Source organism: Kribbella sp. NPDC050820, from assembly GCF_040653975.1.
In the GTDB taxonomy this organism is placed as follows: domain Bacteria; phylum Actinomycetota; class Actinomycetes; order Propionibacteriales; family Kribbellaceae; genus Kribbella.
In genome coordinates this window covers 1-51,424 of sequence record NZ_JBFAHB010000065.1, presented here as the reverse complement: position 1 = coordinate 51,424, position 51,424 = coordinate 1, and the positions used below count along the sequence as shown (strand labels likewise).

Sequence of the window (51,424 nt, the reverse complement as noted above, 5' to 3'; positions counted from 1 at the left end):
ACGGCCATCTGCCGTCCGACGACCCACTGCTAGAGCTGCTGCTTGACCCACGGGCGCCATCACCGATTACAGCTGGATCCGCACGAGGTTGCGGGCCTGGACTGTGAACAGCGCGGAGCCGCGTGGATCCACCGCGAGCTTCGGCTCCCCGCCGAACCACTCGGCGGCCAGACCGCTCGCGAACGGCGTCACCGTGAACGTCTCGAGGTCGATGGCGTGGACGGCGTTCCCGTCGGTCGAGTACCCGGTGCCGTCGACGATATGCAGGTCGGACCCCTTCGTGCCTGCTCTGACTGTCCGCGTGACCTTGCGACGGCGTACGTCGTACTCGAAGACCCAGCCGCTGCTGGTGATGCCGTAGAGGTGGTCGCAGGAGTAGGCGAGGCCGGGGATGACCGCGGCGCCGGCGACGGGCTCGAGCTGCCAGAGCAGTTTGCGGCGGCGAAGGTCGAACGCGGCCAGCCGAGCGGTCGTGGTCTCCGGCGGCAGGCCGAGTCCTTCCTGGATGTTCGTCCCGAGGTAGGCCACGCCGGCGTGGCAGGCGACGGCGTACGGACTCTGCCGGGGGACGACACCGCGGTACGTCGTCCATTCGCCGGTGTGTGGTGAGTGCAGTGTGAGCGCGCCGTTGAGTTGGCCGGGCTCGGGCTGGGTCGTCATCGCGATCAGCCCGGTCGCGTGGTCGTAGGCGAGGTCGCGCGGGCGGTCCTGTTGGTTGCCCGTCTTGCCGATCAGCTGCGCCGACTCCTCGCCCGGCCTGTGCGCGTACAGCAGGCCCTGCGTGTAGACCCCGAGGTACGTCGTGTCCTTGATCGTCAGCGCTGTCTTCGGCTCACCCGGGATGCCGAGCCGGGTCCTGGTGCCGGCCGCCAGGTCGTGGACGTCGGCCCCGCCCTTGCCCCCGACGTACACGCGTTTCCCGTCGGAGTGCACGGACATCGGCTGCTCGGGCGCGGCCTTGAAGCCGCGCTGCACCAGGTTGACGAAGCCGAGCTCGTGCGTCGCCGGGTCGAAGACGAACACGGCTCCGTCCTGCACGCCGTACACCTTGCCCTCGTGGGACAGCAGGCGGTGGGTGGCTGCCTCCGGCTGGGCGATGCCGAGTTGCTCGATCTCACCGCCGGCGATCGGGGTGCGGTAGAGCATGCCGGTAGGCCGACCGGCGAAGTACAGGTGCTCGTCGTGCAGGAGCACTGAGGTTATGTACTTCTCGCCGGCTGCCGCGATCACTCGGTAGTCGGTCGGCGTGTCTTTGGACAGCAGCAGCGCCTCGCCGTTCGACGAGATGCCCGCCGCGAGGTGGGTGTCCGAGATGTGCATGCTGGCGACGAAGTCGCGGTCGGCCAGCTCGGCCGGCAGGATCGCGGTCTTCGCGCCGGTCACCCGGTCGATCGCCACCAGGTGCGCGTGCGGGCCGATCCCGACGTACACGGTCGTCTCGTCGGCGGCGACGCTGCGGGCGTAGGCCTCGCCCGGCACGATCTCGCCGAGGTCGCGGCTGACCCCGGTGGCCGGGTCGTACTCGACCACGCGGCCCGGGTCGGAGATCGCCAGGTAGACCTTGCCGTCGGGGGAGGAGGCGATGTTCCAGATGTACGGCCAGGCGTAGCTGCCGACCTTCGTCACCTGGCCCGTGATCGTGTCCAGCCGGTAGAGGTCGGACTGGCCGTGGGTGGCGACGTACATGTCAGTCCCGACCGCGCACATCGCCCAGATCCCGATCCCGGTCGGGATGTCGAAGTGTGCCGTGACCCGGTCCTGCCCGAGGTCGTACGAGCCCACCACGTTGGGCGCCAGCCCGCGGGTCCCGGCGTACAGGACGGAACCGGCGAAGTCGGCGTTGCCCAGCGGCGTGGTGACGCTGGCCGGGCCGAGGTCGGTGACGGTCCCACGGGGTGGCGCGGCGTACGCGGTCTCGCCCTGCCACAGCGCCGCGCCACCGGCCGCCGCCGCGAGCTGGAGGACTCTTCGCCGAGGAATCACGTCAACCACCCGTTTCGGTCAGGCCCGTAATTGCCTCGACCAGGCTAGCTCACAAATGGGTTTCGGTCATGGCCCAAAGTCGAACTTGTTCAGTCGGCGGATGATGTGGGCATGGGTGATTACGTCGATGCCGGGGGACTGCGGACGTACTACGAGGTCGCGGGCGACGGCGAGCCGCTCGTCCTGATCCATGGCGGCGCGACCACGGGGGAGAGCTGGGCGGCGCAGGTGCCGGCGCTCGCCGAGCGGTACCGGGTCTTCGTGCCGGACCGCCGCGGGCACGGCCGGACCCCGGACACCGAGGGCCCAGCGACGATGGACGGCTACGCCACAGACCTGATCGCGTTCATGACAGCGCTCAACCTCGGTACGGCGCACGTCGTCGGCTGGAGCGATGGCGGCAAGGTCGCGGTGCGGATGGCGCTGAGCCGACCGGACCTGGTCCGCAAGCTGGTGATGATCGGCACCGAGCTCACCCGGGCCGGCGGCACGCCCGCGAACGACCGCCTGATGACGACACCCGAAGGCCTCGCGCGGCTGGAGGGGATCGCCAAGGACGACTACGAGCGGTTGTCGCCGGACGGTCCCGACCACTTCGGCACGGTCTTCGCCAAGTGGACCCGGATGTGGACCTCGATCCCCGACATCGAGCCGGCCGAACTGGAGCACCTGCCGATGCCCGTGCTGCTCATGCAGGGCGACGACGACTGCGTGCGCATCGAGCACAACGTGGACCTGGCCAGGGCGATCCCGGACGCGCAGCTCGCCGTGATCCCCGGCGGCTCGCACGCCGTACCGCTGGAGAAGCCCGACCTGGTGAATCGCCTCCTTCTCGACTTCCTCGCGGACACCCAGACACCCAAGTTCATGCCCCTCGGCGACCTCTGAGACACCACTGTCCAAATCGGTACCTCGCTGACAATTGAGAAAGTAACACGCTTGGTTTAACTTACTCGGGACCTGGCCGGTGTGTGGCTCAGAGCACACCGGCGGCCTCCGGAAACCTGAGGAGTTCCGATGACGAGAGTGAGCAGGTGGGGCGCCGGGCTGGGGCTGGCCGGACTGGTGCTCGCCGTGGCCGGCTGTGCGGACGGGACCACGCCCGGCGCCGACGCCGGCGGCGCGATCGACGAGAACGCGCCGGTGACGATCACGATCGGGGACCGCCCGACCCCGGACAAGCCGAACGACATCGCCGCGTTCGAGCGCAACATCAAGAAGTTCATGGACGCGCACCCGAACATCACGGTGAAGTCGACCGAGACCAAGTGGGACGCGCAGACCTTCCAGGCGCAGGTGGCGGGTGGCTCGCTGCCGACGGTGATGAACATCAGCTTCACCGAGCCGGCCAACATGATCCCGAACAAGCAACTCCCGGACATCACCGACGAGCTGAAGCTGGTCGACCTGACCAAGGACCTGAACCCCGAGGTCCTGAAGATCGTCCAGGACGACGCCGGCCGGATCTACGGCGTCCCGATCGACGTGTTCTCGGTCGGGCTGGCCTACAACCGGGCCCTGTTCAAGCAGGCCGGACTGGACCCGGACAAGCCGCCGGCGTCCTGGGACGAGGTCCGCCAGTTCGCGAAGCAGATCACCGAGAAGACCGGCAAGGCCGGGTACGCGCAGCTGACCAAGGACAACACCGGCGGCTGGATGCTGACCACGATGACCTACAGCATGGGCGGCTCGGTCCAGAGCGAGGACGGGAAGAAGAGCACCTTCAACGACGCGCCGACCAAGAAGGCGCTGCAGCTGCTGAAGGACATGCGCTGGACCGACAACACGATGGGCAGCAACTTCCTCTACAACCAGGAGGAGGTCCGGCAGGACTTCGCGGCCGGCAAGATCGGCATGGTCCTGCAGGCGCCGGACGCCTACGACATGTGCGTGAAGAACTTCGGGATGAAGCCGGCCGACTACGGCCACGCCGCGCTGCCGCAGGACGGCGGCCCGCACGGCACGCTCACCGGCGGCTCGATCAAGATGATCAACCCGAAGGCGAGCAAGAACGAGATCGTCGCCGCGCTGAAGTGGATCAAGTCGCAGGAGTTCGACAAGTACACCGACGAACAGCTCGCGGTGCAGAACGCCAAGGACACCATCGCGGACAAGGGCTTCGTCGGCCGGCCCGGGATCACGCCGCTGAGCCAGGAGACCTACGACCGCTACAACGGCTGGCGGCAGCCGTACAACAACGTCCCGGTCGAGCAGTTCAAGGGCTACGTCGAGTCCACCAAGACGCTCAAGCTGATTCCCGAGCCGTCGAACAAGGCGCAGGAGGTCTACGCGCTGCTCGACCCGGTGGTCCAGCAGGTGCTGACCAAGAAGGACGCGGACATCGACAAGCTGCTCACCGACGCCGCATCGAAGATCGACGCCCGCCTGGCCCGGTAACCCGATGTCGCTGCTACGTACGCCGAAGCCCAGCCGGAGCGGTGTCCATTTCTTGGCCACTTGGTACCGCTCCGGCGGGCTGAGCGCGATCATCTTCGCCCTGCCCCTGGTGCTGACGTTCCTGTACTTCTCGTGGGGCCCGATCGTCCGCGGCCTGGTGCTCAGCTTCCAGAAGAACAACCTGGTGACCACGCCGGAGTGGGTCGGGATGGCCAACTTCAGCTACGTGCTGACCGACCCGCAGCTGCCGCAGGCGGCGGTGAACACGCTGTACTTCGCGCTGCTCGCGCTGATCTTCGGCTTCCCGGTCCCGCTGTTCCTGGCCGTGTTCATCAGTGAGCTGCGCAGCACCGGCTGGCTCTACAACGTGCTGTCCTACCTGCCGGCGGTGGTTCCTCCGGTGGCGGCGATCCTGCTGTGGAAGTTCTTCTACGACCCCAGTGGCGCCGGCGTGTTCAACGCCGTACTGGGCTGGTTCGGGATCGGGCCGTTCGCCTGGCTGAACTCGCCGGACCTGGCGATGCCGGCCATCGTGCTGGAGGCGACGTGGGCCGGGGCCGGCGCCACGTCGATCATCTACCTGGCCGCGCTGACCGGGGTCCGGACCGAGCTGTACGAGGCGGCCGAGCTGGACGGCGCCGGGATCTGGAAGCGGGTCTGGCACGTCACGCTGCCGCAGATCCGCGGAATCATCCTGATCATGATGCTGCTGCAGCTGATCGGCACGTTCCAGGTGTTCACCGAGCCGTTCCTGTTCACCGGCGGCGGCCCGGACAACGCGACCACCACGATCCTGCTGCTGATCTACCGGTACGCGTTCATCAACGGCGACTTCGGCGCCGCGACCGCGCTCAGCGTGCTGCTGGCCGGGGTGCTGTGCGTGCTGTCGGTCGTCTACCACTTCCTGACCCGGCGCTGGAGCATCACATGAGTCACGAACGCGGGATCATCTCCGTTGCGGACCGGAAGCGGGGCCTGATCCGCTACGGCCTGCCGGCGATCCAGGTGCTGTTGTTCATCGGGGTCCTGATCGCCGGTGTCGGCCCGCTGCTCTGGCTGCTCAAGTCGGGCCTGTCGACCAGCCAGGACATCCTGCGCGGCCCGATGCAGCTGTGGCCGTCCGGGATCCAGTGGCAGAACATCCCCGACGCCTGGACCCGGGTCCAGATCGGCTCGTACCTGGGCAACACCGCGATCATCGCGATCGGCTCGCTGCTGTCCACGCTGTTCGTGTGTACGACGGGCGCGTTCGTGCTGAGTGTGTTGCGGCCGAAGTGGGGACCGGTGGTCACAGGCGCCGTACTCGCGACGCTGTTCCTGCCTGGAGTGATCTCGCTCGTGCCGCTCTACCTGACGATCCTGAAGATGCCGGTGCTCGGGTTCAACCTGCAGAACACCTTCTGGGCGGTCTGGCTGCCGCAGGCGGCCGGCGCGTTCAACATCCTGGTGATGAAGCGGTACTTCGACTCGATCCCGCGCGAGCTGATCGAGGCGGCCCGGATCGACGGCGCGAGCAACCTGCGGTTGTTCACGTCGCTGGTGCTGCCGCTGTCGAAACCGATCGTCGGGGTGGTCGCCCTGCTGACCGTGATCGGCTCCTGGAAGGATTACCTCTGGCCGCTGCTGGTGCTGCCGGACCCCCGGCTGCAGCCGATCTCGGTGGCCCTGCCGCGGGTGGCCGAGACCACCGAGATCTCGCTGCAGATGAGCGCGCTGTTCCTGGCGGTGCTGATCCCGGTGATCTTGTTCTTGGTGTTCCAGAAGCAGTTCCTGAGAGGTGTCGGGATGTCGGGAGGGATCAAGGAGTGACAACGCTGAACGGCCGGCGGGTGCTGGTGACGGGGGCGGCGGGCCGGATCGGATCGGTGACCGTCGGTCATCTGGCCGATCTCGGTGCGGTGGTGACCGCGCTGACCATCGTCGAGGACCCGTCGCTCAAGGCCGACCGGGTGATCATCGGCGACACCCGGTCCGAGGACGACGTGGCCGGCGCGCTCGAGGGCGTCGACCTGGTCGTCCACTTGGCCGCGCTCGCGCATCGCGACGCCGGCTCGCCGTACGACGTGTACTCGGGCAACGTCGTGTCCACGTTCAACGTGCTCGCCCAGGCCGGCGCGCTCGGCGTGAAGCGGGCGGTCATCGCCAGCAGCATCAACGCGTACGGCGTCGCGATGAACCCGCACCAACCGCTGCCGGCGTACTTCCCGCTGGACACGACGATGCCCTCCGACGTCGGCGACTGGTACTCGCTGTCGAAGCAGAACGACGAGAACACCGCCCGGATGGCGTGGCGGCACTGGGGGATCGACGTGGTCGCGTTCCGGTTCCCGCACGTCAACTCCGCCGATGTCCTGCGGCGGCAGGCCGACGGCCACCGGGACAACCCGGCGGGTGCCGTCCGCGAGGGCTGGAGCTACCTGGACACCCGGGACGCGGCGTACGCGATCGAGCTGGGGCTGACGGCGCCGTTGTCCGGGGCGCACAGCTTTCTGGTCGCCGCGAACACCACGAACGCGCCGTACGAGACGGATGCCCTGCTGGACGCCTTCGCGCCGGACGTGCCGCGGCTGCGGCGGTTCGGCGGGCGTGAGGTGCCGATCGACCTGACCCCGGCCCGGAGCGTGCTCGGCTTCCAGGCCCGCCACGAGCTCGACCTGCCGACCCTTCCCTTGGAGATCTGAATGCCCTCGAACTTCGACCAGCCCTGGCCGGTCCGGGACGACGTCCGCATCCGGGAGGTGAAGGCGATCGTCACCGCGCCGCAGGGCATCCCGCTGGTCGTGGTGAAGGTCGACACCACCGAGCCGGGACTGTACGGCCTGGGCTGCGCCACGTTCACCCAGCGGTGGAAGGCGGTGCAGACGTTCGTCGACGAGCACCTGGCCCGGCTGCTGGTCGGGCGCTACCCGGGGGACATCGGCGACCTGATCCGGCTGGCCGGGTTCTCCGGCTACTGGCGCGGCGGGCCGGTGACGAACAACGCGATCTCCGGGATCGACCAGGCGCTGTGGGACATCGCGGGCAAGCGGGCCGGCATGCCGGTGTACGAGCTGCTCGGCGGCAAGGTCCGGGCCGCGGCCGACACCTACATCCACGCCAGCGGCCGGACGATCGAGGAGACCCTCGACCAGGCGCAGAAGTTCGTCGCGCAGGGCTGGCGGCACATCCGGCTGCAGATGTCGACCCCGGGCGGCGGCGGGTACGGCGCTCCGCGGATGGACACGCTGTACCCGAACTCGCCGTACCACAACGGCTGGTCGGCTCGGGACTATCTACGCACGACGCCCGAGCTGTTCGAGGAGGGCCGCTCGGCGCTGCCCGCGAACATCGAGCTGCTGCACGACGTGCACTCGCGGCTGACGCCGAAGGAAGCGGTGCTGCTGGCACGGTCGCTCGAGCCGTACGGGCTGTTCTTCCTCGAGGACGTGCTGCCGCCGGAGCACTGGGACCGCCTGCCGGAGGTGCGCGCCGCGTCGCCGGTGCCGCTGGCGGTCGGCGAGCTGACCACCTCGATGGGCGACGCGGTCCGCCTGGTCCGTGACGGCGGTGTCGACTTCATCCGGTCACACGTGTCCGACATCGGCGGGCTCACCCCGGCGCGCAAGCTCGCCGACCTGGCCGAGCTGTGCGGCGTCCGTACGGCGTGGCACGGCCCGGGCGACACGTCGCCGATCGGCGCTGCGGCCAACGTCGCGCTCGACGTCAGTTCCGTTGCCTTCGGCATCCAGGAGGGCCACCTCTACAACGAGGCGACGCACGAGGTGTTCCCCGGCACGCTGCGGATCGTGGAGGGCTGGCTGACGCCGAACGACGCGCCCGGCTGGGGCATCGACATCGACCTCGAGGCGGCGGCCCGTTATCCCGCGCAACTGTCCGGACACGACGAGTGGGCAGCCGGCGTACGACGCATCGACGGGGCCCTGGAAGCGCCGTGACAGCTGCTCTCCCGCAGTACGATCTCGGCTAGTCACGGACAGGAACGGGGAGGTGGGCAGTGGTGCCGGACGAACAGGACCTGCGGCGCGCGGGCGCGAACCAGTACGACCTGGGCTCGTTCAACGAGGCCGTGATCATCGAGACGATCCGGCTGGCCGGCACCATCAGCCGGACCGAGATCTCCCGCCGGACCGGGCTGACCCAGCAGTCGGTGTCGCGGATCCTGCGCATCCTGCTGCAGCAGGGACTGCTGGTCGAGGAGGCGCAGGAGCGGGCCGAGCGACTGGGCAAGCCGCGGACGCCGGTCCGGCTGCGGTCGAACGCCGCGCACGCGGTCGGCATCCACATCGATCCTGAGCTGCTCACCGTCGCGGTGGTGGACCTGGACGGCACGATCGTCCGCCGGGAGACCGTCGAGCTGGCGGACGATCTGAGCGCCGACAAGCTCGTCGACCTGACCGCCGCGACCGTGACCGCGGCGCTCAGCATCAGCCAGGTCGACCTCGACTCGATGCTCGGTGTCGGCGTCGCCGTACCGGGTCCGATCAACGCCGACGGCACGCTGCTTGCCCTGCCTTTGCAGCCGGCGTGGCGCGGCCTGAAGATCCGGCACCTGCTCCAGCAGAAGCTCAACCACCCGGTCCTGGTGGAGAAGGACGGTACGGCGGCCGCCATCGGCGAGCGCTGGATCGGCCGCTCGGCCCGGGACCGCGACTTCGCCTACCTCTACCTCGGCACCGGCGTCGGCAGCGGCCTGATCCTGAACGGCTCGATCTACCGCGGCGGTACGGCGAACGCCGGCGAGTTCGGCCAGGTCGCGGCGCTGCGGATGGGGGAGTGGGACGCCGAGGACGGGCCGCGGATGCTGCCCGAGTGCAACCCGACCGCCTCACTGCCGGTGATCGCGGCGGAGTACGGGTACGTCGAGACCGACGCGAGCGCCACCGACGAGGCCAAGCGGTACCGGGCGGTGTGCAAGGCTGCCGCCGACGGTGACGAGGCGGCGGTGAAGGCGGTCACGCGGATCGCCCGGGTGGTCGGTCAGGGCGCGGTCGGACTGGTCGACCTGCTCGATATCGATCTGGTGGTGCTCGGTGGGCCGGCGTTCGGCAAGGAGATCTCGGAGGTCTTCCTGGCGGAGATCGGCCGCGCGGTCAACGCGCATCCGGTGGCCCGCGAGACCCGGCCGGTCGCGGTGGAGGAGTCGATGCTGCAGACCGACGCGGCCGCTGTCGGCGCCGCGTCGACGATCTTCCACGACGCGTTCACACCGCGGGTCAGTGGGTCCAGTCAGGCGCGTAGGCTGCCGAAGTGATTTCACCCCGCTCACTCACCGCCGACGTACAGCTCCGTATCGCAAGTCTGGACGACGCCGAAGGCCTCGTTGACGCCTACACCCGCAGCTGGGACTACCTGAAGGCGTGGGAGCCCGACCGTCCGGACAGCTGGTTCACCGTGACCGGGCAGCGGGAGAAGCTGACCGGCCAGCTGGAGCGGTACAAGGACAGCCGGACCGTGCCGTGGGTGCTCGCCGAAGGCGACCGCATCATCGGTGCGATCACGCTCAACGACCTGGTGCCCGGACCGTTCCGCAGCGCGGCGCTCGGCTACTGGCTCGCGGCTGACGCGGTCGGGCGCGGCCTGATGACCCGCGGCGTCGAGACGGCCCTGGAGATCGCCGACACCGAGCTGAAGCTGCACCGGGTCGAAGCCAGCACGCTGACGAACAACGTTGCCTCGCAACGCGTTCTCCAGCGCACCGGCTTCGTCCAGATCGGCATGGCGCCCACCTACCTGCACATCGCGGGCGCCTGGCGGGACTGCAACCTCTACCAGCGCATCCTCAACGACCGGGAGCCTGGCGCCTAGCTGGGCGGCAGACCGATGCCGCGGGAGACCTCCACGTCGTCGTAGCGGCCTTCGAGCACGTCGATGAACTTCACCGGGCGCTGGAGCGTCGAGGCGATGTAGACGGCCCGGACCGTGGCCAGCGCGTCGATCGCGTCCTGGACGGTGATACCCGGCCGGCCGCCGTCCGCGATCGCTCGCAGGATGTCGTCGTACTGCGCCTTGTGCTTGCCGGGCGGGCCGACGTCGACCGGGGTCTCGTCGGTCGAGCCGTCGGCGTTGAACCGCCGCAGCAGGTCGTCCTCCACCTCGGCGCCGCCTTGCGTCCCGTGCACCGACACCCGCGTCCGGCCACCAGGAAAGGCCGCGGTCGTCGCGTGCAGGGTCGCCACGGCGCCGGACTCGAACGTCAGCGTCGCGACGACGGTGTCCTCGACCTCGATCTCGTGGTGCGCCGCCCGGAGCGCCTGGGCCTGGATGTTGACCGGCCGGCCCATGAACCACAGCAGCAGGTCGACGGTGTGCACGCCCTGGTTCATCAGCGCGCCACCGCCGTCCTGCGCCCAGGTCCCGCGCCAGCCGGCCGACGCGTAGTACTCGTCGCTGCGCCACCAGGCGACCGTCGCGACCGCCGAGGTCAGCCGGCCGAACCGGCCGGCCTGGATCGCGTCGTGGACCACTGCGCTGCCCGCGTCGAACCGGTGCTGGCTGATCACCGACGACACCAGGCCGTGGCTCGCCGCCCGGGCGGCGGCCGCGCCGAGGCGCCGCGCCCGGGTCAGGTCGACGTCGAGCGGCTTCTCGATGACGACGTGCTTCTTCTCGTTCAGCGCCTCCTCGGCCAGCGCTGCGTGGGTCCCGCTGGGGGTGCAGATCGCGACGAGCGTGATGTCGGACCCGCTCAGCGCCGCGGACAGGTCGTCGTACACCTTGGGCTCCGGGTGCCCGGCCTCCTTCAGCCGGGCCGCCAGCGCCGCCGCGGCGGCGGCGTCGCCGTCGACGAGGGCCGTCACGGTGGCGTCCGGCCGCTCGGCGACGGTGTCCGCGTGGGTGCGGCCGATGATGCCGCAGCCCACGATCGCGACCTGGTGGTTCGTAGCGTCAGCCATCTCGCTCCTACGTGAAGTTCGCGGTCAGTACCTGGTCCGTGCTCACGGTGAAGGTGTACGACGTCTCGGCCGAAACCACCACACCGTCGACGGTCCAGTTCTGGAAAACGCTATCCGATGTTGGTCTCGCAGTCACGGTGACCTGCGCGCCGACCTCGTACGTCCCGGGTTCGGACTCGTTGCCGGCGATCTTCACCGAGCCGGGGCCGTTGGCGGCGACCGAGACGCGCCGCTGGACGACGTTGATCACCATCACGTTCCGCAACGTGACCGGGCCGGTGCTGGTAATGCCGTTGTAACGGGCGAGGTTGGTCGCCTCGACGTCGCCGCCGACGACCTTCACCGTGTAGCCGTCGGCGCCGAGGTTGTCGGTGCCGAGGTTGAAGGCGTCCACCTGGCCGCTGTTCACCACGAGCCCGTCGTGGAAGCCGTACGCGAACACGTTCAGCAGCGTCAGCCCGGTCGCGCCGTCGACGGTGACGATCTTGGCGGTCTTGCGCATGTACTTGTCGATGACGAGCTCGAAGATGTTGCCCTCGTTCATCCAGTACGGCTGCTGGTAGCCGACCCGGGTGACCGCGTTGCCGTTGGACAGCACGCCCTCGATCCGGCCGTCGCGGCCCGGGCCGAGCTTGATCGCGTGGTCGAAGAACGCGCCCGCGACTTTGCGGACCACGATGTCGTCACCGCGCAGGTCGATCCCGTTCCAGGTGTTCGGGAAGCCGGCGTTGATGACGTAGTTGCCGCCGGCGTGCCCGCGGACCGCGAACGGGTAGGCGACGACGCCTTCGGCGCGGCCCGGGTTGTTGTCCGGGTAGAACACGCGCAGACCGCGCACACCCGCCTGCTGCTTCAGCGTGATCAAAGCCGTCTCGGTGTTCCGCTCGAAGGCGTGCAGGACGGTCCCGCCACTCGCCCCGGACTGGTCCCGGTTCGGTACGGCGGACGCACCCCGCAGCTCCACCTTCGACGGGACGGTGAGGTGCGTGCTGATCCGGTACCACCCGGCAGGCAGGTAGACGATGCCGCCGCCCGCTCGCCCGGCCTTGTCGACAGCCTTCTGCACTGCGCTCGTCGCGTCGGCTGCCGGGAGGTATCCGACGCCGTGCGGCGCGTCGACGACGTTCAGGGCCTGCTTCGGTTTCGGAAGCGGCTCGGTCTGGTACGTCGGCGCCGTGCCCGACATCCGGTGGACGATTCCGTCGACCGCGCCGGTGAGCGCCGTACCGGTGATCTTCACGTAGCCGCGGGAGTTGTTCAGGACCGCGTGCTCGCTGCCCTCGACCCGGCCGGCGGCCAGCGTCATGCCCCAGCGGTCGTCCATCACGTCCACGAGGATGCCGATGTCGGTACGGCGTACGTCGGGCTGCAGGAAGCTGCCGGTGAACTGGGCCCGCTGGCCGGCCACGACGTGGATGCCGACGCGGTAGTCGGACAGCGTGATTCGGTGGAACTGGTCCCACTCGAGGTCGCCGAGGACGAGGCCGGTGCCGTGCGCCCGGGTCCAGGCGTCGAGGGCCTGCCGCGACGGCGCGTTGTACTTCGCCGGCGCCGACGCCCAGACGGAGTTGCTGAACGCAACGTTCTCCCAGGTGCCGACGTCGGCGCCGTTGTACGCGCGGGCGCCTTCGAGCAGGGCGGTCCCGCGGACGTTGCGGATCGTCGACGACTCGTGCACCTGGCCGGAGCTGGGCGCGTTGCCGCGGTCGTTGGGCATCGTGCTGATCCCGATACCGCGGTAGGAGTTCAGCATGGTGACGTCCGCGACCGTGGCCATCATGTAGTTCTCGTTGCCGATCCAGGCTCCGCCGGGGATCTCGAACGTGTAGTTGTACGGGACCGGGTCGGTCGCGTTCTGGTTCGGGTAGAAGGTGGTGACGCCGAGGACGCCGGCGCTGCCACCGATCCGGAACAGGCTCGGGCCGTCGTCGCCGCTCTGCAGGTTCGCGACGACGACCGTGTGGTCGATGTCGCCGCGCAGGGTGCAGAAGGCGTGCACCTCGACGGTGTCGCTGACCAGGTAGTGACCGGCAGGCAGCCAGACCGTGCCGCCGCCTGCGTCCTGGCAGGCGTAGATCGCTTGCTGGATCGCCTTGGTCGAGTCACGGCGGCCGCTGCGGTCGGCGCCGTACTCGGTGGCGTCGAGGTCCGCGATCACGCCGTCCTCGGTCGGCTTGACCGTCTGGACAAGGCGGGGCTCCGGGGTGACGACCGGGGACTCGCGGAGCTGGAGCTCCTTGACGACGAAGGAATCGGCGCCGGTCATCGCGACCCGGACGTAGCGCGCGGCGGTCGTGGCGAAGCGGGTCTTGCTGAACTGGTTGGCGCCTGGCGATCCGGTCCGGCCGACGGCGGTGAAGGCCGTGCCGTCGTTCGAGACCTGGACGGTGTATTCGGGGGAGTAGGCCTGCGCCCATTCCACGCGGACGTCGTTGACGCGACGCGGCTTGCCGAGGTCGAGCTGCAGCCAGGAGTCTCCCGGCCCGCTGGTCCAGGCCGAGTTGTGGTCGCGGTCGTTGACGTTGGTCGCGCCGGTGCCGCTGCTCGCGGTCGCCGTACCGTCCGGGGCGAAGTTCGTGTCGATCGGCTGGAAGGCATCCAGCTTCGCCTGCAGGTTCCGCAGTGCTTCCTTGACCTGCACGTCGGTCACGCCCGGCGTGGCCGCGATCGCTCGGGCCTCGTCGATCGCCGCACGCAAGGTGGCTCGGCTGCCGGCCGGGTACTGGCCGTCGCGGGTGCCTTCCCGGGCGGCCTTCTCGGTCCGGGCGGCTTCGTCGATCAGGTCGAGCAGGCCTTCGGTGACGTCGAGCGTGGTCGCGACCTTGGCGACCCGGACCGCGGCGACCTTGAGGTCGACCGCGCCGTCGCCGTTGTGGATCCGGAAGTCGGAGCCGTTCGAGCGGTTGGTCATCACGGCGTCCGGGAGCGCGAAGGTGTGCGTCTTCCAGGTCCTGGTGTCGCCGTAGCGGACGACCTCGGAGTTCTTGAACTTCTCCGGGATCGTCTCGCCCGGGGAGTCGTAGTGCAGGCCGAACTGGCCGTTGCCCTCGTCGAAGTAGTCGACGCTGACCAGGACGAGGCTGCGGTTGTCGTAGAGGTAGGTGTCGGCGACGTTCATGTAGAAGAAGTTCGTGCCCGGCGACGGTGCGGTCCGGTCGGTCTGCCAGTACGGGCGGCCGTCCTGCACGCCGGTGACGAGGTTCTCGGGCCGGTCGCCGACTCGCGGGGTGATGCCCTGCTGGATCGGCGACTGGCCGAGCTGTACGGCGGCGCCCGCCGTACTGATCCGGAGGCTCGAGATGGTGATGTCCGCGCTGCCGAAGAGGCGGAGGTCGGCGTCGCCGAGGCGGTTGGTGAAGCCGATGCCGGTGAGCGCGAAGGTGCCGGTCTGCCACTGGCCGGTGTCCGCCAGTTGGAGGTCTTCGGCGTCTGCCTGCGGGTTGTCGGCGGCGTCGTACTGGAGCTCGAGGGTGCCGGTGCCGCGGTCGAGATAGGTCACCGTCACCAGGACGTCCTCGGTGCCGATCTCGTCGACGTAGTCCCGGTCGACGTCGAACTCGAAGTAGCTCGTGTTGGCCGCCTGGTTGGTGCGCCAGAAGCTGCGGCCCAGCTCGGTGCCGGTCTGCAGCCCGGCGGGATCGTCACCCGCGGCGGGCTGCACGCCGAGCGTGGTCGGGGTCGGTCCGAGGTCGGCGCCGACGCCGCTCGGGTACATCGTGGCGGCCTGGGCGGCAGGCGCGACGAGCACGCCGGCCAGTACTAGGGCAGGGAGGAACCCCGCGAGCAGGCGTCTGGTCATGCTGAAACCTCCAGGTGGCGGTCCGGAAGTACACGCTTCGGCAGCTGCGCGATTAAGTTAAACCAAGCGTGTTACTAATTCAAGACCCTGCTCGACGAGGTCTTCCTGCCGCTCGTCCGGCTATCTGAACGCAGGCGCGTTGCGGGTCGCCCAGTTCGCGAATGACCGGGCCGGGCGAGCCAGCACCCGCTCGACGTCCGGGCTGACGCGCTGCTCTTCGGCGGTCGGTTCGCCGAGGATGTCGAGGGTCGACTCGACGACCGGCTCCGGCATGAAGGTCAGCATCCGGCTCCGTGCGTCCGCGCGGCTGAGCTCGACGAACTGCACCGGCTCACCGACGGCCTCGCCGATCGCGGCCGCCTGCTGTCGTGGTGAGACCGGCTCCGGACCGGTCAGCGTGTAGGTCGCGCCGGCGTGGCCGGGCTCGCGCAGTACGACGGCAGCGACCTCGGCGATGTCCGACGGATCGACGGCGGGCAGCGCGATGTCGCCGTACGGCGCCTCGATCAGGCGGCGGGTGCGGACCGACTCGGCCCACTGGAAGGCGTTCGAGGCGAAGTTGCCCGGTCGCAGCATCGTCCACTCGAGGCCGGACGTCTTCACGACGTCCTCCAGGCCGGAGGGGTGGCGTTGCGTGCCGACGCCTTGGGAGGACAGCAGTACGACCCGCTCGACGCCGGCGCCGCGAACGACGTCCATGACGTCACCGAGGTTGCCGCGCGCCAGGAAGTCGGGGGAGGTCAGCAGGAAGACTGCGTCGGCTCCCTCAAGTGCGGGCTTGAGGGTTTCGGGTTCGGTCAGGTCGGCCGGGAAGCCGGTCGCCTTGCGCGATACCGCGCGTACCTGCTCGCCGGCGGCGGTGAGTGCCTCCACCAGCGGGCGTCCGACGTTTCCGGTTGCACCAGTGACCACGATCATGTGTTCGCTCCTCGTTCGGTGGGATCTGACGAGGACGCTACTTGCCTGGGCATACTAGGTACCTAGAGGAAAGTATTGGGATAGGAGGTTGATTGTGGTCGACGCCACACCGGTGGACCCGGTGCAGGCCTGTCCGATCGCGCCGGTGGTCGACGTGGTGTTCAGCCGGTGGACGACGCCGATCCTGTGGACGCTGAACGAGTTCGGCCGGCAGCGGTTCGTCGAGCTCGAGCGCCGGATCGGCGTGATCACGCCGAAGGTGCTGACCCAGCGGCTGCGGCAGCTCGAGCGCGACGGCCTGGTACTGCGCACGTACTACCCGGAGGTCCCGCCGCGGGTCGAGTACGAGATCAGCGACCTCGGCCGCAGCCTCGCGCCGCTGTTCCACTCGCTCGCCGAGTGGTCACCCAACCTCGCCAAGGTCGAAGCCGCCCGCCGCCACTACGACACCCGCCACCCCTGACCTTGAGAAGCCACCGACCACTTTTCGGCGGCTGAGATGGTCGGTGGGTTCTCAAGGTCGCTGTCAGGCGACGCCGACCAGGACGCGCTCGGGGGTTGGGGCGTCGGCGAGGAGGGTGAAGAAGTGGGTGGCGGCGTCGGGGAGGCGGAGCAGGCCGGCCTCGTGGGACTGCCAGCCGAAGAGCAGCTCGCCGTCGATCGTGCGCTCGTCGAACGGTACGGCGTACCGGCTGAGCGTCACGCGGGTCGGGCCGGTCTGCGGGTGGTGGTCGCCGCAGCCGCACTCGGCGGCGATGGTGATCGCGGTCAGCGCGTCAGGGGAGTAGCGGCTGAGCCGGAGCGTGGTGCCGCGCGCGGTGAACCGGGCGATCGATGCGTCAGGCAACTGTACGAGCAGCTCGACCGGGACGGCGTGCGAACCGGGCAGCAGCCGGAGGCCGCGGGACGCGAGCAGGTCGGCGAAGGCCGGGAGATTCATGTGCGGAAGATCCTGTGAGTGCTGGTGTCGGCGGGCGGGCCACGGAAAGGACAGGGCCTCGTGCGCCGGAGACGGCGCGCGTCAGCGACAACAGCAACAACACAGCATCTGCATGCCGAAGATCATGGCAGAGCCCCGGTCCGATGCCAAACACCGTCCGCCATCTGGGACAACTGTCCGTGATGTGTCAACCAGCCTGCGGGCCGGGTCAGTCGGCCTTCTTGCCGAACATGATCTCGTCCCAGCTGGGGACGCTGGCGCGCTTGTTGTTACGGCGGGCCGGCTTCTTCTTGGGCTCGGCCTGGGTCTCTTCCGCAGTCGCGGTGACCGGCTCAGGCGCAGCCTCGGGCTCAGGCTCCGGCTCTGCCGGTGGCGGAGTGGGCTCTTCGACAACCGGCGCGGCCTCGCGGTCCTCGACCGGGGGCGGCGTACGACGCTCCTCCGGCGGCGCCAGCGAGGCGGCCTCGACGGGGAGCTCGGTCGGGCGCTCGACGGCGCGCACCGCAGGGCGCAGCGTCGGCGGCTGCTCGATCGGTACGTCGATCAGCGTCGGCTCGGTGTCCGGATCCGGAACCGAGTGCACCCGGCGCGGACCACTCTCGCGGGCCGTGGTCTCGCGCCTGGTCTCACGCACGGTCTCGCGCACCGGCTCACGGGAAACCGGCTGGTTTCTGCGCGGCAGGCTGACCGTGTCCTCGAAGCCCGCCTCGTAGCTGTCGGCGCCGTGGTCGGGCGCGATGGACATGTCGATGTCGGCGACCGCCGAGAGCCGGCGCTCACCGGGCTGCGGCTGCACGGGCGGCGGCACTACCTGCGCCTGCTCGCCGACCAGCCACCGGGCCTCGTCGTCGTCCGGGACCGCGTACCGCCCGGGGGCGTCGTACGCGAACATTGCGGTCTTCTCGTCCTTCTGCTCGGCCTCGTCGGCGCTCTCGACGAAGTACGAGACGCGGACCGCCCAGCGGCCGTCGTCGCGCCGCCACGCGTCCCACTCGGCCGACGCCGGGTCGACCTGGCGGGTGCGCAGCCGCTCGGTCACCCACGCGCCCAGGTTGCGGGTCGGGGCGTCGCCGCCACCGCGGCGCCGGACGGACGCGCGCTGCGCGAGGCTCGCGATGTGGTCCCGCTCGGCCAGGACCGGACCGGCGAACGCCATCACACGTTCCATCGGCATCTGGGCGACCGCAGCGACCGCCTCGGGACTTTCGCCGGCGCGGATACGAGCCTGGATGTCTCGTGGGCGCAGCGCGCTCTCCATTTGAATCTCCAGCTGGCCGAGTCGGGCACGGTCGCCGCGCAGGGCCGCACGCAACCGGTCGTCGACCGGGACGGCGAACTCCTCACCCGTCTCTGCCATCGCCAGGATGAGCTGCTTGCCATCCTGACTCAGACCGACGAGCCTCGCCTCGCGCATTGCCTTTGTTCTCCTGTGCGGTTCTCGACAGTCTCTCCCGGGACGTGCTGCCTGACCAAGACCGGCGCGCCGTGCCGCGCGGTCATTGTGGAGGTTACGTCACGAAATCACATCTTGCCTGCTCACAAGGGTCCTTGTGATCACACCAGTCACATTAGTCACAACACGGTGTGACCGCGACTCGCTTCAGCCGCCGAAGGCCGAACGGACCGCCAGCGCGCGGGTCAGATCGTCGACGCCGTCGCCGACGGATCGCCGGATTCCGGCCGCCACGGAGTCGTCCGCGACCAGGTCCGACGCGCGCGCCACGACCTGCTGCTCGACGGCGTAGCGAGGGAACGCGAGCTTCGCGCTCTGGGCGACCACCCAGCCCGACCGCAGCTTCTCGGTGCCGCCGATCTCGGCGAAGAACCGGTCCACGTACGGCGCGGTCAGCTCGACCTGACCCGGATGCCAGAAGCCCTCGCACGCGGCGTACAGCTCGTAGTTCGCGACGTCGGCGTCGGTCGTGATCAGCGCCCAGGCCTGTTCCTTGGCTTCCGCCGTCGGCAGCGCGGCCCGGCACCGGGTCGCATGCACGATGCCCTCCGACGACGTGTCGCGCTCGAGCTCGGCGTCGATGTCGGCCGGCCCGGCGGCGCCGAGTCGGGCGAGCTGGAGCAGGACGGTCCACCGGAGGTCGGCGTCCATCGCGAGCCCCTCCGGCACACCCGCGCCGATGAGCCAGCCCTTGAGTACGTCGACCTCCTCGGTGAATCGCACGTACCCGCGGGCCACCGACAGCTGCAGGCTGCTGCCGGCCGGCGCCGTGCGCAGCCGTGCCGCGAGAGTCTCGGCCAACCGGCCGCGGTACGGCTCGTAGGGCAGGTAGATGCCGAGCAGGTGGGTGTTGGCCCAGCCGACCATCGTGGAGACCGCGATGTCGCTGGTCTCGTCCGGCAGCATCCCGACGAGGACGTCGAACCCGAGCTTCGGGTCGAGCTCCGCGTCGGCGACCGCGTCCCGGATGCTGTTCAGTACGACGGCCCGGGTCACGCCGTCGTCGATCTTCGGCAGCACGGCAGGCAGGTTCGCCAGGCTGTCCGCGTCGAGCCGGATCTTGGCCCACGTGTCGTCCGCGGCGTCCGGGATCACGACCGCGACCGACGGGTCGAGCGCGACCGCCACCTCGTCCGCATCCAGCAGTACGGCGACCGCCGTACTGCGGCCGTCGGCGTCGTACCCACCGACCGTCAGCTTGTGCGGGCGCTCGGCCGGGAACTCGGCCGGGGCGACCCGGCGCAGCACGATGCCGGACTCGGTCCGCGCGGCGCTGATCGTGTCCAGGCCGGGGGTGCGCAGCCAGTTCCGGGCCCAGGTGTCCAGGTCGGTCGCGCCGGCCTCGGTCCACTTGGCGACCAGGTCGGCGAAGGTCGCGTTGGCGAACTCGTTCGACCGGATGTGCGCGCCGACGCCGGCCAGGAAGACGTCGTCACCCAGGTAGGCGGCCAGCTGCTTGAGGACCGCGGCGCCCTTGGCGTAGGAGATGCCGTCGAAGTCGTCGAGCGAGGCGAGGGCGTCCTTGACCGGGTCGGCCGCGACCGGGTGCGTCGACGAGCGCTGGTCGGCCTGCAGTCCCCACCACTTCCGGATGAAGGCGAAGTCGATCCAGTTGTCGGTGTACCGGGTCGCGTCGGTCGACACCCGGTGCGCCATGTACTCGGCGAACGACTCGTTCAGCCAGAGGTCGTTCCACCACTCCATCGTGACGATGTCGCCGAACCACTGGTGCGCCATCTCGTGCACGACGGTCCGGGCCCGGTTGCTGCGCTCGCCGTCGGTCACGGCCGAGCGGAACACCATCTGGTCGCGGAAGGTCACGCAGCCCGGGTTCTCCATCGCGCCGGCGTTGAACTCCGGCACGAAGGCCTGGTGGTACTCGTCGAACGGGTACCGGTAGCCGAACATCCGGTGGTACTCGTCGAAGGACTGCTTGGTGACGGTGAAGATGTCCTCGGCCTCCCGCTCCAGCGCCTCCTTGAGCGACTGCCGGGCGACCACGCTGAGCGGGATCCCGTCGTGGGAGTCGGTGAGCTGGTGGTACGGCCCGGCCACCACGGTGACGAAGTACGTCGACAGCGGCGGCGTCTCGGCCAGCTCCCACCGACCGGGGGAGACCTGGGTGGCCGCGCCGTTCCCGAGCACGAGCCACTCGGCCGGCGCGGTGACCTTCATCCGGTACGGCGCCTTGAGATCGGGCTGGTCGAAGCACGCGAAGATCCGGGGCGCGGCGTCGAGGAACGACATCGCGTAGGTGTAGGCGAGTCCGTCGGCGGCGTCGACCGCGCGGTGCAGCCCCTCACCGTCGTGGGAGTAGAGCATCGAGGCCACCACGACGACCTCGTTCTCCGGCTGCAGCCCGGTCAGCTCGAGCCGGCCGTCGGTCAGTCCGGCGACGTCGACCGCCGTGCCGTTCAGGATCACCGAGACGAGCTCGTCCGGTTTCACGTCCACCCACGTCGTCGTGCTGGTGGCGGCGAAGCTGATCGTGGTGGTCGATCCGAACGTCCGCTCGCCCTGGGTCAGGTCGAGGTCGACGTCGTACGAGTGGACGGAGAGTGCGGCGGCCCGGGTTCGGGCGCCGGCGACGGTGAGACTCGGCATGCCGGCAACTCTATGCGGTTACTACGCTGAACCCATGACCGATATGGAGTACCGGCAGCTGGGTGACTCGGGTCTCACGGTGAGTGTGGTGGGACTGGGTTGCAACAACTTCGGGCGGCGGCTGGACGCGACCGGGACGGACGCGGTGGTGAACGCCGCGGTGGACGCCGGGATCACGCTGTTCGACACCGCGGACATCTACCACGGTGAGCACGGCTACAGCGAGGAGCTGCTCGGCAAGGCGCTCGGCAGCCGCCGCGACGAGGTCGTGATCGCGACCAAGTTCGGCGGTGACATGCAGGGCGTGAACGGCCCGGACTGGGGTGTCCGCGGCTCCCGCCGGTACATCCGTAGGGCGGTCGAGTCGAGCCTGCGGCGGCTCGGCACCGACTGGATCGACCTCTACCAGCTGCACTTCCCGGACCCGGTCACCCCGATCGAGGAGACCCTCGCGGCACTCTCCGAACTCGTTGCCGAGGGCAAGGTCCGGTACCTCGGCAGCTCCCAGTTCGCGGCCTGGCAGGTGGTCGACGCCGACTGGGTCGCCAAGTCCGCCGGCCTGGAGCACTTCATCAGCGCGCAGAACCAGTACTCCCTGCTCGAGCGCGACCTCGAGGACGAGCTGGCCCCGGCCTGCGAGCACCTCGGGATCGGCATCCTGCCGTTCTTCCCGCTCGCAGCCGGCCTCCTCACCGGCAAGTACAAGCGTGGCGAGGAACCACCGGAGGGCAGCCGGCTGGCGACCCAGCCGGAGCGCCTGGCCCGCGCCGACTTCGACAAGATCGAGGCGCTCGAGACCTTCGCGGCCGAGCGCGACCTGACCATGATCGACGTCGCCATCGGCGGGCTCGCGGCGCAGCCCGGGGTCGCCTCGGTGATCGCCGGAGCGACCACGCCGGAACAGATCCAGCAGAACGTCGCGGCCGGCCTGTGGGACCCCACGGCCGCCGACCTGGCCGCCCTGGACGACCTGACGTGACAGTGTTGAATGCCGCGCCTCCGGCGCGGGTGTCACGGGGCTCTGACTCCCGTCCTTCCCTCGTCACTCCAGTCGCTTCGCTCCCTCCGCTCCTCAGTCCAGGACGGGAGGCCCCATGACACTCATCCTGCTGCCGCCGTCCGAGGGCAAGACCGGACGGACTCGCGGCCGTGCCGTCGACCACGCGTCGCTGTCCTTCCCGGAACTCAATCCCGTCCGCGAGCAGGTCCTCGAGACGCTGGCGAAGGTCTCCGCCTCGTCCGACGCGTACGACGTACTCGGTGTCGGCGCATCGCTCCAGCACGAGGTCGACCGGAACACCCGGTGGCGGACGGAACCGGCCGTGCCGGTCTCGGAGCTGTACTCCGGGGTCCTGTACGACGCACTCGGCTACGCGACGTTGTCCCCCGGCAGCAAGCGCCGGGCCGGCAACCGGCTGCTCGTCGTGTCGGCCGCGTGGGGCGCACTGCGGATGGCTGACCGCGTACCGCCGTACCGGCTGTCCATGGGTACGACGCTGCCCGGCCTCGGACCGCTGGCGTCGGTGTGGCGCGAGCCGCTGGCCACGGCACTCGCGGACGCTGACGGCGTGATCGTGGACTGCCGCTCGTCCACGTATGTGGCTGCCTGGCGACCCACTGGCGATCAGGCCGCGAAGTGGGTCGCGGTGAACGTGGTCCGGGAGCGCAACGGCGTCCGCTCGGTCGTCTCGCACAACGCCAAGCACACCCGTGGCCTGGTCGCCCGTCACCTGCTCGAGTCCGGCAAGGACCCCGGCACACCGAAGGCCCTGCACAAACTGGTGAGCGAGCACTGGAACGCAGAGCTCGACCGGAGCGGCGCCGGCTGGACTCTGACCGTGGTGGAATGAGACCAGCCAGGCGCTGGGCCCTAGTCGAAGTCGGACTTTCTGATGATGGCGTGGACGCCGGTGGTGCGGTCGACGACTTGGGAGATCTCGAAGTCGGCGGCGGCTGAGAGGTAGGCGTAGCCCGTCGCCCGGTCCATGCCCTGGTCGGTTTCGAGGAAGTCGAGAGCGTTGACGACCGCGCGGCGCATGGCGACGTTCAGGTCGCTGCCCTGTCCGTTCTGGCTGCCGTCCGGGTCCGACAGGCCGATCGGGACCCAGGCGTCCGGCGTTTCCGCGAACGGGTACCGGAACGCCACCGACGGTGCGTCGCCGGACCCTGGCTTGCACACGGTCAGCCGGAAGGTCGCCCGCAGCGAGCCCTCCAAGGCCGTGAGCGCGACCTCGCCGTTGCCCATCGCGAAATGTGGGTCGCCGACGTGGAACAGCGCGCCGTCGGCGAACACCGGCAGATAGAACGCGGACCGGACGGCCAGCAGGTTGATGTCGATGTTGCCGCCGCCGAGAGTCGGCGGAATCGAGTTCAGCTCCGGGGCTGTCGGCGACGCCGAACCGGCGAACGCGACACCCATCAATCCCATGAACGGCTGCAGCGGGAAGGTCACCGCACGTCGCGTGCCGCGTGACATCACCCCGCGCCCACCACGGATCGGCGTGAACACCGAGACATTCCCGTAGCGGGTCGGGTCGCCGGTCGCCCGGCCGTCGGCCGCCACCGGCGGCATGATCTCGTCGAGCGTGATGCCGGCCGGAACACCGCCGCCGGCCGGCCGGGGGAGGGCGCCTTTCCCGTGCCGGCTGGACACCACGCCGTACGGGACGCGCGGGAGCATCGTCAGCATCTCGACCTTGAGGACGTCGCCAGGTTTCGCGTCCTTGACGAAGATCGGACCGGTGACGACATGCGGCCCGTCGACGTCGAAGTTCCGCGTGGTCCGGTCGTAGTGGCGGGCGATCGCGACGGCGTCGTCCAGGACCGACGACCTGGTGACGCCGTGCTGGGCGAAGTACTCGACCGGGTTCCGGCCCTGGTCCTCGAGGATGCCCTCGTGGGAGACGGTGTCGACGGTGACGGTCTCACCTGACCGCACGCGCAGTACCGGGTCGCTGTCGAGCGACGGAACGTACCCCCACCGGACCTGGTCGGGCATCGACCGCAGGTAGTGACGGCCGTGGATCGGTCCCTTGCCCGGCTGTAACACCTCCCGCGGTACGGCAGCTTGCGCGGGACCCGCCGTACTCGCCGAGGCGGCGACACCGGCGGCACTGACGGCCGCGCTCGCGCGCAGGAAGTCCCGGCGGCCGAGGCCGGAGCGGAGCAGAGCGGCGGCCTGTTCACCAATGGTTGCCATCGACAGTCTCCTCACTTGGATGGTGTCGTCTGTATACCGGTACGGCATTTCGGCACCGTGAAGCCTTGTAACCAGGGGATGTCGACGGGCGCTGGAGACGATGCCGGCCGGCTTCGAACCTGCCTGAGCGCGAGCGTTCACCGTCGTTTCATCAGTGAGTGGTTTCTTACAGCGCGTGATCGGGGAAGGCTGAGGGCAGCACGTCAGGGGGGATCCGCCCGACCCTTCGGAGGCCTGACTGATGCGACGTTTCACCACCTTCGTCATGACTGCCGTCGCCGCGGTGACGGCATGGACTCTGGGTACCGGCCCCGCGCAGGCCTACCCACCAACGCCGCCGTCAGCCAGTACGGCGGCGACGCAGCTCGCCGGTCTCACGGTCAAGGCCGAGGGTTCGACGACCGGCTACAGCCGGGACCTCTTCCCGCACTGGATCACCCAGTCGGGGACCTGCGACACCCGCGACCAGGTGCTCAAGCGCGACGGCTCCGGCGTCACGGTCGACAGCCAGTGCGAGCCGACCGCCGGTCAGTGGTACAGCGTGTACGACGCAGTCTGGGTGACCGACGACTCGTCGGTCGACATCGACCACATCGTGCCGCTGGCCGAGGCGTGGAAGTCCGGCGCCAACACGTGGAGCACCTCGCGCCGGCAGCAGTTCGCCAACGACCTGACCATTGCGCAGCTGATCGCGGTGTCGGCGTCGAGCAACCGCTCGAAGGGCGACCGGGACCCGTCGGTCTGGAAGCCGCCGAACACCTCGGTGCACTGCATCTACGCCCGCGAGTGGATCTGGGTGAAGCACACCTACGGGCTGTCGCTGCAGTCCGCGGAGAAGACCGCGCTCCAGCAGATGCTCGGGACCTGCTGATTCAGTCCTCGAGCAGATGGCGGCGCTGGGCATGGATCCCGGCCTGGAACCTGGTCCGCGCACCCAGCGTCTCCATCAGCTCCGCGACCCGACGGCCGACCGTGCGGCTGCTCAGCCCGAGCTGACGGGCGATCGCGTCGTCCTTGAACCCAGCGGCGAGCAGCGTCATCAGCCGCGCGTCGAGCGGGTCCGTCGTAGCCGGGGGCACCACGGGAACCGCCTGGTCCCACAACAGCGTGAACATCTCGATCAGCGCGTCCAGCAGCGCACACGGGTGTACGACGAGCGCGGTGTCGACCAACTGGTCGACCGACAGCGGCAGCAGCGCGATCTTGCGGTCGAACACGGCCAGCTTCATCGGGACCTGCGGATGCACGCGTGACGTCTCGCCGGCATCTGCCGCGCTGTACGCCTCGTCCACGCCGCCCGGCACGTCGAGGGAGTCGGGGTCGTAGATGCCCCGGACAACCACCCCGTCGCTGAGCAGCCCGCGAACCCGCGGATCGGACTCACCCGGCCGGGACGCGTACGGCGGCCGGTCGAGCACGAGCAACTGCTCCCGCGTCCCGTTCAGCAACTGCGCGAACCGGGCAGCGATCGCCTCCTGGCCGACGATCACCTCGACCAGGTTCTCCGGCCGGTGCTGCTCCTGCGCCCGCAGCTCCGACAGCAAGACCCGGGCCTCGGCGCGCACCCGGTCCAGCTCCGCACGCCGTACGGCGACCAGCGCGTCGACGGCCACGTCCGGGCGGGTCGGCAGCAGTCGGGGCGGATCGTCGGCAGTGGTGGTCAGCAGCCCGGCCGCCTCGAGCCGCTCGACCGTCGCGACGACGTCCTTCTCGTCCCGGTCGAGACGTTTGACGAACTCGGTCAGCTCGCATCCCGGTGCAGCCAGCAGGGCCCGATAGGCCTCTTCGTCCGCCGGCTCCACCCCCAGCGACTCCAGCATCATCCCTCCCGCGCGACCGGACCCCGGACAGGCTATCTCGTCGGCCGGATGCTGTGGATTCGTTTTCACGTGATTGGCGACTTCGCGCCATGTCCGACATACGTCAGCAATGTCAGTGGTGCGAGCGACCCCCGAATGGGGTACGACTAGCTGAGCAGGGCGCGCGCGGACCGGACAGGGGACGCCCGGTCAAGCCTCAACGCGCGCGCCCGCGCCTTTCCTGCTCTTCATCCGCAGGTAGGCCCGCCAGATCCGCCGCTGCAGCAGCAGCGTGATCACCCCGGCCACCGTCATCCCGACGAGGTTGATCCCGAGCTGCGCTGCCGCGCCGCCGATGTGGTGCGGAGCCCACAACGCGATCGACAACGCGAGGTCGCCCGCCGCCGGCACCGTGGTCACCGAGATGAACACTCCGACCAGCGCGTTCGACCGCCCGGCCGTCTGCGAGAGCACCCCGGCAGACCCGGCCAGTACGGCGACCACCGCCGACCACTTGTCCGGACGCCAGATGAACCCGGTCAACGGCCGCTCGGCGGTCACGTCCCCGACGTCGATCCAACCGACCGCCCGGGCCAGCAACGCCGCGACGGTGGTGAGCGCGATCGCCAGCAGGAATCCCCAGGCCAGCACCAACGACGCGCGCCGGGCAAGGTGCAGGTCGCGCAGGGCCAGGCCGACGGCGACTGCCGCGACCACGCCGAACTCAGGCCCGACCACCATCGCGCCGACGACCAGGATCGACGAGTCGGTAACCACGGCCACGGCCGCGATCATCGTGGCCAGGGTCAGGAACACGTAGTACACCCAGGAGCCCTTGGCCTCGTTGTAGGCCTGGTCGACGACTGCATCCCAGATCACCGCGTCGTCCGGGGCGCCCGGCGCGGCCTTCTCGGTCAGCCGCGCGTTCCGCGACGGAGCCGCGTCGACCACGGCGACCGCGACCGACCCTTCGTCGTACAGGCCCTGCTGCTTGAGCCAGCTGAGGATGCTCGACGTCGCCTCGCGGGTGACGTCGCACTCGATCACGTCACCGGCCGGCCGCTGGGCGGCGCCCGGCAGCCGGACGATGCTGGTCACGCGCGGATCGTCGACGAGCGTGTCCAGGACGCGCTCGCTGCGATCCGGTGGGACGATGAGACGAAGGTGCATCACGGGCCAATGCTCCCAGGCCGCCGGTCACCTTCCGGTCACGGCCTGAGCGCCGCTCTGCGCATGCACCCCCGGATGTGGTCCACTGACGCACCGAATCCAGGGAGGCACGATGAGTGAGAGTGCTGGCGCCGCTGCTGCACCCAAGGCCGGTGAACGCCCCGAGCTGAAACGGGTCATGGGCCCGGGCCTGTTGCTGTTGTTCGTGGTCGGGGACATCCTCGGCACCGGCGTGTACGCGCTGACCGGCAAGGTGGCCGGTGAGGTCGGCGGAGCGGTCTGGCTGCCGTTCCTGTGCGCGTTCATCGTGGCCCTCTTGACCGCGACCAGCTACCTGGAGCTCGTCACCAAGTACCCGCGGGCCGGTGGCGCCGCGGTGTACACGCACAAGGCGTTCGGGATCCACTTCCTCACCTTCCTGCTCACCTTCGCAGTGATGTGCTCCGGCCTCACCTCGGCGTCCAGCGCGTCGAAGGCGTTCGCGGCGAACTTCTTCTCGGCCGCCGACATCGACCCCGAGCGCGGCTCGCTGCTGATGATCACCGCGCTGAGCTTCATGGCGCTGATCGCGCTGGTGAACCTGCGCGGCGTCGGCGAGAGCGTGAAGGCGAACGTCGTGCTGACCTGCGTAGAGCTGTCCGGTCTGCTGATCGTGATCGCGATCGGTGTCTGGGCGATCGGCAGCGGCGACGGCGACACGTCCCGGCTGACCGACTTCAACACCCCGTCGGGTGAGACCGCCTTCGGGTCGGTCACTGCGGCGACCGCGCTGGCGTTCTTCGCGATGGTCGGCTTCGAGGACTCGGTGAACATGGCCGAGGAGACCAAGGACCCGGTCCGGATCTTCCCGAAGATCATGCTGACCGGTCTGTGCATCACCGGTGTCATCTACGTCCTGGTCGCGATCTCGGCGGTCACCCTGGTGTCGCCGGAGGAGCTGAACCAGGGCTCGACGCCGCTGCTGAAGGTCGTCTCGGCCGGCGCCCCGGGCTTCCCGCTCGAGGTGTTCGCCTGGATCACCATGTTCGCGGTCGCCAACTCGGCGCTGATCAACATGCTGATGGCGAGCCGGCTGCTCTACGGCATGGCGCACGAGCAGGTCCTGCCGGGCCCGCTCGGCCGGGTGCTGAACCGGCGCCGCACGCCGTACATCGCCATCCTGTTCACCACGCTGCTGGCGTTCTTCCTGATCGGATACGCCGACCTGGCCGCGCTCGGTGGTACGACGGCGCTCCTGCTGCTGTGCGTGTTCGCGATCGTGAACGTCGCGGTGCTGGTGCTGCGCCGGGACCAGGTGGAGCACAAGCACTTCCACGCGCCGACCGCGTTGCCGGTGCTGGGCGTCGTGCTGTGCGTGTACCTGGCCAGCCCGCTGTCCGGGCGGGCCTCGGCGGACTACAAGATCGCCGGCTGGCTGATGCTGATCGGCGTCGGGCTGTGGGCGCTCACCTGGCTGCTGAACAAGTACGTGTTCAAGCGGCACGCCGAGTTCGACCCGAGCCATATCGACCCGAGTGGTCCGGTGAACTGACCGGCAGCAGCGCTGCCACCACGACAGTGCCCAGGGCCGTGAGCCCGGTGGCCACGGCGATCCAGCCCAGTGCGGCGTAGCCCGTGCCGGCGTCGATCGCCAAGCCGCCGAGCCACGGCCCTGCGGTGATCCCGACGTTGAACGCGGAGAAGTTCGTCGCGGTCGCCAGCGTGGGGGCGTCACCGGCCAGGCTGAAGACCCGGGCGTTGAGGGCCGGGTTGGTCGCGAAGCCGAAGCCACCGAGCAGCACGATGACCGCGATCGCGACCACGGGACTGGTCGCGGTGAGCGTGAGGACCGCGGACAGGATGCTGAGACCGGCGATGCCGGTGAACAGAGTGTGGAAGGGCAGTGCGTCCGCGGTCCGGCCGCCGAGCGTGATGCCGACGAACGAGCCCAGGCCGTAGAGGGCGAGGACGGCGGGCACGGCTTCCGGGGGCAGCCCGGTGGTCTGGATCAGCAAGGGAGCGAGGTAGCTGAACACCACCAGGATGCTCGACGTCACGAGTGCGGTGGTGCAGAACGCCAGCCACAGGCGGGAGTTGGCGAGTGCCCGGAGCTCGTTGCGGAGTCGCGGGATCTGCTCGGGCGTGGGGCGTCCGGCCGGGATCGTGGCGAGTACGCCGGCCATCGCCAGGACGCACAGTCCGGCCACGGTCCAGAACGCCGTACGCCAGCCGAGATGCTGGCCCATGACCGTGCCTGCCGGGAGTCCGACGATCGTGGCGACGGTGAGGCCGCCAGTGACGACGCTCATCGCCCGGGCGCGCGTGTTCGCCGGGACGAGCGCGACCACGGTGACGGCCGCGACCGACCAGAAGCCGGCGTAGACGAAGGCGCCGACGATCCGGGTCGCGAGCAGTACGGCGTAGTTCGGGGTGAGCGCACCCGCCACGTGGGTCAGCGCGAACACGGCCAGGAAGAGCAGGAGCGCCGTACGGCGGGACCAGGTGAGCGTGACGACGGCGAGGACCGGGGCGCCGACCAGCATGCCGACGGCGAACGCGGAGATGAGCAGACCTGCTTGCGGGATGGAGATGTCGAGGTCTGCTGACAGCTCAGGCAACAGTCCGGCGAGCATGAGCTCGGACGTGCCCTGAGCGAAGATGCTCAGGCCAAGGACGTAGACGGCTACCGGCATCACGTTCCCCCACCCTCGACTGCAACCCGGAGTATCGCAAAGATCACCGTCCGCTGTCGCCGCGCCTGCCACAGACTGAGACTTGGGTGGATACGGCATCGTTGAGACATGAGCTTCCAGACGCCAGCTCGACGGACCGGACGGAGTGTCGACACGGCCCGGATCGGCGGCGGCCTGAGGCTGCTCGTGCTGCTGGTCGGGCTGATGTGGCTGTGCGAGATCGTCGACACCGCGCTGAACGGCTCGCTCGATCAGTACGGGATCATCTCGCGCGATCCGGAAGGCCTGCTCGGGGTCGTGACCGCGCCGTTCCTGCACCTCGGCTTCGGCCACCTGATCTCGAACACGCTGCCGCTGGTGACACTGGGCGCGCTGATCGCGCTCAGCGGTGCGACCCGGCTGTTCGCGGTCACTGCGATCGTCACCGTGATCGGCGGATTCGGCACCTGGCTGGTGTCACCGCCGAACACGATCACCATCGGCGCAAGCGGGCTGGTCTTCGGGTTCGCGGCGTACCTGATCGCGCGCGGGATCTTCAACCGCCGGCTGAGTCAGGTGCTCGTCGGCGTACTGGTGGTGCTGGTCTGGGGGAGTGCGCTGCTCGGCGGCCTGCTGCCGCAGGACGGCATCTCCTGGCAGGGTCACCTGTTCGGCGCGATCGCCGGCGTTCTGGCCGCCTGGATCCTCGCGGACGACCGGCCCAAACGCGTCACCTAGCCGAGGGTTGCGGGGTCGGTGTTGGCTCCGCAGACGATCACCACGACCCGCTCGCCGGCCGCGGGTCGGTAGATCCCTGACGCGAGGGCGGCGTACGCGACGGCCGCGCCGTGCTCGACCACGAGGCGATGCTCGCGCCAGAGCTCATTGCGAGCGGCAACGATCGCGTCATCGTCGACGAGCAGTGAGGCGACCCCGTACTGCGTCGCCGCTGCGAAGGCCAGGTCGCCCAGACGGCGGCCGCCCAGTGAGTCGACCGCGACCCCGCCGACCGGAACATCGACCGGCTCGCCGGCTGCCAGTGCGCGGTGAAAGGTCGGTGCGAGCTCGGGCTCGACGCCGATGACACGGGCCTGGTCTCCCAGGGCGGTCGCGATCCCGGCGATCAGCCCGCCGCCGCCGACCGCGACCAGCACGGTGTCGAACCCGCCGACCTGGTCGAGCAGCTCCAGCCCGATCGTGCCCTGCCCGGCGACGACCTCCGGCTGGTCGTAGGCGTGCAGCAGCAGCGCGCCCGACTCGTCTCGCGCCTCCAGGGCCGCCTGGTAGGCCTCGGCGTACTCGTTTCCGACCTGGATGACCTCGGCCTGCAGGGTGTGCAGCCTGGCGACCTTCGCCGCCGGCGTGGTGACCGGGACGAAGATCCGCGCCGGGATCCCGAGCTCACGCGCTGCATAGGCGGCCGCGAGACCGGCATTGCCACCGGAAGCCGCGACCAGACCTGTCCCGGTGAGGTGGCCGTCCTCCTTGGCGGTGAGCAGCCGGTTGAACGCGCCGCGTGGCTTGAACGACCCGGTGTGCTGCAGCAACTCCAGCTTGAAGGTGAGGCCCGGCGCGACCTCGATCACCGGCGTACGGCGGACCCGCCCGGCGATCCGCTCCCCCGCCGCGCGGATGTCCTCGACACTTACCGTCATGCGCCAACCCTGCCACGATGAGGGACATGGGCGCGTATGAGGAAAGCCACCGGCGCAGTCTCGACGATCCAGAAGCGTTCTGGCTGGAGGAGGCCGGCGCGGTCAACTGGACCCGGCCACCGGCGCAGGCCCTCGACGCCACCGGCGCACCGCTCTACCGCTGGTTCCCCGACGGTGAGCTCAACACGTCGTACAACGCGCTCGACCGGCACGTCGAAGCCGGCCACGGCGACCGGACCGCGCTGATCTACGACTCACCGGTCACTGCGACCAAGCGGACCCTGACGTACCAGCAGCTGCGTGACGAGGTTGCAGTCTTCGCCGGGGCGCTCAGGTCTGTGGGCGTCGGGAGGGGCGATCGGGTGATCGTCTACATGCCGATGGTCCCCGAGGCCGCAGTCGCGATGCTCGCGTGTGCGCGGCTCGGCGCGATCCACTCGGTGGTCTTCGGCGGCTTCGCCCCGAAGGAGCTGGCGGCCCGGATCGACGATGCCGAGCCGAAGGTGATCGTCGCCGCGTCCTGCGGGATCGAGCCGACCCGCGTGGTCGAGTACAAGCCGATCATCGACGCCGCCCTCGAGCTCACCCGGCACCAGCCGGAGCGCACGATCGTGCTGCAGCGCGAGGCCGCGCTCGCGAAGCTCGGCGACCGCAACCTGGACTGGTCCGAGCTCACCGCCGGCGCCGAGCCCGCCGACCCGGTGCCGGTCGCCGCGACCGATCCGCTCTACATCCTCTACACGTCTGGTACGACGGGGAAGCCGAAGGGCGTGGTCCGCGACAACGGCGGCCATGCCGTCGCACTGTCCTGGTCGATGCGCGCGGTCTACGACATCGGCCCGGGTGACGTGTGGTGGACGGCCTCCGACGTCGGCTGGGTCGTCGGCCACTCCTACATCGTCTACGCGCCGCTGCTGGTCGGCGCCACGACCGTGCTCTACGAGGGGAAACCGGTCGGTACCCCGGATGCAGGCGCGTTCTGGCGGGTCATCTCCGAGCACGGCGCGAAGGCGTTGTTCACCGCGCCGACCGCGTTCCGTGCGATCAAGCGGCTCGATCCGGAGGCGCTGGAGCTGGGGAAGTACGACCTGCAGGGCTTCCGGACGCTGTTCCTCGCCGGTGAGCGGCTGGACCCGGAGACCTACCACTGGGCGCACGAGCATCTCGGCGTACCGGTCGTGGACCACTGGTGGCAGACCGAGACCGGCTGGCCGATCGCCGCCAACCCGCGTGGTCTCGAGCCGTTGCCGACCAAGCCCGGGTCGGCGACCGTCCCGATGCCCGGCTGGAACCTGCAGATCCTGGACGCCGTCGGCAACCAGCTGCCGGCCGGCGAGGAGGGCGCGATCGCGATCAAGCTGCCGCTGCCGCCGGGTGCGTTGCCGACGCTGTGGGGTGACGATCAGCGCTACATCGACAACTACCTGAGCCGGTACGACGGCTACTACCTGACCGGCGACTCCGGCTACCTCGACGACGACGGCTACATCTTCGTGATGGGCCGCACCGACGACGTCATCAACGTCGCCGGACACCGGTTGTCGACCGGCAGCATGGAGGCCGTGCTGGCCGCGCATCCGGCGGTGGCCGAGTGCGCGGTGATCGGAGTGCAGGACGCGTTGAAGGGCCAGCTTCCGCGTGGCCTCGTCGTACTGAAGGCCGGTGCGGACATCCCCGAGGAGGTCCTGCAGGAGGAGCTGGTGGCCGCGGTACGGCGGGACATCGGGCCGGTGGCCGCGTTCCGGGACGTATCGGTGGTGGACGCGCTGCCGAAGACCCGGTCGGGGAAGATCCTTCGCAAGACCATGCGCGGCATCGCCGACGGCCGGGACGAACCGATCCCGTCGACGATCGAGGATCCCGCCGTACTCGATGCCCTACGACCCATCCTGCGCAGCCAGGAACCGTAGGACCGCCGGTCCGGCGACTTCATGGAACTCGTGGAAGTACGCGTGCCGGGCACCCTCGATCAGCTCGGCACGCGCTCGCGGGATGCGGTCGGCCAGCAGTTGCGCGTTGGCGGCCGGGCTGAAGACGTCGTCGGACCCGTGCAGGATCAGCGTCGGTGAGGTGATGCCCGGCAGGCCGTCCCACGCGTCGTGCCTGTTGCTCGCGACCAGGTGCCGCGCCCTCGCGTATGACGGCATGCTCGCGTCACCGAGCACGGGATGTAGGCCTGGATTCGCCGCCAGCCAGCCCGGCGTATACATCAGCTCGAGCAACACCCGCTCGGCCTTCGCGGAGTCGGCCAGCGCACGGCGGATCTCCTGGCTTCGCTCGTACCCGTGCGCCGCACCCGGCGACGTACACCCGAGGACCAGCCCCTTCACCCGATCGGGGTGGTTGATGGCGACCCACTGCGCGACCCGCCCACCCATCGACGTGCCGTAGAGGTGCACCGCAGCCAGCCCGAGATCGTCCAGCACTGCGACGACGTCCTCGGCGAATCCGGGAGTGCTGTAGACCTCGTCCGGCTTGTCGCTGTCGCCGGTGCCACGCCAGTCCAGCGTGACGGTCTGGTACGACGCTTCGAAGTCGGCGCGAACCGGGTCCCACCAGGTGTGGTTGTTGGACTGGCCGGCCAGCAGGACGAGCGGTTGCCCGGCGCCCCGGACCTGGTAGGCGATCCGCTGACCATCGGCTGTTGTTGCGTGCGGCACGGGAGCAGTCTGCCGGATTCGGTGGCGAGTTAGGCTCGGGGTATGCGAGTGGTGATTGCGGGTGGACACGGGCAGATCGCGCTGCGGCTGACCAAGCTGCTGGCCGGCGACGGGCACGAGGTGGTCGGTCTGGTGCGCAACCCCGACCATGAAGCCGACATCACCGCCGCCGGCGGGCAGGCCGCCATACTGGATCTCGAGCAGGTCGACGCGGCCGCAGTCGCCGAGGTGCTCGCCGGGGCCGACGTGGCGATCTTCGCCGCCGGCGCGGGGCCGGGCAGCGGGAAGGCGCGCAAGGACACCGTCGATCGCGGGGCCGCGGCGCTGTTCGCGGACGCGGCCGAGCAGGCCGGCGTCCGGCGGCACATCCAGGTCGGCTCGATGGGCGCCGACCGGGCCGACGCGCTGACCGACGACGAGGTGTTCACCGTCTACCTCAAGGCCAAGTGGGCCGCCGAGGAGAACCTGCGCCGCCGCGACCTCGACTGGACCATCCTGCGCCCGGGCGGTCTGACCGACGACCCAGGCACCGGCCTGGTCCGGCTCGAGGACAAGACCGGCAACGGCCGGATCAGCCGCGACGACGTGGCCCTCGTGCTGGCCGGCCTCTGCGACACCCCGGCCGCGATCGGCCGGACCCTCGAACTCGTCGCCGGCCAGACCCCGGCGGCCGAGGCACTGAAGAACCTCTGACGTTGCCACAAGCAACAGAATGTGACGGTTATGGGCGACACTCTCCGGCAGGTGCACTTCGAGCGCCTGGCCAACAGCAGCTACGAGGTCCGCAACGCCCGGGGCGGCAGCATCCGGGTCGGGTCGGGCGGCGAGGACACCGACTTCACCCCGGTCGAGCTGCTGCTCGCGGCGATCGGCACCTGCTCGGCGATCGACGTCGACATCGTGGTCAGCCGCCGGGCCGAGCCGACCGAGTTCACGGCGGTCGTCCGCGGTGACAAGGTCCGCGACCCCGAGGAGGGCAACCGGATGGAGAACCTCGCGGTCGAGTTCACCATCCGCTTCCCGGAGGGTGAGGACGGCGACAAGGCGCGGGAGGCGCTGCCGCGCGCGGTGAAGATGTCGCACGACCGGCTCTGCACGGTCAGCCGCACGGTCGAGCTCGGCGCGCCGGTCACCACGACGGTCGACGAGACGGTCTGAGCGGGCCGGCCTGGGCCGGCCGGCTCTACGCGGGCCGGCCTGGGCGGGCCGGCTCTACGCGGGCCGGCCTGGGCGGGCCGGCTCTACGCGGGCCGGTCCAGGCGTGACGGGCCTGGGGCGAGGAACTCAGCGACCGGCCGCAGCCGGGTGGTGAGCAGCTTCTGGGTGCGCTCGCCAGCCAGCCGGACATCCGACGGCGGGCCAGGGGTGAAGGGCAGCGACTGCGGGTCGAGGCCGTCCCGGGCCGCGATCATCCGGCCGAGCTCGAGACGGTTGACGGCTTGCGGTCCGGCCACGTGCGCCGGACCCTGCACGTCGGACTCGAGTAGCTCGAGCAGCGCGGTCGCCAGGTCGGTCACGTGCACCGGGCAGCGGATGTTCCCGGTGTACAGGGCACCCGGTCCGCCGGCGGCCAACGCGTGCACGAGGCGTTCCGTCGACGACTTCCCGTCGTACCCGATGATCAGGGAGGTCCGGGCGATGACGGCTGCCGGATCGATCGCCCGGACGGCTGTCTCGGCGGCGGCTTTCGCAGCGCCGTACGGCGTGACCGGGCACGGGCTCGCGTCCTCGTCGTACGGCTGATCGCCGCCGCCGAAGACCACGTCGGTCGAGACGAAGACGAGTCGTGTGCCCCGCGCGGCGAGTGCGACGTTGGCCGGACCGTCCGCGGTCGTCACCCAGTCCGACTGCAGGAACGCGGCGTGGATGATGCCGTCCGGCCGGACCTTGCGGATGACGTCGTCGACCTCACCCCGATCCCGGACATCCATCCGGACCCCACCCGGCACTGGCTGTCTGTAGTACGCCGGTACCACTTCGTGCTCAGCCACCCGCGCGATCTCGCTCCCCAGTAGCCCACCGGCCCCAGTGACGAGCACCCTCACCCGCTCAGCCTACGCGGAACCGTCGACTCCGGCGTCTGCCGCGGGCCGCGGAGGGGGAGGGTTTGGGAGTAGACGAGGTTGGTGGTCGTGCTGCCGAAGTCGGTCAGTTCGTTGACGAGCTCTTCGAGGTGCGGCATCGAGGCAGCGGCGACCTTGAGGGTGTAGCAGTCCTCGCCGGTGGTGCGCAGGCACTCGAGGATCTCGTGGCGTTCCTTCAGCAGCCGGTGCAGCGGCTCGTGCTTGTTGCCCGGGTACTTCAGCCGTACGACGGCCAGCACCGGGTAGCCCACCTTCGTCAGGTCCACCTCGGCGCGGTACGCGGTGATGATCCCGGCCGACTCCAGCCGGCGGACGCGTTCGGTGGTCGCCGAGGCGCTCAGGTTCACCCGGCGGCCGAGCTCGGTGAGCGAGATCCGGGCGTCGTTCTGCAGCTCGGCCAGGATGGCCCAGTCGGTCGGATCGAGACTCTCGGTCATACCGCGAGAATACCGGCGATTCCCCGGCCGAAGCCGTCGTACGCCGGGAGGATTCTCTTCAGAACCGGGCTTGCGGCTGGCTAGCCTGATGGGCGTGGAAATCGGTGTGAACGTCCCCAACTTCGGCCCCGGCACGAACCCGGCCCGGCTGCGCGACTGGGCCCGCACGGTCGAAGGCCTCGGCTACGACCTGCTGATGGTCTCCGATCATGTGGCGATCACGCCCGACGTGGCCGAGCAGTACCCGGCGCCGTTCTTCGACCCGTTCACCACGTTGAGCTGGCTGGCCGGCGTCACCGAGCGGGTCCGGCTCGGCACCACCGTGCTGATCGCGCCGTACCGGCACCCGTTGCTGGTGGCAAGGATGGCGGCGAACCTCGACCAGCTCAGCGGCGGCCGGTTCGTCCTCGGCGTCGGCGTCGGCTGGGCCCGGCAGGAGTTCGAGGCGCTTGGTGCGGATTTCGAAGCACGCGGCCGGGTGACCGACCAGACGCTGCTCGAGATCCGGCGAGCCTGGGAGAACGACAAGGACTACGGCGGCGGCTCGATCCCGATCTGGATCGGCGGCCGCAGTACGGCGGGGATGCGGCGCACGGTCCGGTACGGCGACGCCTGGCACCCGCTGCGGGAACGGCTCGACTGGATGCGCACGGCACTGGACCGGCTGCAGACGATCGCCGCCGAGGAGGAGCGCCCGGTGCCGGAGTTCGCGCCCCGGATCCTGCTCCGGCTGACCCGATCACCGTTGCCCGACGACGAGCGGGTCGCTGGTGAGGGCTCACTCGACCAGGTGCTCGCCGACCTCGACGCACTCCGTGAGCTCGGCGCGCGGAGCGTCGTACTGGATCCCTTCATCGGCGATCCTGCCGAGACCGAGCGGCCCGAAGTGGCCTGGCAGGCGCTGGCGACGATCGCCGCGCACCGACGACAGGAGAACACGTGACCCCCGAAGCAGAAGACTTCCTGCGCCGCGCGATCGAGCTCGCCGCGGCGGCCCGGCGATCCGGCAACCCGCCGTTCGGGTCGCTGCTGGTCGGCCCGGACGGGACAGTGCTCGCCGAGGAGCAGAACTCGACCATCACCGACGGCGACATCAGCTTCCACCCGGAGCTGAAGCTGGCGGTGTGGGCGGCCCGCGAGCTCGACCCGGAGACAGCCGCGGGGACGACCATGTACACGAGTTGCCAGCCGTGCGAGATGTGCTCGGGTGCGTTGGCGCGGTCCGGGCTCGGCCGGGTGGTCTACGCGTTGTCCGGTGAGCAGCTCAACGGACTCAAGTCGACCGGCGGCTTCCCCGCCGTACCGCTGGAAGGGCCGGCGCTGTACGACGAGGCGAAGGTGCCGGTCGACGGGTACTACCCGTAGACCGGCACCCACACGTCGATCAGATCGGGCCGAGGCAGAGCGTGTAGCGCTGCGAGCCGACCTCGGAGGTGTACGCCGCCTCGTAGCCGGGGAACTGCTCGCACTTGGTGTCGTCGACGGTGTCGTCGAGCTTGCCGACGACCTTGTACTCCGCCTCGGACGACGCGCAATCGACGACCTCGACGTCCGGGGTCGTCGAGGTGCCCTTGTTCACCACGCAGGACCCGACCGTGGCCTCGGACGCGGTGGTGATGCTCAGCTGGATCGCCACGAACGCGACGATCAGCGCGATCGGGAGCAGCAGCATCGCGATCGCCGGGCGCTGCGGCAGCGGCTTGCCCGGGTTCATCGGCCGGCCCGGGGCGCCGGGGGCCGGCTCGGGGAGCTTGCGGAACTTCGACCACGGCTCGAGGTTCATCAGCATCGTGATCGGGTTGACGATCATCGAGCCGATACCCCACCAGCCCTGCCACAGGCTCTTCGAGGTCATGTCCCGGACGGTCGCGATCCCGCAGGTCCGGCAGAACGGGCCCTGCAGCTTCAGGAGCCGCATCACCACGATCATGCCCTGGTGCCCGCGCACCGTCGCCTGCACGGCGGGGAACCCACCACAGAACCGGCACTGCACCGCACCTTGCTGCATCGGCTGACCCTGCTGCTGGAACTGGCCCTGCTGCGGGAACGGCTGCTGGTGCGGCGGCTGCTGGTACTGCTGAGGCTGCTGCGGCGGGCCCTGGGTGTACTGCGGGAACTGCTCCGGCGGCGGACCGTAGCCACCCGGCTGGTTGGGGTACGGGTTCTGCGGGGGCTGCGGAGGGGATGTGGTCACGGACGCTTCCTGAAAGACGATGGCGGAACAAGACGAACCACCGCACCTTACTCACCCCAGTGGTCCACTTCGGCCCGCGATGTGAAACGGTGCCGCCATGCTCACCATCGGCCCGCTGGAACCCGCGGATCGCCCCGCCTGGCAGCAGTTGTTTGCCGGGTACAACGAGTTCTACGGCCGCACGATGCCGGACGAGTTCTACGATCAGGCCTGGACCAGATTCCGCCAGGACACCGAGATCCACGCTCTCGGCGCGCGGCTCAACGGGCAACTGGTCGGCATCACGCACTTCCTCACCCACGCCAGCACGACAGCGCCCGACTCCTGCTACCTGCAAGACCTCTTCACCGCCCCCGAGGCCCGCGGCCAGGGCGCGGCCCGCGCGTTGATCGCGGCCGTCACCGACTGGGCGCGAGCGCGCGGCTGCGGCCGCGTCTACTGGTCCACCCACGAGTCGAACGCAACCGCCCGCCGCCTCTACGACCAGGTCGCCGAGAACCGCGGCTTCATCCTGTACGGCGTCCCGCTCTAGGTCGTGTCTGGTAATTCAGCGCCGTCGCGAGCCGAGTGCCGCGCAGTAGGCGGGGAATTGCCAGGCACGGCCTAGCTGTACCGGTCGGCCAGCTCACGCCCGAGCCGGGCCAGCTCTGCCTGCACCGACGGCGGATCGACGACCTCGATCGAGCCACCCCAGCCGGCCAGGTGCTGCGCGATCATCAACGGTGTCGGCGCGGTCACCTTGATCCGCACGCGGTCGCCGTCCATCCCGTCGACCTCGCAGTGCCGCCCGAGCCGGTCCTGCATCACCCACAGGTGCCGCTCCTCCATCAGCACGGTCGCGGTCAGCCCGGAGCGCCGTTCCTCCATCTGCTCGACGACCTCGTTCCACGCCGCGGACAGGTCGAAGTCCGCCGGCCGTTCGAACGGCTCATCGGTCACCTCGGCCGACACCACCCGCTCGACCCGGAAGGTCCGCTGTCCCTTCGGCGTCCACGCGATCAGGTACCAGATGTCGTCCTTGTCCACGAGACCGAGCGGATCGACCATGCGCTCCGACGGCTCCCGGCCGCGTCCTGTGTAGACCAGTCGGACCTTCTTCCGTCGTACGACGGCGTCCTGCAACTGCTGCACCAGTTCCGGGCGTTCCTTCACGTTCTCGCCCCAGCGCGCCGGATCGATCACGACCGCCTCGGCCGCTGCCTCGGCGTGCTCGCGGAACGTCTGGGGGAGCGCCCGCACGAGCTTGCGCAGCGCGGCCTTCGCATCCGGTGCGATCGACGCCGCCGGCCCGACCAGCAGGAACAGCGCCTGCGCCTCCGGAGCGGTCAGCCCACTGAGGTCCGTCCGCGCGCCGCCGATCAACTGCCAACCACCGTTGCGCCCCGGCTGTGGATAGACCGGGATCCCGGCCGTCGACAGCGCCTCCAGGTCACGCCGCGCGGTGGCAACCGAGATCTCCAACTCGTCCGCCACCTCGGCCGCGGTCACCCGCCCGCGCGCCTGCATCAGCAACAGCACCGCCACCAGTCGATCCGCCCGCACCCGACCATGCTCGCAGACAAACCGCTCAGCTGCTGAGCACTTATCCCAGCCACTGTCAGTGGCTGCAGAAGCACGGAAAATCAGGTCGATCCGGAAGCGAGCTCCGCTGCGACAGTAAGGACATGAGCACCCTGTCCGACACCGAGCTGCTGCGGAACATCTCCGCGGGCGACGAGTCGGCGCTGCGGATGCTCTACGAACGGCACGCCGGCTGGCTGCTGCTCCGGCTGAACCGCCGCTGCGGCAGCCAGGACGTCGTGGCCGGTGCCCTGCAGGACACCTTCGTCGCGGTCTGGCAGTCGGCCGGGCGGTTCCGCGGCGAAGGTGACGTCGCGGCCTGGCTCTGGGGGATCTCGATCCGGCGACTCGTCTCCGCGCTCCGCGGGCACCCGGCCGCCGACCCGCTCGGCGACGACGTCGTTGGGTCCGCCGTACCGGCCGTCAACAGTGCCGAGGACGAGTTGCTGCGCGGAGTCGAGTACGGCGACGTCGGACGCGCACTGCGGACGCTGCCACCGGAGCTCCGCGCGACGCTGCAAGCGACCGTGATCGACGGACTCACCACGAAGGAGGCGGCCGTGCTGCTCGGCATACCGCAAGGCACCGTGAAGAGCCGTCTTCGAGTGGCCAAGAGCCGCCTGCGCGACCAACTGATGCCGACGCGGGACGGGAGGATCTGATGACCTGGCACCTCGGTCCCGAACTGCTGGACCGCTACGCCGACGGTGACCTGGACCTCGCCCGCCAGTCCGCCGTCGAAACGCACCTGGTCGCTTGCGCCGACTGCCGGCGGCTGACCTCAGCCAAGGCGCCGCAGGACCTGCTCGCCGACATCTGGCAAGGCGTCGAGATCGCCACCGCCCGGCCGCGGCTGCCCTGGCCGCTCCGGCTGGCACAGAAGCTCGGCCTCGCCGAGACCGACGCCATCGTCCTGCGTGCATCGAGCTCCCTCTACCGACCCTGGCTCCTCTCGGTCGTCGGCGCGTTCATGATCGGTGTCGGCGGGTCGATGCTGCCGGCCGCGCAGCAGCGTGCGTTCTACCTGCTATTCGCCCCGTTGCTCCCGGCAATCACGGTCGCAGCGGCGTACGACACCACCGACCCGATCCGCGAGCTGGCCGCGGCCACGCCGTTCAGCAAGGTCCGCATCGCCTTGTTGCGGACGGCATCCGCGGTGGCCGTCGCGCTGCCCGTCGTACTGCTCGCTGGGCTCGTCCTGCCGTTCGTCGGTGCGGATGCGTTCGCCTGGCTGCTGCCGGCACTGACTCTCACCTTGCTCGCGCTCACGCTGCTGACCTGGTGGACCGCAGCGGTCACCGCCTGGGTCGTCGCCGTTCTCTGGCTCTCAGTGGTCGGAGTGCTCCGGTCGGCCGATCAGCTCAGCGCAGTCGACACCCCGTTCGCCCAACTGGCCTTCGCTGTCGCAGCCCTCCTGGCGCTGGGCGCTCTCGCCATCCGGCTTAGCTCGCACCATGCACCAGGAGGCTACGCATGACACCCCAGATCGCCGTCCTCGACGGCGTCACCAAGTCGTACAGCGGTACCGAGGTGCTGCACCGCACCGACATCGGATTCGACCGCGGTGTGATCGGCCTGCTCGGCCCGAACGGCGCCGGCAAGTCGACCATGCTCCGGCTGCTCGCCACCGCCATGCCGCCGACGACCGGCCGGATCGTGGTCAGCGGCCACGTCGTCACCGGCGGGATCGCGGACCGAACCGAGGCCCGTCGCCGGCTCAGCTACCTGCCACAAGAGGTCGGCATCCCGCGCCGGATGACCAGCTTCGGCTTCCTCGACTACATCGCCGTGCTGAAGGAGTGGAAGGACACCGACGCGCGGCACCGCGAGGTCATCCGCGTCCTCGGCCTGGTCGGACTGGCAGACCGGCGGACGAAGCGCGTGGCGGCGCTGTCCGGCGGGCAACGCCGGCGCCTAGCGCTCGCGCAGGCGCTGATGGGCGAGCCCGACCTCGTCGTGCTCGACGAACCGACGACCGGGCTCGACCCGGAGCAGCGGGCGTCGCTGCGCGGCATCCTCTCGTCGTACGCCGATCGTGGCGCCGTGCTGATCGCGACCCACCAGACCGAGGACGTGTCCGCGCTCTGCGACCGGGTGATCATCCTCGACGACGGCCGGATCCGGTTCGACGGCTCGGTCGCGTCGCTGATCGCGATGGCCCACGGACAGGTGTGGATCGGCGCCGAGGTGAACTCCGGAGCGTTGTCCTCCTGGCGCACCGGGACCGGTGAAGTGCGATCGCTCGGTGGGGTTCCGGCCGTGGGCAGCCGTCCGGCCGAGCCTGCGGTCGAGGACGCGTACCTGCTCGTCCGGAGCGAGACGATGATCGGAGAACCGCGATGACTACCGCCGTGGTCGCCGCCCGGCCGGCGTCGATGCTCGGCCAACTGGCGCGCAAGGAGATCGGCCGCTACGCGTCCCACCCGCTGTTCCTCGTCGGCACCGCGCTCGTCGCGTTGAGCTCGATCGGCAAGCCCGACGGGAACATGTCGTCACTCGGCAACGTGATCGCGCCGGCGACGGGGTTCGGCGTGATTGGCCTGCTGGTGATGGCGTCGCTCACCCGGACCTCCGACCAGATCGCGTCGGCCGCCGGCGCGGTCGCGGTGACCGAACGGACTCGGACGCTCGCGCTGGTCTGTGCATTGATCGTGCCGTTCGCGGCTGCCGTCTGCTGGCTGGGCTGGGCGCTCTGGGCCTACCGGCACTGGCCGCCGCCTCCCTACGGTGCGCCGTTCGGCGGCATCGGTGACGGCTGGGTCCTCGCGAACTTCGTCGCGCTCGGCCTGCTCCCGGCCGTTGGTGGTCCGGTCCTGGGGCTGCTGGTCGGGCGCTGGGTGCCGCGACGCGGTGCGGCACCGCTGTTCGCCGTACTGCTGGTGGCCGAGACGATCCTGATGCAGGGGCTGTTCGAGTCACTCCGCTACGTTCGGCTGGTCGCGCCGTGGACCTACTTCGCCGGTCCGTACGGCATCGAGGGTGACGCCGACCGGATGATGGTCCTGACCGGGTCGCCGTACTGGTACTGCGTCTACCTGGTGGTGCTGTGTGCGCTGGGCGTCGTCCTCGCGCTGCTGCACGACCGTGAGCGTCCACGCCGTCCGATGCTGATCCTGCTGGGTGTCATCGCGATCCTCGCGGTAATCACAGCGACGCTGGCGATCACCACCGGAGTGCAGGACGTGATGATCAACCCGCTGCGGTCGCAGCCATGATCCGGTACGCCGCCCGCGCCGTTCCCTGGGGTCTCCTGGGGATCGGTGCAGCGCTTGTTGTCGGACTGCTCCTGTTGGTGGAGCGCTGGCCGTACGAGCTATGGCCGTTGCAGGGCACCGCTGTCGGGTTGCTCGCGGCAACAGTTGTCTGGTGCTACCCGGAGCCGGCCGCCGCGGTCGTCGACACGCTGCCGCGGGGTCTCGGGTGGCGTACGGCGACCCGCTCGGCCGGTGCGGTCGCAGTCGTGCTGGTGTGGCTGGTCGCCGTCCGGGAGACGAGGGGAGGGTACTTCGGTCACGCGCTGGACGTCGCGTGGCAGGGGATCGCCCTGGCGGTCGCAGCCGCCGGCTTCCTCACCTGGCAGCGGTCCCGCGGATCCGACGGCCCGGCGCGAGCCGTCTCGGCCGGGATCGTCGGAGTCGCGTTGTTCGTTGCCCTGGCCCGCCCGTTCGCGGACGCCGTACCCGTGTTCCCTTACCTGGCGGAAGACGACTGGGCGAGGAGCCGCTGGCTCTGGGCATCGCTGCCGGTGGCTGTCCTGGTGGTCAGCTTGGGGCGCCCTCGCCGACCAGGCCGTCGATGGACTCGCGGATGAGGTCGGCGTGGCCGGTGTGGCGGGCGTACTCCTCGATCATGTCGACCAGGATGTAGCGCAGGCTCGCCGACCGGCCGTTGCGGGACCGCTTCGCGAGCTGGTCGATGCCGCCGGTCGTCAGCGCCTCCTCGACGGCCTTGCGGGAGCGCTCGACCGCGTCCTTCCAGAGCGTCATCAGCTGCTCGGGGGAGTCGTCGGCGGCGCTCTGCCACTCCCAGTCCGGGTTGGCGTCCCAGTCCACCGAGTCCCACGGCGCCGGCAGCTCCCGGTCATGCAGCCGGCCGGTGAAGTACTCGTCCTCGACCAGCGCGAGGTGCTTGAGCAGGCCGCCCAGCGTCAGCGTCGACGGCGGGTGCTTGGCCGCGAGCCCGTCCGCCTCGAGACCGCCGCACTTCCAGGCGAAGGTCCGGCGGTTCCGCTCCAGCGCGCCGACCAGGGTGTCGATCTCGCTGCCGGCGATCGGGGGCTCCTGCAGAATCTCGTTCTCCATGGCTGCAGACTACAAACTGTTCCGGACGGTTCTCTTCCGGAATAGTGGGCCTCATGGCGTACGACGAGAGTCCGACGGCCCGGACGTTGATGGTGCTGGAGCTGATCCAGAACAGTCCCGGCATCACCGCCGAGCAACTCGGGGACAAGCTCGGCGTCTCCGAGCGAGCCGCCCGGCGGTACGTGGCGATCCTGCGCGAGGCCGACGTACCGATCGAGTCCGTCCGCGGCCCGTACGGTGGATACCGGGTCGGGCGCGGACTGCGGCTGCCACCACTGATGTTCAGCACCACCGAGGCGCTCGGCCTGGTGATGGCCGTGCTCGAGGGGCCGCGTGGCGCGGACGACCCGGTCGAGATCGCGCTCGGCAAGATCGTCCGGGTGCTGCCTGAGCCGATCGCCCGCGCGACGGACGCCGTACGGCGGGTGAGTGCGCGCGGGCCTGATCCCGGGGCGCGGACGCCGGACCCGGAGATCACCGCGCAGCTCGTGACGCACAGCACCGCCCAGCGGCGGGTCGAGCTGTACTACGAGCGCCGCCCGGGGGAGGGCTGGACGATGGACGTCGACCCGTGGGCGGTCGTCGTACGGCGTGGTCGCTGGTACCTGCTGTGCTGGTCGCACACGAAGTCGGCCAAGCGCGTGCTGCGGATCGACAAGATCAAGCGGGTCGATCCGCAGGACACGATGTTCACCCCACCCGAGGACCTCGATCCGCTGGCGTCGGTGGAGGAGCATCTCGCGCTGGGCTGGAAGTACAAGATCGAGGTCGTCATCGACGCGCCGATCGCGGACGCGGCCTGGTGGATCCCGCGGAGCATGGGCCGCATGGAGGAGATCGACGCGGACCACACCCGCCTGCTCGCCAGCACCAGCGAGCCGGACTGGTACGCCGCACAGCTGACCGCGATCAAGGCGCCGTACCGTATCCTCGGCTCGCCCGAGGTGCAGGAGGCCGGCCGGGCGCTCGGCCGACGTTTGCTGGAGGCAAGCAGCTGTGACTGAGATCGAGTTCGCCGGCGAGATCTGGTACTGGCGCGGGCCGGCGCCGTTCTTCTTCATCACGGTGCCGGAGGAGGAGAGCGCCTACTTCGAGGCCGAGTCGAACTTCGTCACCTACGGCTGGGGGATGATCCCGGTCCAGGCCGAGATCGGCGAGACCGTCTGGGACACCTCGATGTTCCCCAAGGACGGCCGGTACGTCCTGCCGGTCAAGACCGCGGTCCGGCGGGCCGAGGACCTCGACGACGGCGACGTCCCAACCGTGCGGCTCCGGCTGCGCAGCTGGACTGTCGGTCGGGACCGCTAGCGTTTCGTCCTGCACCCAGCACAGGGAGAGAACTCAGATGTCCACGCTGCCAGAACGCCCCAACACCGCACTGCTCGTCATCGACGTCCAGACCGGCGTCGTGTCGGGAGGGCACGAGCGCGACCAGGTGGTCGCGAACATCAGCACACTGGTCGGCAAGGCCCGCGCCGGCAGCGTGCCCGTGGTCTGGGTTCAGCACAACAGCGAGAACCTCATGAAGGACAGCGAGGACTGGCAGCTCGTCCCGGAGCTGAAACGGTCCGAGTCGGAGCCGCTCGTCCACAAGACCTTCGCCGACTCCTTCGAGGACACCGACCTCGAGGACGTGCTCGCCGGGGCCGGGATCGGCCGGCTGTTCGTCAGCGGCGCGCAGACCGACGAGTGCATCCGCTCGACCATCCACGGCGCCTTCGTCCGCGGGTACGACGTGACGCTGGTCGGCGACGCGCACACCACCGAGGACCTGTCCGAGTACGGCGCCCCGACGCCGGACAAGGTGATCGCCCACACCAACCTGTACTGGCAGTACCACAAGGCCCCCGGCCGGACCGCTGCGGTCGAGAACACCGCAGACGTGACCTTCACGGAGGCCTAGCGGTTGTCCCCGCCTAGCCGTTGACCCAGGCCGGGAAGCCGTCGCGCCAGCTCGGGTACTTCGGCGTCCAGTCGAGCTCCTTGCGCGCCTTCTCGTTCGACGCTCCACGGACCGTGGTCATCTGGGCCAGGACGAACTCACCGGCGAGCAGCCGGCCGAGCCATCCCGGCACGTGCATCGGCGGCTTGGCGCCGGCCACCTCGGCCAGGTACGGCAGCCACTCGGCGACCGGCGCCGGGTCGTCGTCCACGATGTTGTAGACGCCGGGCTCACCGCGTTCGATCGCGGCGAGCGTGGCGGCTGCGGCGTCGCGGGTCTCGATGAACGACCAGATTCCGCCACCGCCGGCGACGACCGGCATCTGCCGCTTGCGCACCATCTCGACCATCGCGTCCGACGCGCCGGGTCCGTAGAAGGTCCCGTAGCGCAGGACGATGCCCTCCGGGGCCTTCTCCTGCACGGTCGCGTCGACGTACTTGATGGCGGCGAGCGTCCGGGCCGCGGACGGGACCGGCTTGCTGATGACGGGATCGGTCTCGGTCTTCACCGGCCCGCCGGACTGGTCGTAGATGAAGTTGTGGCCTTGGGCGACGATCCGGCGGGTGCCGGCTCGCTCGGCGGCCGCCAGGAGGTTGTCGGTGCCGCGGGTCCGTAGCTCGTTGGTGGCCGCGAACACCTGGTCGACCTTGCGGAGGCTGCGCATCTCGGTCAGCGCGGTCATCTGGTGCACGATCACGTCGGGCTCGGCGGCGTCGACCGCGGCGATCACGCCCTCGCGATCCAGCCCGTCCACGACGACCGGCTCGGCGCCCGCCGTACGCAGCTGCGCGACCTTGCCGGGGGACCTCGTGGTGGCGGTGACCTGGTGGCCGGCCGCGACCAGACCAGGGACCAGGTGTCGGCCGAGTGCGCCGGTCGCTCCGGTGACGAAGACACGCATTGTCGTTTCCTTCCCATCGTGTTGTCGCCCTGAGGACACCGCCCGCTGCAGCCGTGTGACATCCAATGGCCGCTCCGGATTCGCGCGGACATAGGATCGGCCGCATGGCGACACGGCTTGTGCAGGTGACGATGAAGGCCCGCGACGACGACGCGGTCGGCCGGTTCTGGGCGGATGCGCTCGGCTGGGGGGTATCCAGCGAGGGACCCAGCGTGACCAACGTCGAGCCGAAGAACTTCAGCTACCCCGATCCCACCGCCGTGTGCGTCGACGTCCTCGCCGTCCCGGAGCCCAAGACGGTGAAGAACCGCGTGCACCTCGACCTCGCCACCACCTCGGCGGCCCACCAGGCGGAGCTGGTCGCGCGGCTGCAGGCTCTCGGCGCGACGCCGGCCGATGTCGGCCAGGGCGACGTACCGTGGACGGTTCTCGCCGACCCGGAAGGCAACGAGTTCTGCGTGCTCGAGCCTCGGGAGATCTACCGGGACACCGGGCCGATCGCGGCCGTGGTGGTCGACTGCCTGGATCCGCGGGCCATGGCCCGGTTCTGGGGCGAGGCGATGGACTGGACCGTGCACGAGGTGACCGACGGCCACGCGAGTCTGCGCTCGGCCAAGGGCGTCGGGCCTTATCTGGAGTTCGTCCGGACACCCGATCCGAAGACCGGGTTGAACCGCGTCCATCTCGACGTCCGGCCGTACCCCGGTGACGACCACTCGGCGGAGGTGGCGCGACTGAAAGCTCTCGGCGCCACCGACGCCGACGTCGGCCAGGGCGACGTACATTGGGCCGTCCTCGCCGACCCGGAGGGCAACGAGTTCTGCGTCCTCACCCCACTCTGACGCGCCTCGCCGGTAGGCTGGCTGGACACGACTGGCGCGGGTGGGTGTGACCACCGGGGAGTGACCGCAGGGCATCGACCGCCTGGGTGCCCGAGGCAACGATGCTGAGGAGCCTGGTCGTGACCCGTGTACTGCACCTGTCGGACACTCATGTCAGCAGGACCGGACCGGACGAGGACGGAGTCGACGGCGTCGCCGCGCTGCGGCAACTGCTGTACGACGTACGCCACATCCCAGCGCTGGACCTGGTGGTGGTCAGTGGCGACGTCGCCGACGACGGTTCCCGCGAGGGGTGTGACGTGGTCCGGTCGCTGGTCGGCGCCTTCGCGGCCGAGCGCGGCATCCCGCACATCTACAGCACCGGGAACCACGATCGCCGGGAGGGATTCGCGGCGGCTCTTGGTTTCGGCCACCTCGGGCCGGACGGCGCACCGATCGGACGCCGCACCGACCTCGACGGCCTGCTCGCGGGCGTGAGCGAGGTGAACGGGTTGCGCGTGATCACCCTCGACAGCCTGGTCCCCGGCGAGACGCACGGCGTGCTGGGACGCGACCAGCTCGACTGGCTCGCTGCCGAGTTGGCGACTCCGGCACCGGCCGGCTCGATCGTCGTACTGCATCATCCGCCGATCTTCGTGGACGCCATCCCGTACCTGGAGTCCGTCGTGCTGCAGGAGCCTTGGGCGCTGGGCGATGTACTCGCGGGGACGGATGTGCGGGCTGTGCTGTGCGGACATCTGCATCACCAGCTGTCCGGCTCGGTGGGCGAGAAGCCGGTGTGGGTGACACCTGGGGTCGTCACCCGGATCGACCTGACTGCTCCCAGTGCGCATGCCCGCGGCGTCCTCGGCGCCGGCGCGACCGTCGTGGACCTGAGCGGATCACCGACGTTCTACACCCTGCACGCGCGGGACCCGCGGGCCAACACCGAGGTCTACGTCTACGACCCGCTCACCGGCGCGCTCTCATGAGACCTCCGTCGGCGTCCAGCGGGCGTTGGGTGCCGATCGCGGGCAGGTACTCGTCGAAGAAGACCAGTGCGCGGAGTTCACGGCGGCTGTGGGTGCCGGTCTTCTCGAAGATCGACTTGAAGTGGTCCTGGACCGTCCACGGCGACAGGGACAACCGCTCGGCGAGGACTTCGGTGGTCAGGCCGCGGACGGCGAGACCGGCGACCTCGCGTTCGCGTTCGGTGAGGCCGTAGGACTCGAGCTCGAGGGCGATGGCGGTTTCGGGGCCGGCGCGTTGGATCACGATGGCGACGAGGTCGGATCCGGCGCCTTCGGGGACGGAGGCGTGCAAGGAGAGCCAGCCGGCCGCGCTGGGGACCTGCAGGGAGGGTGCCTCGCCACGCGCGTGCCGGCGCGCCACCGCGGCAAGTGCGAGGACCGACAGCGGTAGGTCGCGTGGAGCGGCCGGATCCGCCCGCGTCAGGTCGTCAAGGAGGACTCGGGCCGGGGGCGTGATCAGCTGGATCTCGTCGCGGCGGCCCAGCAGGATCAACCCAGGTGCCGCTGCGTGGTCCTGGCGGCGCGCGGCATCCAGGCGGACCGAGGCGCGCAGTCCTTCGGCGATCGGGCGGGACAGCCGCGCGATCAGCCGCGCCTCAGCCGCCGTGAAGTCGCCCGATCGCTCCGTGCGATGCAGTACGACGCAACCCCACGGGCGCCCCTTGGAGACGAACGCCGTACGCAGCTCGAAGGGCGTGCCGTAGGGAGCGAGGAACTCGCGGTAGCGGGCGCTCCGCGCCGGCCGCCCGCGAGTCGACTCGCCGAGGATCCCCACCGGGTGCCGGCGCCTCGCGATCGTGGCGAAGCTGTTGTAGTCGTCCCGCCGGTACTCGCTCGACAGCACGGCGTCGATCGCCACCGGCTCACTGTCCGAGGTCAGGAAGCCACCGGCCTTCAGCTCGACCGGGTCCGCGGTGGTCATCATCAGGGTGCGCGGGTCCAGGCCGTGCCAGCAGGTCGCGTCGATCGGGACCACACGCCGGATCCGCGCCGCGAGCTCGCGATGGAACTCGTCGCGCGGCAACCCCCGGACGGCCAGGCGCTGAACGTCGGCCACGAGGCGATCTGCTTCCCAGGCCGCCATGACCGCATTATCGGTCCGGCGCACGCGGCGGGGGCAAGCCGCGTGCGGGAAACATCCCAGATTTCCGGGCTTCTGGCCGGTCGGCGGAATCCGGAGCCTGAGAGCAGATCGCCGTACCAGTCGAGGAGGATGTGCGATGAACACGCAGACCGTGGCTTTCACTGTTCCGTTGCTACCGGGGATGACCGAGGTCGACCGCAAGGTGATGACGTCGTGCTGGCACGGCGAGCGCCGATCCGAGTACGAGGCGTCGCGCAGACGGCTCGGGATCGTCCGCGAGCAGGTGTGGATCCAGCCCACACCCGACGGCGACGTCGCGGTCGCCGTACTCGAGGCGGTCGACATCGCGGCTGCGCTGGCCGGGGTCTCGACCTCGACCGAGGCGTTCGACAGTTGGTTCCGCGACCACTGCCGGAGCGTCCACGGCATCGACCTCGAGTCCGGCTTTCCACCGCCTGAGATGATCCTGGACTACCGCGCCTGACCTGCCGACGCGCCGGCAGCCACTCCGCCAGGGCCGGGAGTACGGCGCGAAGGTTTCGTCCGGTGATCTCGACATCGGCCAGGGCGTGCAAAGGTCACCGCCTGAGGCGGCGGCTGTTCTTGTGGCGCCTTTGGCGCGCCGCAGGCCGCGAAACGCGTGAAGGTTTTCGGCGGAGGGGACGCGCAATGGTCACCGCCTGAGGCGGCGGCTGTTCTTGTGGCGCCTTCGGCGCGCCGCAGGCCGCGAAACGCGTGAAGGTTTTCGGCGGAGGGGACGCGCAATGGTCACCGCCTGAGGCGGCGGCTGTTTTGTTGGCGCCTTCGGCGCGGCGGGGATCGGTGAGCGGTTGGGGCCGGTTGGCGGACTGGCGGCGTGGGGGCGCGGCTCCGGGCTGCTTGATGGTGCTAGTCGTGGTGGTGTGCGTCAAGGGCGCCTTCGGCGTCCGCTGCGCGGATCTTCGACCC

51 protein-coding genes are annotated in these 51,424 nt (G+C 69.9%); 31 read left to right on the top strand and 20 right to left on the bottom strand.

Annotated elements, in window-relative coordinates; all coding sequences use genetic code 11:
* Nucleotides 1-66 precede the first annotated feature (66 nt).
* Complete coding sequence (locus tag AB0H36_RS37230; RefSeq protein WP_360534762.1) at nt 67-1,983, bottom strand: hypothetical protein; 1,917 nt, start codon at nt 1,981-1,983, stop codon at nt 67-69.
* Between the two features lie 111 nt (nt 1,984-2,094).
* Here AB0H36_RS37230 and AB0H36_RS37225 point away from each other — a divergent pair, with 111 nt between their 5' ends.
* The 8 genes from AB0H36_RS37225 (at nt 2,095) to AB0H36_RS37190 (ending at nt 10,185) form a co-directional block, all read left to right on the top strand.
* A complete protein-coding gene (locus AB0H36_RS37225) occupies nt 2,095-2,871 on the top strand; it encodes an alpha/beta hydrolase (RefSeq protein WP_360534760.1) in 777 nt (258 codons plus the stop codon).
* 129 nt (nt 2,872-3,000) lie between these two features.
* Nucleotides 3,001-4,380, top strand: a complete 1,380-nt coding sequence (locus AB0H36_RS37220) for an extracellular solute-binding protein (RefSeq protein WP_360534758.1) — start codon at nt 3,001-3,003, stop codon at nt 4,378-4,380.
* Nucleotides 4,381-4,432: 52 nt separating this feature from the next.
* Entirely contained in the window at nt 4,433-5,311 is an 879-nt protein-coding gene (locus tag AB0H36_RS37215) for a sugar ABC transporter permease (protein WP_360534756.1), read from the top strand.
* Nucleotides 5,308-6,189 (top strand): carbohydrate ABC transporter permease, encoded by an 882-nt coding sequence (locus AB0H36_RS37210; RefSeq protein WP_360534754.1) that lies wholly within the window; start codon nt 5,308-5,310, stop codon nt 6,187-6,189. Before AB0H36_RS37215 ends, AB0H36_RS37210 begins: the two co-directional genes overlap by 4 nt.
* The gene (locus AB0H36_RS37205) at nt 6,186-7,061 is read left to right on the top strand and encodes an NAD(P)-dependent oxidoreductase (RefSeq protein ID WP_360534753.1); all 876 of its coding nucleotides are present in this window, start codon (nt 6,186-6,188) and stop codon (nt 7,059-7,061) included. Before AB0H36_RS37210 ends, AB0H36_RS37205 begins: the two co-directional genes overlap by 4 nt.
* Nucleotides 7,062-8,315, top strand: coding sequence for an enolase C-terminal domain-like protein (locus tag AB0H36_RS37200; RefSeq protein ID WP_360534751.1), 1,254 nt, complete (start codon nt 7,062-7,064; stop codon nt 8,313-8,315).
* 62 nt (nt 8,316-8,377) lie between these two features.
* Complete coding sequence (locus tag AB0H36_RS37195) at nt 8,378-9,631, top strand: ROK family transcriptional regulator (RefSeq protein ID WP_360534749.1); 1,254 nt, start codon at nt 8,378-8,380, stop codon at nt 9,629-9,631.
* On the top strand, nt 9,628-10,185 hold the full coding sequence (locus tag AB0H36_RS37190; protein ID WP_360534747.1) for a GNAT family protein: 558 nt from the start codon (nt 9,628-9,630) through the stop codon (nt 10,183-10,185). Before AB0H36_RS37195 ends, AB0H36_RS37190 begins: the two co-directional genes overlap by 4 nt.
* On the opposite strand, the gene AB0H36_RS37185 is transcribed toward AB0H36_RS37190, so the two are convergent.
* From AB0H36_RS37185 to AB0H36_RS37175, 3 genes are all read right to left on the bottom strand, one after another.
* On the bottom strand, nt 10,182-11,273 hold the full coding sequence (locus tag AB0H36_RS37185; protein ID WP_360534745.1) for a Gfo/Idh/MocA family oxidoreductase: 1,092 nt from the start codon (nt 11,271-11,273) through the stop codon (nt 10,182-10,184). The genes AB0H36_RS37190 and AB0H36_RS37185 overlap by 4 nt on opposite strands.
* A gap of 7 nt (nt 11,274-11,280) precedes the next feature.
* Entirely contained in the window at nt 11,281-15,072 is a 3,792-nt protein-coding gene (locus AB0H36_RS37180; protein WP_360534743.1) for a glycosyl hydrolase family 28-related protein, read from the bottom strand.
* Between the two features lie 120 nt (nt 15,073-15,192).
* Nucleotides 15,193-15,990 (bottom strand): NAD(P)H-binding protein, encoded by a 798-nt coding sequence (locus tag AB0H36_RS37175; RefSeq protein WP_360534741.1) that lies wholly within the window; start codon nt 15,988-15,990, stop codon nt 15,193-15,195.
* A gap of 94 nt (nt 15,991-16,084) precedes the next feature.
* Between AB0H36_RS37175 and AB0H36_RS37170 the strand changes: the two genes are divergently transcribed.
* Complete coding sequence (locus AB0H36_RS37170; RefSeq protein ID WP_360534739.1) at nt 16,085-16,453, top strand: helix-turn-helix domain-containing protein; 369 nt, start codon at nt 16,085-16,087, stop codon at nt 16,451-16,453.
* 63 nt (nt 16,454-16,516) lie between these two features.
* Here AB0H36_RS37170 and AB0H36_RS37165 read toward each other — a convergent pair whose 3' ends face one another.
* The 3 genes from AB0H36_RS37165 to pepN form a co-directional block, all read right to left on the bottom strand.
* On the bottom strand, nt 16,517-16,930 hold the full coding sequence (locus tag AB0H36_RS37165) for a hypothetical protein (protein ID WP_360534737.1): 414 nt from the start codon (nt 16,928-16,930) through the stop codon (nt 16,517-16,519).
* A 208-nt stretch (nt 16,931-17,138) separates the two neighbouring features.
* Nucleotides 17,139-18,344: a septation protein SepH gene (sepH, locus tag AB0H36_RS37160; RefSeq protein ID WP_360534735.1), complete on the bottom strand. Its 1,206-nt coding sequence runs from the start codon at nt 18,342-18,344 to the stop codon at nt 17,139-17,141.
* 186 nt (nt 18,345-18,530) lie between these two features.
* On the bottom strand, nt 18,531-20,987 hold the full coding sequence (gene pepN, locus AB0H36_RS37155) for an aminopeptidase N (protein WP_360534733.1): 2,457 nt from the start codon (nt 20,985-20,987) through the stop codon (nt 18,531-18,533).
* 34 nt (nt 20,988-21,021) lie between these two features.
* Between pepN and AB0H36_RS37150 the strand changes: the two genes are divergently transcribed.
* Both AB0H36_RS37150 and AB0H36_RS37145 read left to right on the top strand, forming a co-directional pair.
* A complete protein-coding gene (locus AB0H36_RS37150) occupies nt 21,022-21,966 on the top strand; it encodes an aldo/keto reductase (protein ID WP_360534731.1) in 945 nt (314 codons plus the stop codon).
* Nucleotides 21,967-22,081: 115 nt separating this feature from the next.
* Nucleotides 22,082-22,837 (top strand): peroxide stress protein YaaA, encoded by a 756-nt coding sequence (locus tag AB0H36_RS37145; protein WP_360534729.1) that lies wholly within the window; start codon nt 22,082-22,084, stop codon nt 22,835-22,837.
* A gap of 20 nt (nt 22,838-22,857) precedes the next feature.
* Here AB0H36_RS37145 and AB0H36_RS37140 read toward each other — a convergent pair whose 3' ends face one another.
* Complete coding sequence (locus tag AB0H36_RS37140; RefSeq protein ID WP_360534727.1) at nt 22,858-24,186, bottom strand: acetamidase/formamidase family protein; 1,329 nt, start codon at nt 24,184-24,186, stop codon at nt 22,858-22,860.
* 241 nt (nt 24,187-24,427) lie between these two features.
* On the opposite strand from AB0H36_RS37140, the gene AB0H36_RS37135 reads away from it, so the two are divergent.
* Nucleotides 24,428-25,057 carry an HNH endonuclease family protein gene (locus AB0H36_RS37135; protein WP_360534725.1) on the top strand — a complete coding sequence of 210 codons (630 nt, stop codon included), beginning with the start codon at nt 24,428-24,430 and terminating at the stop codon, nt 25,055-25,057.
* A gap of 1 nt (nt 25,058) precedes the next feature.
* Here the strand turns inward: AB0H36_RS37135 and AB0H36_RS37130 are convergent, their stop codons facing one another.
* Both AB0H36_RS37130 and AB0H36_RS37125 read right to left on the bottom strand, forming a co-directional pair.
* Nucleotides 25,059-26,006, bottom strand: a complete 948-nt coding sequence (locus AB0H36_RS37130; RefSeq protein ID WP_360534723.1) for a LuxR C-terminal-related transcriptional regulator — start codon at nt 26,004-26,006, stop codon at nt 25,059-25,061.
* Nucleotides 26,007-26,195: 189 nt separating this feature from the next.
* Nucleotides 26,196-27,155, bottom strand: coding sequence for a DUF389 domain-containing protein (locus tag AB0H36_RS37125; protein ID WP_360534764.1), 960 nt, complete (start codon nt 27,153-27,155; stop codon nt 26,196-26,198).
* A 112-nt stretch (nt 27,156-27,267) separates the two neighbouring features.
* Here AB0H36_RS37125 and AB0H36_RS37120 point away from each other — a divergent pair, with 112 nt between their 5' ends.
* A complete protein-coding gene (locus tag AB0H36_RS37120; RefSeq protein ID WP_360534721.1) occupies nt 27,268-28,686 on the top strand; it encodes an APC family permease in 1,419 nt (472 codons plus the stop codon).
* Here the strand turns inward: AB0H36_RS37120 and AB0H36_RS37115 are convergent.
* Complete coding sequence (locus tag AB0H36_RS37115) at nt 28,628-29,827, bottom strand: Cmx/CmrA family chloramphenicol efflux MFS transporter (protein WP_360534719.1); 1,200 nt, start codon at nt 29,825-29,827, stop codon at nt 28,628-28,630. The two genes, AB0H36_RS37120 and AB0H36_RS37115, sit on opposite strands and share 59 nt — an antisense overlap.
* 108 nt (nt 29,828-29,935) lie before the next feature.
* On the opposite strand from AB0H36_RS37115, the gene AB0H36_RS37110 reads away from it, so the two are divergent.
* Nucleotides 29,936-30,544 (top strand): rhomboid family intramembrane serine protease, encoded by a 609-nt coding sequence (locus AB0H36_RS37110; protein WP_360534717.1) that lies wholly within the window; start codon nt 29,936-29,938, stop codon nt 30,542-30,544.
* Here AB0H36_RS37110 and AB0H36_RS37105 read toward each other — a convergent pair.
* On the bottom strand, nt 30,541-31,461 hold the full coding sequence (locus AB0H36_RS37105; protein ID WP_360534715.1) for a threonine/serine dehydratase: 921 nt from the start codon (nt 31,459-31,461) through the stop codon (nt 30,541-30,543). The genes AB0H36_RS37110 and AB0H36_RS37105 overlap by 4 nt on opposite strands.
* A 26-nt stretch (nt 31,462-31,487) precedes the next feature.
* On the opposite strand from AB0H36_RS37105, the gene AB0H36_RS37100 reads away from it, so the two are divergent.
* Nucleotides 31,488-33,371 (top strand): propionyl-CoA synthetase, encoded by a 1,884-nt coding sequence (locus AB0H36_RS37100; protein ID WP_360534713.1) that lies wholly within the window; start codon nt 31,488-31,490, stop codon nt 33,369-33,371.
* On the opposite strand, the gene AB0H36_RS37095 is transcribed toward AB0H36_RS37100, so the two are convergent.
* A complete protein-coding gene (locus tag AB0H36_RS37095) occupies nt 33,339-34,121 on the bottom strand; it encodes an alpha/beta fold hydrolase (protein WP_360534711.1) in 783 nt (260 codons plus the stop codon). The two genes, AB0H36_RS37100 and AB0H36_RS37095, sit on opposite strands and share 33 nt — an antisense overlap.
* Before the next feature lie 42 nt (nt 34,122-34,163).
* Between AB0H36_RS37095 and AB0H36_RS37090 the strand changes: the two genes are divergently transcribed.
* Both AB0H36_RS37090 and AB0H36_RS37085 read left to right on the top strand, forming a co-directional pair.
* Nucleotides 34,164-34,814: an SDR family oxidoreductase gene (locus AB0H36_RS37090; RefSeq protein WP_360534709.1), complete on the top strand. Its 651-nt coding sequence runs from the start codon at nt 34,164-34,166 to the stop codon at nt 34,812-34,814.
* Between the two features lie 30 nt (nt 34,815-34,844).
* The gene (locus AB0H36_RS37085; protein ID WP_360534707.1) at nt 34,845-35,279 is read left to right on the top strand and encodes an OsmC family protein; all 435 of its coding nucleotides are present in this window, start codon (nt 34,845-34,847) and stop codon (nt 35,277-35,279) included.
* Nucleotides 35,280-35,362: 83 nt separating this feature from the next.
* Here the strand turns inward: AB0H36_RS37085 and AB0H36_RS37080 are convergent, their stop codons facing one another.
* Together AB0H36_RS37080 and AB0H36_RS37075 are read right to left on the bottom strand one after the other, a co-directional pair.
* Nucleotides 35,363-36,166, bottom strand: a complete 804-nt coding sequence (locus tag AB0H36_RS37080; RefSeq protein WP_360534705.1) for a sugar nucleotide-binding protein — start codon at nt 36,164-36,166, stop codon at nt 35,363-35,365.
* Nucleotides 36,163-36,642: an Lrp/AsnC family transcriptional regulator gene (locus AB0H36_RS37075; RefSeq protein WP_360534703.1), complete on the bottom strand. Its 480-nt coding sequence runs from the start codon at nt 36,640-36,642 to the stop codon at nt 36,163-36,165. Before AB0H36_RS37075 ends, AB0H36_RS37080 begins: the two co-directional genes overlap by 4 nt.
* Before the next feature lie 94 nt (nt 36,643-36,736).
* Between AB0H36_RS37075 and AB0H36_RS37070 the strand changes: the two genes are divergently transcribed.
* Nucleotides 36,737-37,585, top strand: a complete 849-nt coding sequence (locus AB0H36_RS37070) for an LLM class flavin-dependent oxidoreductase (protein ID WP_360534701.1) — start codon at nt 36,737-36,739, stop codon at nt 37,583-37,585.
* Nucleotides 37,582-38,007 carry a nucleoside deaminase gene (locus tag AB0H36_RS37065; protein WP_360534699.1) on the top strand — a complete coding sequence of 142 codons (426 nt, stop codon included), beginning with the start codon at nt 37,582-37,584 and terminating at the stop codon, nt 38,005-38,007. Before AB0H36_RS37070 ends, AB0H36_RS37065 begins: the two co-directional genes overlap by 4 nt.
* Before the next feature lie 19 nt (nt 38,008-38,026).
* On the opposite strand, the gene AB0H36_RS37060 is transcribed toward AB0H36_RS37065, so the two are convergent.
* Nucleotides 38,027-38,836 carry a toxin-antitoxin system, toxin component gene (locus AB0H36_RS37060; protein ID WP_360534697.1) on the bottom strand — a complete coding sequence of 270 codons (810 nt, stop codon included), beginning with the start codon at nt 38,834-38,836 and terminating at the stop codon, nt 38,027-38,029.
* 97 nt (nt 38,837-38,933) lie between these two features.
* Between AB0H36_RS37060 and AB0H36_RS37055 the strand changes: the two genes are divergently transcribed.
* Nucleotides 38,934-39,368 (top strand): GNAT family N-acetyltransferase, encoded by a 435-nt coding sequence (locus AB0H36_RS37055; RefSeq protein ID WP_360534695.1) that lies wholly within the window; start codon nt 38,934-38,936, stop codon nt 39,366-39,368.
* A gap of 71 nt (nt 39,369-39,439) precedes the next feature.
* Here AB0H36_RS37055 and AB0H36_RS37050 read toward each other — a convergent pair whose 3' ends face one another.
* The gene (locus AB0H36_RS37050) at nt 39,440-40,378 is read right to left on the bottom strand and encodes a WYL domain-containing protein (protein WP_360534693.1); all 939 of its coding nucleotides are present in this window, start codon (nt 40,376-40,378) and stop codon (nt 39,440-39,442) included.
* A 122-nt stretch (nt 40,379-40,500) separates the two neighbouring features.
* On the opposite strand from AB0H36_RS37050, the gene AB0H36_RS37045 reads away from it, so the two are divergent.
* Genes AB0H36_RS37045 through AB0H36_RS37025 form a run of 5 tightly spaced genes read left to right on the top strand, consistent with a single transcriptional unit; the run spans nt 40,501 to nt 44,207 of the window.
* On the top strand, nt 40,501-41,058 hold the full coding sequence (locus AB0H36_RS37045) for an RNA polymerase sigma factor (protein ID WP_360534691.1): 558 nt from the start codon (nt 40,501-40,503) through the stop codon (nt 41,056-41,058).
* Complete coding sequence (locus tag AB0H36_RS37040; protein ID WP_360534689.1) at nt 41,058-41,873, top strand: zf-HC2 domain-containing protein; 816 nt, start codon at nt 41,058-41,060, stop codon at nt 41,871-41,873. The genes AB0H36_RS37045 and AB0H36_RS37040 overlap by 1 nt, the downstream gene beginning before the upstream one ends.
* A complete protein-coding gene (locus tag AB0H36_RS37035) occupies nt 41,870-42,739 on the top strand; it encodes an ATP-binding cassette domain-containing protein (protein ID WP_360534687.1) in 870 nt (289 codons plus the stop codon). The genes AB0H36_RS37040 and AB0H36_RS37035 overlap by 4 nt, the downstream gene beginning before the upstream one ends.
* On the top strand, nt 42,736-43,611 hold the full coding sequence (locus tag AB0H36_RS37030; protein WP_360534685.1) for a hypothetical protein: 876 nt from the start codon (nt 42,736-42,738) through the stop codon (nt 43,609-43,611). The genes AB0H36_RS37035 and AB0H36_RS37030 overlap by 4 nt, the downstream gene beginning before the upstream one ends.
* Nucleotides 43,608-44,207, top strand: coding sequence for a hypothetical protein (locus AB0H36_RS37025; protein ID WP_360534683.1), 600 nt, complete (start codon nt 43,608-43,610; stop codon nt 44,205-44,207). The genes AB0H36_RS37030 and AB0H36_RS37025 overlap by 4 nt, the downstream gene beginning before the upstream one ends.
* Here AB0H36_RS37025 and AB0H36_RS37020 read toward each other — a convergent pair.
* Nucleotides 44,158-44,697 (bottom strand): DinB family protein, encoded by a 540-nt coding sequence (locus tag AB0H36_RS37020; RefSeq protein WP_360534681.1) that lies wholly within the window; start codon nt 44,695-44,697, stop codon nt 44,158-44,160. The genes AB0H36_RS37025 and AB0H36_RS37020 overlap by 50 nt on opposite strands.
* A gap of 53 nt (nt 44,698-44,750) precedes the next feature.
* Here AB0H36_RS37020 and AB0H36_RS37015 point away from each other — a divergent pair, with 53 nt between their 5' ends.
* From AB0H36_RS37015 to AB0H36_RS37005, 3 genes are read left to right on the top strand one after another with little or no spacing between them, the layout of a single operon-like run.
* Nucleotides 44,751-45,701 carry a WYL domain-containing protein gene (locus AB0H36_RS37015; protein WP_360534679.1) on the top strand — a complete coding sequence of 317 codons (951 nt, stop codon included), beginning with the start codon at nt 44,751-44,753 and terminating at the stop codon, nt 45,699-45,701.
* On the top strand, nt 45,694-46,005 hold the full coding sequence (locus AB0H36_RS37010) for a DUF1905 domain-containing protein (protein WP_360534677.1): 312 nt from the start codon (nt 45,694-45,696) through the stop codon (nt 46,003-46,005). Before AB0H36_RS37015 ends, AB0H36_RS37010 begins: the two co-directional genes overlap by 8 nt.
* A gap of 37 nt (nt 46,006-46,042) precedes the next feature.
* Complete coding sequence (locus AB0H36_RS37005; protein ID WP_360534675.1) at nt 46,043-46,600, top strand: isochorismatase family protein; 558 nt, start codon at nt 46,043-46,045, stop codon at nt 46,598-46,600.
* Between the two features lie 13 nt (nt 46,601-46,613).
* Here the strand turns inward: AB0H36_RS37005 and AB0H36_RS37000 are convergent, their stop codons facing one another.
* Nucleotides 46,614-47,540 (bottom strand): NAD(P)-dependent oxidoreductase, encoded by a 927-nt coding sequence (locus tag AB0H36_RS37000; RefSeq protein WP_360534673.1) that lies wholly within the window; start codon nt 47,538-47,540, stop codon nt 46,614-46,616.
* A 104-nt stretch (nt 47,541-47,644) separates the two neighbouring features.
* On the opposite strand from AB0H36_RS37000, the gene AB0H36_RS36995 reads away from it, so the two are divergent.
* Both AB0H36_RS36995 and AB0H36_RS36990 read left to right on the top strand, forming a co-directional pair.
* Nucleotides 47,645-48,382, top strand: a complete 738-nt coding sequence (locus AB0H36_RS36995; protein ID WP_360534671.1) for a VOC family protein — start codon at nt 47,645-47,647, stop codon at nt 48,380-48,382.
* A gap of 119 nt (nt 48,383-48,501) precedes the next feature.
* Nucleotides 48,502-49,353 carry a metallophosphoesterase gene (locus tag AB0H36_RS36990; protein ID WP_360534669.1) on the top strand — a complete coding sequence of 284 codons (852 nt, stop codon included), beginning with the start codon at nt 48,502-48,504 and terminating at the stop codon, nt 49,351-49,353.
* Here the strand turns inward: AB0H36_RS36990 and AB0H36_RS36985 are convergent.
* Nucleotides 49,334-50,476, bottom strand: coding sequence for a helix-turn-helix transcriptional regulator (locus tag AB0H36_RS36985; RefSeq protein WP_360534667.1), 1,143 nt, complete (start codon nt 50,474-50,476; stop codon nt 49,334-49,336). The two genes, AB0H36_RS36990 and AB0H36_RS36985, sit on opposite strands and share 20 nt — an antisense overlap.
* 136 nt (nt 50,477-50,612) lie before the next feature.
* Here AB0H36_RS36985 and AB0H36_RS36980 point away from each other — a divergent pair, with 136 nt between their 5' ends.
* A complete protein-coding gene (locus AB0H36_RS36980; protein ID WP_360534665.1) occupies nt 50,613-50,960 on the top strand; it encodes a hypothetical protein in 348 nt (115 codons plus the stop codon).
* The last annotated feature ends 464 nt before the right edge of the window (nt 50,961-51,424 follow it).

What these genes read in the sequence shown, in the direction of transcription:
- AB0H36_RS37225 (WP_360534760.1), top strand. Translation starts at nt 2,095, where the DNA reads ATGGGTGATTACGTCGATGCCGGGGGACTGCGGACGTACTACGAGGTC.
- AB0H36_RS37220 (WP_360534758.1), top strand. Translation starts at nt 3,001, where the DNA reads ATGACGAGAGTGAGCAGGTGGGGCGCCGGGCTGGGGCTGGCCGGACTG.
- AB0H36_RS37210 (WP_360534754.1), top strand. Translation starts at nt 5,308, where the DNA reads ATGAGTCACGAACGCGGGATCATCTCCGTTGCGGACCGGAAGCGGGGC.
- AB0H36_RS37200 (WP_360534751.1), top strand. Translation starts at nt 7,062, where the DNA reads ATGCCCTCGAACTTCGACCAGCCCTGGCCGGTCCGGGACGACGTCCGC.
- AB0H36_RS37185 (WP_360534745.1), bottom strand. Translation starts at nt 11,273, where the DNA reads ATGGCTGACGCTACGAACCACCAGGTCGCGATCGTGGGCTGCGGCATC.
- AB0H36_RS37180 (WP_360534743.1), bottom strand. Translation starts at nt 15,072, where the DNA reads ATGACCAGACGCCTGCTCGCGGGGTTCCTCCCTGCCCTAGTACTGGCC.
- AB0H36_RS37175 (WP_360534741.1), bottom strand. Translation starts at nt 15,990, where the DNA reads ATGATCGTGGTCACTGGTGCAACCGGAAACGTCGGACGCCCGCTGGTG.
- AB0H36_RS37165 (WP_360534737.1), bottom strand. Translation starts at nt 16,930, where the DNA reads ATGAATCTCCCGGCCTTCGCCGACCTGCTCGCGTCCCGCGGCCTCCGG.
- sepH (WP_360534735.1), bottom strand. Translation starts at nt 18,344, where the DNA reads ATGCGCGAGGCGAGGCTCGTCGGTCTGAGTCAGGATGGCAAGCAGCTC.
- pepN (WP_360534733.1), bottom strand. Translation starts at nt 20,987, where the DNA reads ATGCCGAGTCTCACCGTCGCCGGCGCCCGAACCCGGGCCGCCGCACTC.
- AB0H36_RS37150 (WP_360534731.1), top strand. Translation starts at nt 21,022, where the DNA reads ATGACCGATATGGAGTACCGGCAGCTGGGTGACTCGGGTCTCACGGTG.
- AB0H36_RS37145 (WP_360534729.1), top strand. Translation starts at nt 22,082, where the DNA reads ATGACACTCATCCTGCTGCCGCCGTCCGAGGGCAAGACCGGACGGACT.
- AB0H36_RS37140 (WP_360534727.1), bottom strand. Translation starts at nt 24,186, where the DNA reads ATGGCAACCATTGGTGAACAGGCCGCCGCTCTGCTCCGCTCCGGCCTC.
- AB0H36_RS37135 (WP_360534725.1), top strand. Translation starts at nt 24,428, where the DNA reads ATGCGACGTTTCACCACCTTCGTCATGACTGCCGTCGCCGCGGTGACG.
- AB0H36_RS37130 (WP_360534723.1), bottom strand. Translation starts at nt 26,006, where the DNA reads ATGCTGGAGTCGCTGGGGGTGGAGCCGGCGGACGAAGAGGCCTATCGG.
- AB0H36_RS37125 (WP_360534764.1), bottom strand. Translation starts at nt 27,155, where the DNA reads ATGCACCTTCGTCTCATCGTCCCACCGGATCGCAGCGAGCGCGTCCTG.
- AB0H36_RS37120 (WP_360534721.1), top strand. Translation starts at nt 27,268, where the DNA reads ATGAGTGAGAGTGCTGGCGCCGCTGCTGCACCCAAGGCCGGTGAACGC.
- AB0H36_RS37115 (WP_360534719.1), bottom strand. Translation starts at nt 29,827, where the DNA reads ATGCCGGTAGCCGTCTACGTCCTTGGCCTGAGCATCTTCGCTCAGGGC.
- AB0H36_RS37110 (WP_360534717.1), top strand. Translation starts at nt 29,936, where the DNA reads ATGAGCTTCCAGACGCCAGCTCGACGGACCGGACGGAGTGTCGACACG.
- AB0H36_RS37105 (WP_360534715.1), bottom strand. Translation starts at nt 31,461, where the DNA reads ATGACGGTAAGTGTCGAGGACATCCGCGCGGCGGGGGAGCGGATCGCC.
- AB0H36_RS37100 (WP_360534713.1), top strand. Translation starts at nt 31,488, where the DNA reads ATGGGCGCGTATGAGGAAAGCCACCGGCGCAGTCTCGACGATCCAGAA.
- AB0H36_RS37090 (WP_360534709.1), top strand. Translation starts at nt 34,164, where the DNA reads ATGCGAGTGGTGATTGCGGGTGGACACGGGCAGATCGCGCTGCGGCTG.
- AB0H36_RS37085 (WP_360534707.1), top strand. Translation starts at nt 34,845, where the DNA reads ATGGGCGACACTCTCCGGCAGGTGCACTTCGAGCGCCTGGCCAACAGC.
- AB0H36_RS37075 (WP_360534703.1), bottom strand. Translation starts at nt 36,642, where the DNA reads ATGACCGAGAGTCTCGATCCGACCGACTGGGCCATCCTGGCCGAGCTG.
- AB0H36_RS37055 (WP_360534695.1), top strand. Translation starts at nt 38,934, where the DNA reads ATGCTCACCATCGGCCCGCTGGAACCCGCGGATCGCCCCGCCTGGCAG.
- AB0H36_RS37045 (WP_360534691.1), top strand. Translation starts at nt 40,501, where the DNA reads ATGAGCACCCTGTCCGACACCGAGCTGCTGCGGAACATCTCCGCGGGC.
- AB0H36_RS37040 (WP_360534689.1), top strand. Translation starts at nt 41,058, where the DNA reads ATGACCTGGCACCTCGGTCCCGAACTGCTGGACCGCTACGCCGACGGT.
- AB0H36_RS37035 (WP_360534687.1), top strand. Translation starts at nt 41,870, where the DNA reads ATGACACCCCAGATCGCCGTCCTCGACGGCGTCACCAAGTCGTACAGC.
- AB0H36_RS37030 (WP_360534685.1), top strand. Translation starts at nt 42,736, where the DNA reads ATGACTACCGCCGTGGTCGCCGCCCGGCCGGCGTCGATGCTCGGCCAA.
- AB0H36_RS37025 (WP_360534683.1), top strand. Translation starts at nt 43,608, where the DNA reads ATGATCCGGTACGCCGCCCGCGCCGTTCCCTGGGGTCTCCTGGGGATC.
- AB0H36_RS37020 (WP_360534681.1), bottom strand. Translation starts at nt 44,697, where the DNA reads ATGGAGAACGAGATTCTGCAGGAGCCCCCGATCGCCGGCAGCGAGATC.
- AB0H36_RS37015 (WP_360534679.1), top strand. Translation starts at nt 44,751, where the DNA reads ATGGCGTACGACGAGAGTCCGACGGCCCGGACGTTGATGGTGCTGGAG.
- AB0H36_RS37005 (WP_360534675.1), top strand. Translation starts at nt 46,043, where the DNA reads ATGTCCACGCTGCCAGAACGCCCCAACACCGCACTGCTCGTCATCGAC.
- AB0H36_RS37000 (WP_360534673.1), bottom strand. Translation starts at nt 47,540, where the DNA reads ATGCGTGTCTTCGTCACCGGAGCGACCGGCGCACTCGGCCGACACCTG.
- AB0H36_RS36995 (WP_360534671.1), top strand. Translation starts at nt 47,645, where the DNA reads ATGGCGACACGGCTTGTGCAGGTGACGATGAAGGCCCGCGACGACGAC.
- AB0H36_RS36985 (WP_360534667.1), bottom strand. Translation starts at nt 50,476, where the DNA reads ATGGCGGCCTGGGAAGCAGATCGCCTCGTGGCCGACGTTCAGCGCCTG.
- AB0H36_RS36980 (WP_360534665.1), top strand. Translation starts at nt 50,613, where the DNA reads ATGAACACGCAGACCGTGGCTTTCACTGTTCCGTTGCTACCGGGGATG.